Annotated in this window: 39 protein-coding genes and 2 pseudogenes; 20 read left to right on the top strand and 21 right to left on the bottom strand. The window is 69.3% G+C overall.

Annotated elements, in window-relative coordinates; genetic code table 11:
• From AOK15_RS20745 to AOK15_RS20770, 6 genes are all read left to right on the top strand, one after another.
• Nucleotides 1-1,649 (top strand): ABC transporter substrate-binding protein (locus tag AOK15_RS20745; protein WP_055519050.1); only part of this gene is annotated, 1,649 nt, incomplete at its 5' end.
• A gap of 100 nt (nt 1,650-1,749) precedes the next feature.
• Entirely contained in the window at nt 1,750-2,748 is a 999-nt protein-coding gene (locus tag AOK15_RS20750) for an ABC transporter permease (RefSeq protein ID WP_055519052.1), read from the top strand.
• Nucleotides 2,745-3,611, top strand: a complete 867-nt coding sequence (locus AOK15_RS20755; protein ID WP_055519054.1) for an ABC transporter permease — start codon at nt 2,745-2,747, stop codon at nt 3,609-3,611. The genes AOK15_RS20750 and AOK15_RS20755 overlap by 4 nt, the downstream gene beginning before the upstream one ends.
• Complete coding sequence (locus tag AOK15_RS20760) at nt 3,608-4,660, top strand: ABC transporter ATP-binding protein (RefSeq protein ID WP_055519057.1); 1,053 nt, start codon at nt 3,608-3,610, stop codon at nt 4,658-4,660. The genes AOK15_RS20755 and AOK15_RS20760 overlap by 4 nt, the downstream gene beginning before the upstream one ends.
• Entirely contained in the window at nt 4,657-5,487 is an 831-nt protein-coding gene (locus AOK15_RS20765; protein ID WP_055519059.1) for an ATP-binding cassette domain-containing protein, read from the top strand. Before AOK15_RS20760 ends, AOK15_RS20765 begins: the two co-directional genes overlap by 4 nt.
• A 46-nt stretch (nt 5,488-5,533) precedes the next feature.
• The gene (locus AOK15_RS20770) at nt 5,534-5,866 is read left to right on the top strand and encodes a cupin domain-containing protein (RefSeq protein WP_055519061.1); all 333 of its coding nucleotides are present in this window, start codon (nt 5,534-5,536) and stop codon (nt 5,864-5,866) included.
• Nucleotides 5,867-6,532: 666 nt separating this feature from the next.
• Here AOK15_RS20770 and AOK15_RS42395 read toward each other — a convergent pair.
• Nucleotides 6,533-6,910, bottom strand: coding sequence for a cupin domain-containing protein (locus AOK15_RS42395; RefSeq protein ID WP_205632181.1), 378 nt, complete (start codon nt 6,908-6,910; stop codon nt 6,533-6,535).
• A 910-nt stretch (nt 6,911-7,820) separates the two neighbouring features.
• Nucleotides 7,821-8,096, bottom strand: a complete 276-nt coding sequence (locus tag AOK15_RS45125) for a hypothetical protein (RefSeq protein WP_157870316.1) — start codon at nt 8,094-8,096, stop codon at nt 7,821-7,823.
• A 520-nt stretch (nt 8,097-8,616) separates the two neighbouring features.
• Between AOK15_RS45125 and AOK15_RS20775 the strand changes: the two genes are divergently transcribed.
• Nucleotides 8,617-8,994: a type II toxin-antitoxin system RelE/ParE family toxin gene (locus AOK15_RS20775; protein WP_055519063.1), complete on the top strand. Its 378-nt coding sequence runs from the start codon at nt 8,617-8,619 to the stop codon at nt 8,992-8,994.
• Nucleotides 8,991-9,329: a helix-turn-helix domain-containing protein gene (locus tag AOK15_RS20780; protein ID WP_055519065.1), complete on the top strand. Its 339-nt coding sequence runs from the start codon at nt 8,991-8,993 to the stop codon at nt 9,327-9,329. The genes AOK15_RS20775 and AOK15_RS20780 overlap by 4 nt, the downstream gene beginning before the upstream one ends.
• Before the next feature lie 725 nt (nt 9,330-10,054).
• On the opposite strand, the pseudogene AOK15_RS20785 reads toward AOK15_RS20780, so the two are convergent.
• The 3 genes and pseudogenes from AOK15_RS20785 to AOK15_RS20795 form a co-directional block, all read right to left on the bottom strand.
• Nucleotides 10,055-10,467, bottom strand: a pseudogene (locus AOK15_RS20785) (PIN domain-containing protein).
• A gap of 323 nt (nt 10,468-10,790) precedes the next feature.
• Nucleotides 10,791-12,302 carry a sensor histidine kinase gene (locus AOK15_RS20790; RefSeq protein WP_055519120.1) on the bottom strand — a complete coding sequence of 504 codons (1,512 nt, stop codon included), beginning with the start codon at nt 12,300-12,302 and terminating at the stop codon, nt 10,791-10,793.
• Between the two features lie 25 nt (nt 12,303-12,327).
• Nucleotides 12,328-13,008 (bottom strand): response regulator transcription factor, encoded by a 681-nt coding sequence (locus AOK15_RS20795; RefSeq protein ID WP_055519067.1) that lies wholly within the window; start codon nt 13,006-13,008, stop codon nt 12,328-12,330.
• Nucleotides 13,009-13,635: 627 nt separating this feature from the next.
• On the opposite strand from AOK15_RS20795, the gene AOK15_RS20800 reads away from it, so the two are divergent.
• Both AOK15_RS20800 and AOK15_RS20805 read left to right on the top strand, forming a co-directional pair.
• On the top strand, nt 13,636-16,977 hold the full coding sequence (locus tag AOK15_RS20800; protein WP_055519069.1) for a S8 family peptidase: 3,342 nt from the start codon (nt 13,636-13,638) through the stop codon (nt 16,975-16,977).
• Nucleotides 16,978-17,674: 697 nt separating this feature from the next.
• On the top strand, nt 17,675-18,271 hold the full coding sequence (locus AOK15_RS20805) for a TetR/AcrR family transcriptional regulator (protein WP_157870317.1): 597 nt from the start codon (nt 17,675-17,677) through the stop codon (nt 18,269-18,271).
• Between the two features lie 117 nt (nt 18,272-18,388).
• Here the strand turns inward: AOK15_RS20805 and AOK15_RS20810 are convergent, their stop codons facing one another.
• The 3 genes from AOK15_RS20810 to AOK15_RS20820 form a co-directional block, all read right to left on the bottom strand.
• Nucleotides 18,389-19,702, bottom strand: coding sequence for an MBL fold metallo-hydrolase (locus AOK15_RS20810; RefSeq protein ID WP_055519073.1), 1,314 nt, complete (start codon nt 19,700-19,702; stop codon nt 18,389-18,391).
• A 606-nt stretch (nt 19,703-20,308) separates the two neighbouring features.
• Nucleotides 20,309-21,181 (bottom strand): GDP-L-fucose synthase family protein, encoded by an 873-nt coding sequence (locus AOK15_RS20815; RefSeq protein WP_420876934.1) that lies wholly within the window; start codon nt 21,179-21,181, stop codon nt 20,309-20,311.
• A gap of 110 nt (nt 21,182-21,291) precedes the next feature.
• On the bottom strand, nt 21,292-22,827 hold the full coding sequence (locus AOK15_RS20820; protein ID WP_240508519.1) for a tyrosine-protein kinase domain-containing protein: 1,536 nt from the start codon (nt 22,825-22,827) through the stop codon (nt 21,292-21,294).
• A gap of 186 nt (nt 22,828-23,013) precedes the next feature.
• Here AOK15_RS20820 and gmd point away from each other — a divergent pair, with 186 nt between their 5' ends.
• From gmd to AOK15_RS20850, 6 genes are all read left to right on the top strand, one after another.
• Nucleotides 23,014-24,048 (top strand): GDP-mannose 4,6-dehydratase, encoded by a 1,035-nt coding sequence (gene gmd / locus AOK15_RS20825; protein ID WP_055519078.1) that lies wholly within the window; start codon nt 23,014-23,016, stop codon nt 24,046-24,048.
• 49 nt (nt 24,049-24,097) lie between these two features.
• Nucleotides 24,098-24,859 (top strand): FkbM family methyltransferase, encoded by a 762-nt coding sequence (locus AOK15_RS20830; protein ID WP_055519080.1) that lies wholly within the window; start codon nt 24,098-24,100, stop codon nt 24,857-24,859.
• A gap of 271 nt (nt 24,860-25,130) precedes the next feature.
• Nucleotides 25,131-26,651, top strand: coding sequence for a polysaccharide biosynthesis protein (locus AOK15_RS20835; protein ID WP_055519082.1), 1,521 nt, complete (start codon nt 25,131-25,133; stop codon nt 26,649-26,651).
• A gap of 55 nt (nt 26,652-26,706) precedes the next feature.
• Complete coding sequence (locus tag AOK15_RS20840) at nt 26,707-27,891, top strand: ubiquitin family protein (protein ID WP_055519084.1); 1,185 nt, start codon at nt 26,707-26,709, stop codon at nt 27,889-27,891.
• 1 nt (nt 27,892) lies between these two features.
• Complete coding sequence (locus tag AOK15_RS20845; RefSeq protein WP_055519086.1) at nt 27,893-29,044, top strand: glycosyltransferase; 1,152 nt, start codon at nt 27,893-27,895, stop codon at nt 29,042-29,044.
• A 7-nt stretch (nt 29,045-29,051) separates the two neighbouring features.
• Nucleotides 29,052-29,825 carry a glycosyltransferase gene (locus AOK15_RS20850; protein ID WP_240508520.1) on the top strand — a complete coding sequence of 258 codons (774 nt, stop codon included), beginning with the start codon at nt 29,052-29,054 and terminating at the stop codon, nt 29,823-29,825.
• A gap of 44 nt (nt 29,826-29,869) precedes the next feature.
• On the opposite strand, the gene AOK15_RS20855 is transcribed toward AOK15_RS20850, so the two are convergent.
• The 6 genes from AOK15_RS20855 to AOK15_RS20880 form a co-directional block, all read right to left on the bottom strand.
• Nucleotides 29,870-30,592 (bottom strand): class I SAM-dependent methyltransferase, encoded by a 723-nt coding sequence (locus AOK15_RS20855; protein ID WP_240508521.1) that lies wholly within the window; start codon nt 30,590-30,592, stop codon nt 29,870-29,872.
• A 211-nt stretch (nt 30,593-30,803) separates the two neighbouring features.
• Complete coding sequence (locus AOK15_RS20860) at nt 30,804-31,802, bottom strand: glycosyltransferase (protein WP_240508522.1); 999 nt, start codon at nt 31,800-31,802, stop codon at nt 30,804-30,806.
• Nucleotides 31,803-31,984: 182 nt separating this feature from the next.
• Nucleotides 31,985-33,238, bottom strand: coding sequence for a glycosyltransferase family 4 protein (locus AOK15_RS20865; protein ID WP_240508523.1), 1,254 nt, complete (start codon nt 33,236-33,238; stop codon nt 31,985-31,987).
• 47 nt (nt 33,239-33,285) lie between these two features.
• Nucleotides 33,286-33,921: a class I SAM-dependent methyltransferase gene (locus AOK15_RS20870; protein WP_055519092.1), complete on the bottom strand. Its 636-nt coding sequence runs from the start codon at nt 33,919-33,921 to the stop codon at nt 33,286-33,288.
• A gap of 173 nt (nt 33,922-34,094) precedes the next feature.
• Nucleotides 34,095-34,979, bottom strand: a complete 885-nt coding sequence (locus tag AOK15_RS20875) for a WecB/TagA/CpsF family glycosyltransferase (RefSeq protein WP_240508524.1) — start codon at nt 34,977-34,979, stop codon at nt 34,095-34,097.
• A 65-nt stretch (nt 34,980-35,044) separates the two neighbouring features.
• Nucleotides 35,045-36,046, bottom strand: a complete 1,002-nt coding sequence (locus tag AOK15_RS20880) for a UDP-glucuronic acid decarboxylase family protein (RefSeq protein WP_055519096.1) — start codon at nt 36,044-36,046, stop codon at nt 35,045-35,047.
• 190 nt (nt 36,047-36,236) lie between these two features.
• On the opposite strand from AOK15_RS20880, the gene AOK15_RS20885 reads away from it, so the two are divergent.
• From AOK15_RS20885 to AOK15_RS20895, 3 genes are all read left to right on the top strand, one after another.
• On the top strand, nt 36,237-36,896 hold the full coding sequence (locus AOK15_RS20885; RefSeq protein WP_079058600.1) for a sugar transferase: 660 nt from the start codon (nt 36,237-36,239) through the stop codon (nt 36,894-36,896).
• A gap of 184 nt (nt 36,897-37,080) precedes the next feature.
• Entirely contained in the window at nt 37,081-37,899 is an 819-nt protein-coding gene (locus tag AOK15_RS20890; protein ID WP_055519099.1) for a hypothetical protein, read from the top strand.
• Nucleotides 37,900-37,918: 19 nt separating this feature from the next.
• Complete coding sequence (locus tag AOK15_RS20895; protein WP_055519132.1) at nt 37,919-39,766, top strand: DUF4012 domain-containing protein; 1,848 nt, start codon at nt 37,919-37,921, stop codon at nt 39,764-39,766.
• A gap of 57 nt (nt 39,767-39,823) precedes the next feature.
• Here the strand turns inward: AOK15_RS20895 and AOK15_RS20900 are convergent, their stop codons facing one another.
• The 3 genes from AOK15_RS20900 to AOK15_RS20910 all read right to left on the bottom strand — a co-directional run bounded on the left by AOK15_RS20900 (nt 39,824) and on the right by AOK15_RS20910 (nt 43,590).
• Nucleotides 39,824-40,474, bottom strand: coding sequence for an arsenate reductase/protein-tyrosine-phosphatase family protein (locus tag AOK15_RS20900; RefSeq protein WP_063799018.1), 651 nt, complete (start codon nt 40,472-40,474; stop codon nt 39,824-39,826).
• 85 nt (nt 40,475-40,559) lie between these two features.
• Nucleotides 40,560-42,053: a family 43 glycosylhydrolase gene (locus tag AOK15_RS20905; protein WP_420876935.1), complete on the bottom strand. Its 1,494-nt coding sequence runs from the start codon at nt 42,051-42,053 to the stop codon at nt 40,560-40,562.
• Between the two features lie 106 nt (nt 42,054-42,159).
• The gene (locus tag AOK15_RS20910; RefSeq protein WP_055519107.1) at nt 42,160-43,590 is read right to left on the bottom strand and encodes a glycoside hydrolase family 43 protein; all 1,431 of its coding nucleotides are present in this window, start codon (nt 43,588-43,590) and stop codon (nt 42,160-42,162) included.
• 379 nt (nt 43,591-43,969) lie between these two features.
• Here AOK15_RS20910 and AOK15_RS20915 point away from each other — a divergent pair, with 379 nt between their 5' ends.
• Nucleotides 43,970-45,556 carry a sigma-70 family RNA polymerase sigma factor gene (locus AOK15_RS20915; RefSeq protein WP_055519109.1) on the top strand — a complete coding sequence of 529 codons (1,587 nt, stop codon included), beginning with the start codon at nt 43,970-43,972 and terminating at the stop codon, nt 45,554-45,556.
• 72 nt (nt 45,557-45,628) lie between these two features.
• Here the strand turns inward: AOK15_RS20915 and AOK15_RS42410 are convergent.
• The 4 genes and pseudogenes from AOK15_RS42410 to AOK15_RS20935 form a co-directional block, all read right to left on the bottom strand.
• Nucleotides 45,629-46,414: pseudogene (locus tag AOK15_RS42410) on the bottom strand (alpha/beta fold hydrolase); the annotation flags it as partial.
• A gap of 28 nt (nt 46,415-46,442) precedes the next feature.
• Entirely contained in the window at nt 46,443-47,156 is a 714-nt protein-coding gene (locus AOK15_RS20925; protein WP_055519114.1) for an ABC transporter ATP-binding protein, read from the bottom strand.
• Nucleotides 47,153-47,968, bottom strand: a complete 816-nt coding sequence (locus tag AOK15_RS20930; protein ID WP_055519116.1) for an ABC transporter ATP-binding protein — start codon at nt 47,966-47,968, stop codon at nt 47,153-47,155. The genes AOK15_RS20925 and AOK15_RS20930 overlap by 4 nt, the downstream gene beginning before the upstream one ends.
• Nucleotides 47,965-49,992 carry a branched-chain amino acid ABC transporter permease gene (locus AOK15_RS20935; RefSeq protein WP_055519118.1) on the bottom strand — a complete coding sequence of 676 codons (2,028 nt, stop codon included), beginning with the start codon at nt 49,990-49,992 and terminating at the stop codon, nt 47,965-47,967. Before AOK15_RS20935 ends, AOK15_RS20930 begins: the two co-directional genes overlap by 4 nt.
• Nucleotides 49,993-50,098 lie beyond the last annotated feature (106 nt).

Genomic DNA, 50,098 nt, shown 5'->3' on the forward strand with positions numbered 1-50,098 from the left:
GCCGGGGCCGCCGCCGTACGGCCGCTCTGCTCAGCGTCCTCTGCACCAGTGCTCTTCTCGCCACGGCCTGCGGGGGCGGCGGTGCGGGCGGCAAGGAGTCGTCGAACCATGCGAAGCCCAAGCTGGTCAGCCAGCTCCCCGCCGCGGCCGCGAAGGACGTGGACCACCTCACCATCGGCCTGCCGAAGGGCGAACCCGCCTCCATCGACCCGCTGCAGGCCATCGACTACAGCACGGACCTGGTCATCTCCAACCTGTGCGATCCGATCCTGCGCCTGACCCCGGACTTCGACCTGAAGCCCAACGTGGCCACGTCCTGGAACTGGACCGACAAGAAGACGCTCGTCCTGACCATCAGGAAGGGCATCAAGTTCTGGGACGGCAAGGACCTCACCGCACAGGACGTCGCCTACAGCATGGAGCGCAGCCTCGGCCCCGGAGCCATCACCGGCGGGCCGCTCCAGTTGGCCAAGTCCGCCTCGGCGTCCGGTCCGTACGAGGTGACCGTCAAGTTCAAGTCGTACGACGAGCAGTTCGTGAAGCAGCTCGCCGCGCCGAGCTACGCGGTGATCGAGAAGGCGTGGGCCGAGAAGGCCGGCAAGAACCTCGGCACCGCCAAGGGCGGGCTGATGTGCAGCGGCCCGTTCAAGTTCGGCTCGTGGACCTCGGGCTCCGCCATCGAACTGGAGCGCAACGACGCCTACTGGAACCCGGACTACAAGGCGCACGCCCGGCGCGTCACGTTGAAGCCCCTGTCCGACTCCAGCGCCCTCACCCAGGCACTGGTCTCCGGTGAGGTCGACGGCGCCTGGGAGGTGCCGCCTGCGGTGATCTCCAGCCTGAAGTCCGCCAAGAGCGGTTCCCTGCACTACGGTCCCGCCTTCCAGTACCTGGAACTCTCGGTCGCCGACAGCACCAGCGCCCCCCTGGCGGACAAGAACGTGCGCCGGGCGCTGTTCAAGGCCATCGACCGCAAGGGCATCGCGGACGTCGTCTTCAAGGGCGCCGCCACCCCCAACTACACGTCCCTTCCACCGAGTTCGCGTGACAAGGGCGCCGAGGACCTCTACGCGGCGGCCGCCCGCGAGTACGAGAAGGCCAACGCCTACGACATCGACGCCGCCAAGAAGCTCATGGCGTCGAGCAAGGCGAAGGGCAGGACGCTGAAGCTGGTCACGATGGCGGGCGACGAGACCCAGTCGCAGGTCGCCCAGCTGATCCAGCAGCAGGCCAAGGTGATCGGCCTGTCCGTGGCCATCGACGCCCGGCAGCCGCTGCAGTACGGCGACACCTTCGTCAACCCGTCGGCCAGGAAGGGCGTCGACCTGACGCTCGCCGTCGGGTTCAACCAGACGACCGACCCGTTGGAACTGCTCGGCTTCCTCGCCGTGCCGGGTTCGGCGTACAACTTCGGGTTCGACGACCCGGTGGCCACCAAGGCGTACAACACGGCCCGGGGTATCGAGGACCCCCGTGAGCGGGCCCCGTACGTCCTGACCCTGCAGGAGCGTTTCCAGAGCAGCTATCACGACACCTCGCTGGTCGCCCCGTACGAGATCTCCTACTTCAGCGACAAGCTGACCGGCGCCACCACGTCGATGGCGTACATGTTCACCCCGTCCCTGGCATTGCTGGGCTCGCCCAGCTAGCCCTGCCGGGCTCCGGAGCCGGTAGCCGCCGGTTCCGGAGCCCGCCCCGCCGCTGGAAAGGAGGAGATACGCGGCCCCGGCCGGACGTATCGCAGCGATCATGACCCTCACCCTGCACTCCGCTGTTTCCCGGTTCTCCGGGCGGACACTGTGGCGGATCCGCGCCATTGTCCGGCGCCTGGCGGGCGCGGTCCTCACCGTCGTGGTGGCCACGTTCGCCGTGTACGCGGCACTGGCCGCCGCTCCGGGAGACCCGGCGCTGGCCCTCGCCGGCCGAAACCCGACGCCGGAACGCATCGCCCAGCTGCACCAGGAACTGGGACTCGACCGGCCCCTCGTCGTGCGGTACTTCGACTGGCTGTCCGGGCTCCCCCGGGGAGACCTCGGCCAGTCCATCGTCTACCGCAACAGCAGCGTGGCCGACCTGCTCGGGCCCAGGTTCGGCACCACCGTCTTCCTCGTCGTCTACGCCGCCGTGCTCATCCTCCTGCTGGGGCTCCTGCTGGGCGTGCTCGGCGGGGCCTTCCGCCGGCTGAACGGCCCCATGGCCGCGCTCACCTCCGTCGCTCTCGCGATCCCCGGCTTCGTCGCCGCACCGATCCTGGTCAGCGCGCTCGCCCTCGGGCTCGGCTGGTTCCCGGCCGTCGGAGCGGGCAGCGGCTTCACCGACCAGCTGTGGCACCTGACCCTGCCCGCCCTCGCCCTCGCCATCGGCTGGTGCGCCTGGCTGGCCCAGATCACCCGCACCTCGCTGCGGGCGGAGAAGGCGAGCGAGCACGTGGGGACGGCCACCGGCCGGGGCCTGCCCCCGGTCACCGTCTTCCGCCGGCACGTGCTGCGCAACGCCGCCATCCCGATCTCCACCGTCTACGGCCTCACCGTCGCCGGGCTGCTCGCCGGCGCCGCCGTCGTGGAGCAGGCCTTCGGCATCGACGGCCTGGGCACGCTGATGCTGCGCAGTGTCAGCGCGAAGGACTACAACGTGGTCCTGGCCGTCGCCTCGCTGATCATCATCGCCTTCGTCGTCACCACCCAGCTGGTCGACGCCCTGCACACCGTCCTCGATCCCCGACTGCGCACGAAGGGCGGACGCAAATGACCGCCGTGACGAGTACGCCCGTGACGGCTTCGCCGCCGTCGCGCCTTCGCCGGTGGCGGAAGGCCGACCCCGTCCTGATCCTGTCCGTGCTGTGGTGCGCGCTGGCGATCCTGGTCGCCGTCGCCGCCCCGCTGCTGGCCCCCTACGACCCGAGCCAGACCGACATCCTGGCCGCCGCCCAGGGACTGTCGGCCCAGCACTGGTTCGGCACGGACGAGGTCGGACGCGACATCTTCACCCGTGTGCTGTACGGAGCCCGGCTGAGCCTGCTGGGCCCGGTGCTCGTCGTCGTCATCGCCACCGCCGCGGGCACCGCCCTGGCCATCGCGGCCGTGTGGTTCGGCGGCTGGTTCGACCGGCTCCTCACCCGCGTTCTCGACATCGCCTTCGCCTTCCCCCCGCTGCTCCTCGCCGTGCTCAGCGTCGTCCTGTTCGGGCCCGGTCTCACCGCTCCCGTGGTGGCGCTGGCGGTCGCGTACACGCCGTACATCGCCCGGGTGGTGCGCTCCGCCGCGCTGCGGGAGAGGCACCTGCCCTACATCGAGTCCTGCACCCTGGCCGGACTGTCCGGGCCGCGCATCTGCGTGCGCCACATCCTGCCCAACGTGCTGCCGCTCGTCCGGGCCCAGGCGGTCACCTCGCTCGGAAGCAGTCTGCTCGACCTCGGCGCCATCTCCTTCGTGGGCCTCGGCATCCAGCCGCCCAGCGCCGAATGGGGCCTGATGGTCGCGGACGGCCGCACGGCCCTGCTGAACGGCAGTCCGCAGGAATCACTGGCCGCGGGCTTCATGATCATCATCACCGTCGTCGCCTTCAACATGCTGGGCGAGCGACTGGCCGAACGCGCGGAGGTCAGGGCATGAACAGCCGGCCGAATCCCCCGGGAGCCGATCCCCTGGTGCGGGTCAGCCACCTGCGCCTGGACATCCCGGTGCGCGGCGAACCCCGCCGGGTGCTGCACGACGTGAGCTTCGAGGTGGGCGCCGGAGTGGCGCTCGGCCTGGTCGGGGAGTCGGGCTCGGGCAAGTCGATGACGACCCGCGTCCTGATGCGCCTGCTCCCGCACGGGGCGGCCACCGACGGGGACGTCCTGTTCGACGGAACCCCCGTGACGGGTATGGACCGTCGGGCTCTGAGGCGTTACCGCTCCTCGGAAGTGGCCATGGTCTACCAGGACCCCCGCGCGGCGATCAATCCCGTCTACACCGTGGGCGCCTTCCTCACCGAGGCCCTGCGCGAGCAGAAGGTGTCCCGCAAGGAGGCAGAGGAACGCGCCGTCGCCCTCCTGCGGGAAGTCGGCATTACCGATGCCCCGCGCAGGATGCGGCAGTACCCGCACCAGCTCTCCGGCGGCCTCCTGCAACGCGTCATGATTGCCTCCGCGATGCTGACGAAGCCCCGTCTGCTCATCGCGGACGAACCCACCACCGCCCTGGACGTCACCACCCAGGAGGAGGTGATGGCGATCCTCGACGAGCAGCGCCGTGAACGCGGCCTGGCCCTGGTCTTCATCACCCACGACCTCGACCTCGCCGCGGCGGTCACCGACCGGATCGCCGTCATGTACGCGGGGACCGTCCTGGAGACGGCGGCCTCCGCGAACCTGCACGAGACCGCTCTGCACCCCTACACGGTCGGTCTGCTGGCCTCCCGCCCCAGCACCGTCGACGTCAAACGGCTGTGGGCCATCCCCGGCCGCCCCGTCTCCGCCTTCGAGGCCGGCCCCGGCTGCGTCTTCACCGAACGATGTCCCTTCGCACAGGACCGCTGCCGCGCGGAGCGGCCGGCACTGCGCACGGTCGACGACCACCAGGTGGCCTGCCACCGGGCCGAGGAACTGCGCGGCCGGATCACCTACGAGGCGGACGGTCACGCCGATCACCAGCACGACGAGCAGACGGAGTCGGTATGAGTGAGTTGCTGGGGGTGGAGAACCTCCGCAAGGTCTTTCCGGTGCGCGCCTCGGCCGGGGAGCCCGCCGGTGATCTCGTCGCCGTGGACGACGTCAGCTTCACCCTGCCGCCCGGCGGATCGCTGGCCGTGGTGGGGGAGTCGGGCTCGGGAAAGACCACTGTCGCCCGCATGGTCGTCGGCCTGGAGACCCCCACCGCGGGTCGGATCACCCTGGACGGCGAGTCGCGCGAGGCGGCCCGCGCCGGACGCGGAGCCCGCAAGGCACGGGCACGCCAGATCCAGATGGTCTTCCAGGACCCCTACACCTCCCTCGACTCCCGGCAGACGATCGAGGGAGCCATCGAGGAACTCCTGCGCGCCCACTTCGACTGGGACGCCGCTCGTCGGCGCGAACGGGTCGCCGAACTCCTCGACCAGGTGGGCCTGGACAAGCGACAGGGCGGTGCCCGGCCCCGCGCCCTGTCCGGCGGCCAGCGCCAGCGCGCCGCCATCGCCCGCGCCCTCGCCCTCGAACCCCGGCTGCTCATCCTCGACGAGGCGGTCGCCGCCCTCGACGTCAGCGTCCAGGCGCAGATCATCAACCTGCTGACCGACCTGCGCGCCGAGACCGGAGTGGCGTACCTCTTCATCTCCCACGACCTGGGCGTCGTACGGCAGATCAGCGACGACTGCGTCGTCATGCACCGGGGGCGCGTCGTGGAAGCGGGCCGCACCACCGCCGTCCTGGACGACCCGCAGGACGCCTACACCCGGCGTCTGCTGTCCGCCGTGCCCCGGCCCGGCTGGGTCCCGCGCCGCCGCGCCACCTCCGGCGCATCAGTCTGAAAGACTGACGGATCTCGTGCCCTCGGACTACAAGGGGAGTGTGGCGATGGACCGCCTCGTCAACGCACACGAGGTAGAGCTCGACCCGCTGCCGTTGGAAGCGCACGACATCCTCGTGGGACGTCCGGTGGCGGCCGCGAAGACCCTCGGTGAGCTCGGGGGCCCCGAAGTCGGAGTGTGGACATTGACGACCGGTACGGTGCGCGACATCGAGACCGACGAGGTCTTCGTCGTGCTCGCCGGTGACGCGACCGTGCGATTCGACACCGGGGACAGCATCGAGCTGGCCCCCGTTGTCGTGGTACGCCTGCGGGCGGGGGAGCGAACCGAGTGGGAGGTCCGCTCCCCCCTGCGAAAGGTCTACGTCGCCGTCGGCTGAGACGCCGGGTCGCAGGTCTGGACGGCCGGACGTCGGCGATGGCGTGGATCTACAGCCTGAGCTGTTCGATCAAGAGGTTGTGCTGGCCTCGACGTCGTGGGAGAACACTGGACGGGCAAACAGCGCGCCGCTCGGAACGCCCGCTCCCGCCGCCGGGCCGGACATCTCGGCGCCGTACCGGGCCGGGCTCGGGGCCGGGAAATGCGCCGTGTGCCGCCTTGCGGGACGAATCCCCCGACTGCCGTGCCACGGGGTCCGGTTCACCGGCCGGACGCCGCACTCCCCGGCCGACCAGGCCGCGTGCGACCACCCACTCCACGCGGTCCCGCGGACACAGGCCCGGATGCTCGACCACCGACAGGATGACGCCGTTGGTCAGGGCCCGCAGTTGGCCGGCGAACGCTTCGAGATCGCCGTCGGGCACCAGTTCCTGGAGCCGTGGGCGCCGGAGGGAGGGCATGCGCTCCCTCCGGCGCACCGAAGAAGTGGCCGCTCCAGCCGTGTTCGCCGCGATGGGACACGAGCGCGATCCGGCCGGTCGATCTCCTCCATCTGGGATTCGTACGGACTGATCAGTTCATCGGTGACCGCGACGAAAAGCTCGTCACGATTGGCTGAGGACTGGGTCACGAGCGTGAGGGAGCCGCCGAACGGAGAGCAAGGGTCTTACGCTCCGGGTTCGGCCGGATAACTGATGATGACGTACAGCTTGCGGACCGTCTCGTGAATCTCCCAATCCCCTGTCCATCCCTCCGGCATGACGATGGTGCTTCCTGGCCCAAGGTCGATGGGTTCTGCACCGGTCGGGTACAAGGTCATCCGTCCCGAAAGAATCTGACAGATCTCGCTGTAACCGTCGCGGGTCGCGGCGAATCGACCTGGACTGCATTCCCAGTAGCCGACTTCGGCGCCGCGGCCGTCCGTCCACAGACCGAGCGCGGACTCGGTCTGTCCGGGGGTGACAGACGTTGGCTTCGGCGCAGGCTCTGGGAGCTCGGTCGCTTTCGCGTCGGCTATGGCGGTGGTTGGCGAACTGATGGTCACGGACGGTTCTCCTGACGTGAGGGCTCCGCGCTGGGTGCAAAGCACTGGTTTCGGGTTCGCTGCCATACGTGCGTTCGCGTCGGGAGGTCTGCGCTCAGCGTCCGGAGACCACGTTCGCGATCTTGGCGAGGGCGCTGTCGCGCGTCGTGTTTCCAAGTCACCGAGTCGACAGCACTTTTCGCGGCTCGGGCATCGAGGCCAGCGGCGCGGGGCCACACTCCCCGCACGGCATGGGCCTGGAACATGAAGACTCCTCGGGCCACGTGCGAAGCGTTCATGGCGTCTCCCGTGGCTTGAGACACAGGTTGCGTATTAGGGAATATATATCGTCCAGTATGCCGCGACAATGTGTTCCGGTCACTCTTGTGCAACCGCGCTGAGGAAAGGTCCCTGCCCGGACTCTCCTCCGCCTCGTCCGTCAGAGGATCAGCGTGATGCTCGCGATGGTCCGCGATGCCGCCCTCATGAACCCGACCCCACCCGTCGCGCGGGGGAAGGGAAATCCGCTGCAGGGGAGTTCGAGGCGCACTCCGAGCGGGGGGATCGTCTCTGAAGCTCGTTGAGTGCCGCTCTGACGACCGGCTAAAGCCATTCGGGCCAGGGTCGCCTCATGCGCATCTCCCTCGATCGCCTCAGCAGCCGCACTACCGCACCCCTGAGAGTCTCGGTGACAGGGGCAACAGCTCTCACCGCAGCGGGCGCTGTTCGCGTGAAGACGCCGGATCAAGAAGAGGGGGCCGAACTCTTGCGGGAGGTCGCTGGGCCCGTTCGCCGCCGATCCGGCCGTCGGCCATATAGGAGAAGCTCATGGCCGGCACCGAGACCTTGCTGCCGGAGTGTCACGTGATGACCACCGGGTGACCACCACCCGCCGAGCGTTTTGTCGGATGCCGGGAAACGATGGGACACGTCACCGCGAGCGACCAGCCGCCGACTCGCCGCCGGCTTCGCCATCGACCGCGAACCCTTCTTCGACCGGCTCCGCGAATACCTGTACGCCGAAGCGCAGGCAGGCACACTCGACTTCCGCTCGGCCGACGGGCAGACACAGCAGGCCTCCGCAGTGGCCGAACAGTTCCTCGGTGTGATCTGCGGCCAGCTCCTGTGGCCCCAGCTCGTACGTCGGCGCCTTCGGTGTCTCCCTGGCCGGAGCCGATCTCGCGGGATCGACGAGATCCTGCCGCACTGCGGCTCAGGCCCCCGCTGCTCAGAGGACCATGAACCCGTTCGGAGCTGAGTCCGCCCCGATTCGAGCCGCACTCCTGACGGACGCCGTCGGGACCCTCCCCCACAGCTCCGGGAGCCCCGCGCACCTGCCGCCGGGAGTCGACATGCGGGTCCGTCATCGCATGAAACCACCGACCAGGACGACGATGAGACAGAGTGTCGGCGAGGCCGAGGGGGTTGGGCGGGCGGCCAGGGCTGTGACTCGGCAAGAGGTATCTGCCCCCGGCCGGGTTGCTCTGCCGGGGGCTGTGCTGGAGCTGGTCGTCAGTGAGGTGGACGAGAGCAGCGGCGCATCGCCCGGACTGCTGCATCCACTCCGGCTTCCCCGACCCCGTGGACGGCGATCGCATCCGCGCCGCCTCCCGGTACAAGACCCGAGGGGCGGCCAACCCGACCGGGCCAGCGTGGCCTCGCATCTGCCGCTATGACGTCAGTGGTGTATGCTACCAGTGTAATAAATTGCAGATGGGGGCACGTGCATGGCTTGGAAGATTGTCGTGGTCGAGCCGGCTCTGTCCTGGCTTCACGGTCTGCGTCGTACTGACCGTGACACTTTGATTCAGGTCAGCCAGGCTGTCACTGCCCTTCAAGAAGAAGGTCCCGCGCTGGGCAGGCCTCTGGTGGACACGATCAAGGGCTCGGTGCTGTCGAACCTCAAGGAGCTTCGACCCGGCTCGGCAGGGGCCACAGAAGTGAGATTGCTGTTCGTGTTCGACCCGGACCGGCAGGCCGTGATTCTGGTCGGCGGCGACAAGGCGGGCAACTGGTCCGGCTGGTATCGCGTCGCGGTGCCTCAGGCGGAGCAGGCGTACGCGGAGCATCTGAAGCGAATCGATGGAGAGGACGAGGCACGATGACTGATCACCTCAAGGACCCGCAGGCCGTCTCCTGGGGAGATCTGGCTGAGGACTTCGCCTTCACGGATGTCGAAAAGGACCAGATCCAGAAGGGGGCGCAGGCGATGGTCCTGGCCTCCCGTGTGCACCGCCTCGCCGAGTTGCGGAAGCGGCAGCACACCACACAGGTCCAGGTCGCCGAAGCCATGGGCGTCACCCAGGCCCGCGTCTCGCGCATCGAGAAGGGTCAACTGGAGCGCAGTGAGGTCGACACCCTCGCTGCCTACGTCAAGGCGCTCGGCGGTAAGTTGAAGATCGTCGCTGACTTCGGTGATGAGAGCTACGTCCTCGGCTGATCCGATCGAAACGCCGCGACCCAGGTCTGCCCGCAGTCTGGCTGGCGAACTCGCTGCTTGAAGTCGGGGATGATGCTCCCCCCGACGAGGGGTGGAGCGTCACCTCGTTGGTAAGCCAATCCGTTGCGCGTGGGTTCGAGGCGCACTCCCGAGCTGCGGTGATCGTCTCGGAAGCTGGTTGGGCTTGTCCTTCCGGGACGCGTTCTGGACGCAGGTTGGACACAAGGATCGGAAAAGACTGACAAGGGCCGGGAAGGGCTGAGGCGCCAAACCTCGCCTGACCTGGGAAAACGGCGAAGATGAGCATTGATTGACAAGGGTCGCCAAGATTCTCAAAGGACTCATAATCCGTCGGCCGTGGGTTCGAGTCCCACCCGCCCCACTGCGCAGGTCTCTGACCTGCGGAAACGTCTCGGCAGGGGTGCGGATTCAGGACTTTGGGCTGCGGGGCTGAATCCGCTGCTCGTGAGTTCAACTCCGTGGCCGTCAATGTGCGTTGGGATCGCTTTGACCTGCGCGGACGTATCGGCCTACGGCTGGAGGATGGCGTCGTGGGTGGGCTGTGCGAGCGTCTGGACGTCGAATTCTGGACGCTGGCTGGACATGAGGATTCGGAAGTCTGCCCGGTGGCCATGGGTGCCGGGAGATGGCCCAGGCGGCTGCGGACTGACCGCCAGGCGGCCGGGTCGGTCAGAAGTTTGGTGGCCGTCGGTACCGCGCGAGCTCTACTGCCTGAGGTCGATCGTGCGGACCGGCTGATTTGTCGTGCGGGCGATGGTTTCGAAGTCGCGGTCGTGATGGAGGAGGGTGAGTCCCGCTTCTTCCGCGGCTGCGGCCACCAGGAGGTCTAAGGGGCCCGCGCTGCGGTGCTCTCCTTTGGCGGTCAGCTGTTCCTGGGGACGCGGGAGCGGCGGTAGGCGCCGTGGGGCATGGGGCACCAGGCGTAGTGGGCGTCGAGTGCGGCCTTGAAGCGGGTGCGGTCCATGGGGGAACGGGCCGAGTGCGGGACTTCCAGTTCGGTGAGGTCGCAGATCGCGACGAGGCCGGCGGCGATCCTGTCGTCCCATTCGGTGGTGTTCTGGCGGAGCAGGACGCGGTCGAGGGCGGAGGTGTCGATGAGGTAGTCGGCGACTGTCACCCGTGCGCCCCGGTACAGCGGTCGTCGGTCGCCGCGCCCGTGCTTGCGAGAGAACCGCATCGGACGCGAGGCGGCGGCGAAACCGCAGGTCGTCCATCCGGACGAGTGACAGCGGCTGCGCTATCAGGTCTCGCCAGCCACTACCGTCGCGCGACGCAACGGCCCGGACATCCCTGTTCAGCGAGGTGTTGTCCGCCCTCGCTGGTGCCGACACAGCAGTTGTCGCCAGTTCGCATCCGGTGCAATTGGCGGCGCCGTGCCGTTTGTGCTTGGCCGGCCACCGATGTCTCGTCGGATGGCCAGTGCTGCCTGGGTGAAGCGCGCTATTCCTCCGCTGCGGTGGGGGCTTGGGGGAGGCGCAGTCGGAAGCATGCTCCGAGGGTTCGGGGGGTGAGGGTGAGGGTGCCCTGGTGGCGGTGGGCCAGGTCGCGGGCGATGGCGAGGCCCAGGCCGGTGCCGCCGTGGTCGCGGGAGCGGGCGTCGTCGAGCCGGACGAAGCGTTCGAAGATGCGCTCGGCGTCTTCGGCGGGCACGCCCGGTCCGTCGTCGTGCACCGTGAGGTCGACCTGGCCGTCCTGGTTCCGGACGGTGATCTGGATGCGGTGTGTGGCGTGGCGGGCGGCGTTGTCGACGAGGTTGCGCAGCAGTCGTTCGTATGCGTCGGGGTTTCCGTGTACGTGTGCGGGGGCGGTGCTGTCGCAGGTGAGGGTCAGCGGCCGTCCGGTGAGGGGGTATTGCTCGGTCAGCCGGGAGGCGAGGGCTGTCAGGTCGACGGTGTCGGGGCCGGCTGCGGGGGTGCGGGTGTCGAGGCGTGCGAGGAGCAGCAGGTCCTCGGCGAGGGCCTGGAGGCGGCGGGTCTGTCGTGCGGCGGTGGTGGCCGCGGCGGGCCAGTCGGTGCGTTCCGGGTAGGCGAGCGCGACTTCCAGGCTGGCGAGCAGTGTGGTGAGGGGGCTGCGTAGTTCGTGGGCGGCGTCCGCGACGAAGCGGCGCTGCTGGGCGGCAGCGTCGTCGAGGCGTTGGAGGGTGGTGTTGATGGTGGTGGCCAGGGCGGCGATCTCGTCCCCCGTATTGGGGATTGTGACGCGTTCGCGGGGGTCGTTCGCGGTGACCGAGGCGGTGAGGACGCGGATGGCTTCGACCGGCCGCAGCGCGATGCGGACGGCGAAGTAGGCGACGGCGGCGATCAGTACGAGGCCGACGAGCCCGGCCCGCAGCAGCAGGCGGTCTGTGGCCTCGGTGATGGTCCCGGCGATGTCCTCGGCTGCGTGCGGGAGCACCACCACATAGACCCGCAGCTGGGCGTCGTCGGCGACACCCAGAGCGGCGACCGTGCCGCTGCTCAGTTCATCGGCCCTGACATCGTCGTACATGACCTGGTAGGTTCCGCCGTCCTTGCCGAACCGGTCCCCGGGTGCGGAGCCGGGGCGGGCCGGCAGGCGCACGGGACGGGTCGTATAGCCCCAGTTCGGCCCTTCGTCCGGTGGGGCGGGCAACTCGGCCTTCGGTGGGGCGGGCAGCACATGACGGGTGCCGGGATCGAACTCCTCCATGCCTCCGCCGTAGGCGACGGCGGCGCGTCGGCCGGTCGCGACGATCTCGTACGGCACGGTGCTTCGGCGAGCGGGAACCGCACCCTTCTCCAGCTGATCGACGAGAGCCAAGAACTGTTTCTGCGTCTGCCCTTGGGCGATCCCTGTGCTCTCGCGGTAGACGTCGTGGTGTACCCACCAGCCGATGCCGGCCAGGATGACGGCGGCGGCCGAGGCGGCGGCCAGGGCCGTGCGGGCTCGTACCGAACGCGGCCACCAGCGGCGTCGCGGCCCGGTCGCCTTCAGGGTCGGCCACCAACGGCGTCGCGGCTCAGTCGCGTTCACGGTCGTCCACCAATCGGTAGCCGGTACCCCGCACGGTCTGCAGGGACTGCCGGTGGAAGGCGGCGTCGACCTTCTTGCGCAGCGCGCTGACGCGCGCCTCCACCAGGTTGGGATCCCAGGCTTCGTCGGGCCACGCGTGATACAGCAGATCCGCTTTGGAGACCGCCTGGCCCGCCCGGCGGGCCAGCACCTCCAGCACGGCGAACTCCCGGGGTGTGAGTTCCACCCGGGCTCCGGCCCGGCGGCAGATCCGGCCGGCGACGTCCAGCGAGAGGTCGCCCACGGCAAGGACGGGTGGCGCGACCGCGGCGGCTCGTCTGACCAGGGCCCGCAGCCGCGCGACGAGCACCATGTAGGAGAAGGGTTTGGCCAGGTAGTCGTCGGCCCCTGTGTCCAGGGCCTCTGCCTGATCCCAGTCCCCGTCCTTGGCGGTGAGGACCAGGATGGGGGTCGCGTTGCCCTCTCGGCGCAGTTGGGCGCAGACCTTGTAGCCGTTGAGTCCGGGCAGCATCAAGTCCAGTACGACCAGGGCGTATTCGCCGGTCCGGGCCATCCACAGGCCCTGCCGCCCGTCGTGGGCGAGGTCGACGCTGTAGCCCTCGGCGGTCAGACCGGTGTGCAGGGTGTGGGCAAGGTCCACCTCGTCTTCGACCACCAGGATGCGCATGCGGTGCAGCCTTGCACAGCGTCGGGCCGCCTTCCTGATCGGCCGGTCAGGTTGGATCAGCATCCGGTCAACGAGGTCCCGGCACGCTGGCGGAGTGTCTTCGCCACTGCTGAAAGGTCTTGCCGCACGTGTCCGTTGCTGAACGTTCCCCCGCCGCGGCCAGGACAGTTCTTCCTCCCGCGCCCACCCGTCGACCATCACCGAGCCCAGCCAAAGCCCTTGTCGTCACCGCACCCTTGTCGCTGACCACCGCTCCAGCCTCGCGCTTTCTGTGCGACGTGAAGTCGCCGTCATGCAGTGGTGGTTGCAAGGAGAGGAATCGACCGCTTTGGCCTGTGACCGACGGCCGGTCCGCAGCCTCGGGTGCGTCGCCGGTGACGCGGGGGTGCTGCGCCGAGGTGGTCAAGCTCAAGGGCACGACGGGCCGTCATCACGCCACAAGCGAAGGGGAAGCCCGAGCGGGCGAGCGAAAGCGAACCCCTGTCCCTTACGAGCCGGCATGAGGAACACCGCGTCAATGGCGAAGCGGGCGGCGGCACATCTACGCCTGACCAGCGGAAAACCGGCGATTACACCCGGGCGACGACCAGTTCCAGACAGCCTCCAGGGGGAGACTTGCGCAGACAAGTGAAAAGAGCGTGCACGGCCACGATCGCCACGGCGGTAGCCGTGGCCGTGGCGGCGGGCATGACCGGCCCGGCGTCGGCGGAGGCCGAGCGTGCAGCCAATGACCCGGCCGGCGCCCCGGCCGTGTGGACCGCGCCCAAGCACCGCATCACCTTGATCACCGGCGACCGTGTCGTCGTCGATGCCAAGGGCCGTGTCATCGGCCTGGAGCGGGCCAAGGGCCGTGAAGGGATACCCGTCCAGATCCGCAAGGCCGAAGGACACACCCTCGTCGTGCCGGCCGACGCCGCGCGGCTGATCGCCACCGGCAAGCTCGACCAGCGGCTCTTCGACGTCACCGAGCTCGACAAGTCGGCCAACCGCAAGGCGCAGAAGCAGGGACTCAAGCTGATCGTCGGCTACCGCGGCGCGGCCGCTGCGGCGAAGGCGGACGTCCGTGACGCAGGTGACACCGAGGTCCGCAGGACTCTCAAGTCGCTGAACGCGGACGCGGTGCTGACGCCCAAGGATGACGCGCCCGACCTGTGGGCCGCCGTCACCGACGCGGGGTTCGACGGCGCGAGGACCGCCTCCGGTGTCGCCCATGTGTGGCTCGACGGGGTCCGAAAGGCCAGCCTCGACAAGTCCGTCCCGCAGATCGGCGCCGGCGAGGCGTGGGCCGCCGGGTACGACGGCAAGGGCGTCAAGATCGCCGTCCTCGACACCGGTGTCGACGGGACCCACGCCGATCTCAAGGGTCAGGTCATCGCCGAGAAGAACTTCTCCACCGCCGCCGACGCGATCGACAGGCACGGCCACGGCACGCACGTGGCGTCCATCGCGGCCGGTACGGGCGCTGCGTCTCCCGCGGGGTCCGCGGGCACGTACAAGGGCGTCGCGCCCGGAGCCAAGCTGCTCAGCGGCAAGGTGCTCGGCGACGACGGCTACGGCGACGACTCCGGCATCATCGCCGGTATGGACTGGGCGGTCGAGCAGGGCGCCGACGTCGTGAACCTCAGCCTGGGCGACGTGGACACTCCCGACATCGATCCGCTTGAGGCCCAGGTCAACAAGTTGTCCAAGGAGAAGGGCACCCTCTTCACGATTGCCGCGGGCAACGACGGGGCCGAGCGGACGATCAACTCCCCGGGCAGCGCGGAAGCCGCGCTCACCGTGGGCGCCGTCGACGACAAGGACAGGCTGGCCGAGCTCTCCAGCATGGGCCCCGGCCTCAATGGACAGATCAAGCCCGACGTGACCGCGCCCGGCGTGGACATCACGGCAGCCTCGGCCCCGGGCAGCGTCATAGCCGAGGAGGTCGGCGAGAAGCCGGCCGGCTACGTGAGCATCTCGGGTACGTCGATGGCGACCCCGCATGTCGCGGGCGCCGCGGCGATCCTGAAGCAGCAGCACCCCGGCTGGACGTACACCCAGCTCAAGGGCGCGCTGACCGGCTCCGCCAAGGGCGGCGCCTACACGCCGTTCCAGCAGGGTTCGGGCCGGATCCAGATCGACAAGGCCATCAAGCAGACCGTGGTCGCCGACCCGTCGTCGGTGAGCTTCGGCCTCCAGCAGTGGCCGCACACCGACGACACGCCGGTCACCGAGAAGGTCACGTACAAGAACCTCGGGACGACCGACGTCACGCTGACCCTCGCGGTGGCGGGCACCGATCCGAAGGGGCAGGCCGCACCGGCCGGCTTCTTCACGCTCGGCGCGAAGACGCTGACCGTCCCGGCGGGCGGCTCGGCCTCCACCGACCTCACGGTCGACACCAGGCTGGGCGGCACGGTCGACGGCGCCTACTCCGCGTACGTGACCGCGACCGGTGGCGGCCAGAGCACACGCACGGCGGCGGCGGTGCAGCGCGAGGTGGAGTCGTACGACGTCACGCTGAAGTTCCTCGGCCGTGACGGCAATCCGGCGAAGTACTACGGCACCAGTCTGGACGGTGTCTCCGGACTGGCACAGGACAAGTGGTACGCGCCCTACGACGAGTCCGGCACCGTCAAGGTCCGTGTTCCCAAGGGCGGTTACATCTTCAACTCGTCCGTCTCCGTCGACCCGGACGACTCCGCCAAGGGCTTCGACTGGGTGACGCAGCCGAAGCTGAGCATCACCAAGAAGGCCACGATCACGGTGGACGCGCGGACCACCAAGCCGGTGGACATCACCGTGCCCGACGCGGCGGCGAAGCCAGAGGCCGCTATGCCGTTGTACACCGTCGGCGTGCCGGACGGCAGCCGCTCGTTCGGCTGGTGGCTGGACTCGTATGCCAACTTCCGTACCGCGCACGCCGGTCCGCAGGTCACCGACGGCACCCTGTACCAGCAGTGGGGCGGTCACTGGACCAAGCCCGCCGAGGAGTACGACACCCTCGCCGGCGGCAAGGTCAAGCAGCTCGCCACCGGCTACACCAAGCACTACAAGGCGAGTGAACTGGCCACGGTGAAGACCGGTCTGGGCGCCTCGTCGAGCGGCAAGAAGGGCGCGATCCACGCCTGGGGCGAGCTGCCCGGCAGTACGAGCACCTTTGTGCCCGAGGTCCAGCAGACGCTGCCCGGCACGCGCACGCTGCGCCTGTCCACCGCGGGCGGGGCGAAGTGGAAACTCGACTTCGAGCAGCACGGCGGGGTCGACGAGTCCGGCTCCCCGATCGTGGAGGCCTTCTACACGCTCGGCACCCCGGGGACCCTCAAGGCCGGCAAGAGCTACGAGAAGACCTTCAACACGGCGGTCTTCGGCCCGCGCGTCGACTCAAACCTCGGTATCTACCGCGAGGGCAACGACATCTACGGCTCCCTGCCGCTGTTCGCCGACGGCCAGACCCACGCCGGCTCCTCGCTCTACTCGTCGGCCACCACGACCCTCTACCGCAACGGCACCAAGGTCGGCTCGAACAGCGACCCGCTGGAAGGGGCGGGCATCTTCACGGTCCCGGCCGACGACGCCGCGTACAAGCTGACCACCTCCGTCAGGCGCAGCGTCAAGGTCGCCGCGGCCTCCACCCGCGTCGACGCCAGCTGGACCTTCCGCTCCAAGAAGGCCGACCTGGCCAAGCTGCCCGCGTCCTCGATCCGCTTCGACGCGGCCGTCGGCCTGGACAGCAGGGCCCCGGCCAACAAGAAGGTCTCCGTCCCGGTGACTGTCCAGGGCTCGGCAGCGGGCTCGAACCTGAAGTCCCTGTCGGTGTACGTGTCGTACGACCACGGCCAGACCTGGAAGAAGGTCACCGTCAAGAACGGCAGGATCGCGGTCACGAACCCGGCCAAGGGCAAGGGGATCTCGTTCCACGCCAAGATCGCCGACAAGAAGGGCAACAAGTCGACGATCTCGATCTACAACGCGTACTACGGGAAGTGACCTGATCCGGTGGATCACCGACAGGTTCGCTGAACGCGCTCATACACGGATGGCCTGCCGGAAGCTCTGATTCCGGCAGGCCATCCGTGTACCCGCGCGTTGCGGAAAAGGAAGGCTTTGTTCGATGAGCAAGGACTTCTTCGTGTGCGGGGGTGATCGCGATGGGGTAGGGGCAGGCAGCGGTCGGCTTGTTGTTGATCGAGGAGGTCGCGATGCCGTCGGTGCTGGGGCTGATGGAACAGCGTGAGGTGCGGGCGAGGCAGGATCTGGAGTCCTGGACGGAGGTCCTGGAGCAGGCTCAGGCGGAGGTGGATGCCGCGCGGGAGCGGGTCGAGCGGGTCCGGGTGGGGCGTGAGGAGCTCGTGTCGGTGCTGGCGCGACGGCGAAGCCGCCCGCCGCAGGCGCCAGGCCGCCGACGACGCACTCGCGCACGAGATCACCGTGCTGCACCTCGCCTCCCGCCGTACCTACGGTGTCCCGCGGGACAGCCCGGCTGTCAACGGCATCGTCACCGGCGCTTCCATGCCGGCCCCGAGAACGCGGGGATGGACCGTACGGTGTCGTCGGTGAGACGAAGGGAATGTGGGCCCCGTGTACCGGAGGGTCGATCCACCGGCTTTTGAGTCGCTGCGCGTTGGAAAGGGAATCCGCTGCGCATGCCTCCTCGGGCTTCCAGCGCGCCATTAGCATGACTGTCATGAGTATCCAGGCGGCGACGGCTCGTGCCGGCTATCACCATGGCGGCCTGCCCGCCGCGCTGCGCGCTGCCGCGATCCAGATCGTCCAGGAGTCCGGGGTGGCGGGCTTCTCCCTCTCGAAGGCCGCCAAGCGGGTGGGTGTCAGCAGCGGAGCGCCCTACCAGCACTATCGCGATGGGGAGGCGCTGCTCGCGGACGTCGCGGTCGAGGGGTACCGCGAGATCCGTGGAGCGATGCGGCAGGTCACCGTGGCCGATCCGGCTGAGCGGCTCGGCGGGCTTGCCGCCGTACAGACACGGTTCGCCCGCGAGCACCCGGCCGTGTTCGCCGTCATGTCTCACTGCGGGCTGGGGCCCGCTACCGACCCGGGACTGGCTGCCGAGGCGGAGCGCACGGTCGCGCTGATCCGTGAGGTCGCGGGTGAGGTTGCCGGAGCGGACGGGTCCCACGAGCTGGCGTTGTCCTGTGTCGCGGTGGCGCAGGGCTTTGCCCAGCTCAGTTCGGACGCCTGTCTCGCGGCGGGTGCGACGGCGGGCCAGATGGCCGACCGGGCGAGAGAAGTTGTCACACTCCTCGCCCGGAGTGCTGCGGCCTGATACCCGGCAGGCTCCGGCGGCCGGTGATGGTCGCGATATCAGTCGGGTGCCTGCGGCTGGCGTACCGATCGTGTGTGCAGGGTTGTCGGGTGTGCGGAGGGGTGTCAGAGGTCCCTGTCAGTTCCCTGGGGTAGGTTTGCCGGCTTCCTGGTGGATGGTGAGGGCGGTCACGGCGCCGGCGGGGGCTCCGCTGTAGACGGCCAGCAGTGCTGCCATGCCTTCCAGTTCTTCCAGGGTGGTCCCGTTGGTGAGGGCGAGCCGGATGTGCGGGCGCAGCCACTCCGGTGCGGAGCCGCCGGCGGCCAGGGCGGCGATGCTGATCAGGCTGCGGTCGCGGGGGGTGAGAACGCCATCACTCCAGGCATCGCCGGTGGCCCGGACGATCTGGCGGGCGACGAGTTCGCCGACCTGTTCGCGCATGGTGGCGAAGACCTGGTCGGCGGGCAGCGCGAGCTCCCGGCCGATGACGTCGAGGCCGGTGGTCCAGCGTCGGCCGGGGCCGTCGGCGAGTTCGGTGTGGACGGCGTCGACCGTGAGAGCCGCGAAGCCTGCGTTGGCCCAGTCGAGACGGCCTTCCGCCATGGAGGCCATGAGGAGCGGCAGGTACTCCTCCAGCGGGGTTCCGGCCTCCTGGGCGGCCTGGACGCCGTCCCGCAGGTCGGTGAGGTAGGTGCGGTAGTCGGAGATCAGGGAGGCGTCGGTGCTGTTGCCGTGGCCGGGTATGACGACCTTCGGGTGCAGCCGTTCCAGGGCACGGAGCAGGTCGAGCCACTTGGCGGAGCCGTTGCCCGCGGATTCGGCCTCCAGCACGGGATGCTGCTTGTTCTCCAGCAGGTCACCGGCGAACATGATCTGCTCGTCGGGAAGGAAGACGATCTGGTCGCCTGCGGTGTGGCCGGGGCCGAAGTGGCGCAGCTGCACGACGCGGCCGCCCAGGTCCAGGTCGAGTGCGCTGTCGTAGACGAGGTCGGGCAGGACCGTCTCGACGTCGGGGAGCAGGCCGGCGAAGTCACCGCCGAGTGCGCGGATGCCCCCCGCGTGGCGTTCACCCTCGGCGAGGAGTTCGTCACGCTGGCTGCGGTTGCAGATGATGGTTGCCTCGTCGGCGAATGCCGGGGCGCCCATCGCGTGCTCGGCGTGGAAGTGGGTGGTCGTGAGGTAGAGCCTGCGGTCGCCCGCGACCTCACGGGCGGCGCTGAGCACCCGCTCGCCGTTGGCCCGGCCCAGCCCGGTGTCGATGACCAGGGCGGAGTGCTCGCCGACGACGATCCCGATGTTGGGGACGAGGAGTTTGCCCTGGTCAGGGATGACGAAGACGCCTCGGGCGATCTCCTCCCGCAGGGTGGTGTCCACCAGGGGTGCCGGGAATTCTCCGAAGGGCGTCGCGTTCATGCGCTCGTGTCCGCAGGTCGCGGAGGGGGCGTCGTTCATGACCTGTCTCCTGTGCGTGTCGTGTGAGGAGCAAGGGGCGCCGGGGCAGACGTCTCGTCTCTACGGACTTCCCCTCAACCAATCTAAGACACTCTTAGATCGGTTGAGGGGAAGCTACCACGGAACATCTGGCCGAGTTCGGCGTGCACCCCGAAGGCCCTGCGCTGATGCGCTCACCATCGCCTTCCCCGGCGTCACACTGTTTCGAGGCTGCCCGCGAACTTGCCTGCGACAGCACGGTCGAGCTGACCTGCCGCGCGTGCTCGGCTCTGGGCCCCGGGCGTTACTGTCCGTGCCGGGGAGCGTCAACGATGTGCCAGGCTCAGCGAGGGGCCGTGGCGCTGCCTGGCCGGTGTTGGCGTAGTAGGCGGCAGCGCTGCGCGTGACAAAGAATGCGGCCACCGCCCCGCCCGTGTAGTGCGCGCGAGGTGCCGTCTGCGCCGTACGGCTCTGGATCCTTCGTATGTGTAGGAACCGGGCGACGGTGTGCTCACCGCGATTCGACTACGCCGAGCGTGCGCTCGAACTGGTCGATCAACACCGCATGAGATGGTCCTCCCGGTCCCGGTCCCGGTGCCGAGCTGGCGCGCGGAGCGGCGCGGTGTGTCACAGGGCAGCGGACGCTCGGTGTTCCACGTACCAGGCGTACGCTTCGGCGATCCCCTCCCGCAGGCCGATACGCGGGGCCCATCCCAGAGTGGTGATCCGGGAGATGTCAAGGACCTTGCGTGGGGTGCCGTCCGGCTGGGCCGCGTCCCACTCGACGGCCCCCTGGTAGCCGACGACCTCTGCCACCAGTTCGGCGGCCTCCCGGATCGTCAGGTCCGTGCCGGTGCCGACATTCACCGATCCGTCCGCGTCGTAGTGCTCCAGCAGGTACAGGCATGCCCGAGCCAGATCATCCACGTGCAGGAACTCCCGGCGAGGTGTTCCGGTACCCCAGTTCACCACTCGCCGTGCCCCTGCCGTACGGGCCTCGTGGAAGCGCCGGATCAGCGATGCCAGGACATGGGAATGCTCGGGGTGAAAGTTGTCGCCGGGGCCGTAGAGGTTGGTCGGCATGGCGGAGATCCAGGGGAGACCGTGCTGCCGCCGCACCGCCTGCACGTGCAGAAGTCCGGCGATCTTGGCGATGGCGTAGGCGTCGTTGGTCGGCTCCAGCGCACCGGTCAGCAGCGCCTCCTCTCGAATGGGCTGGTCGGCGAATTTCGGATAGACGCAGCTGGAGCCCAGGAACAGCAGCCGCTCCACCCCGTGTTCCAGGGCCGCGTCCAGCACGTTGACCTGGATACGCAGGTTGTCGGAGAGGAACTCCGTGGGACGGGCGGCATTCGCCTTGATCCCCCCCACTCGTGCGGCGGCCAGCACCACCACATCCGGCCGGGTCGACGCGAACCAGTCGAGGACGGCACGGCGTTCGCGAAGGTCCAGTTGGGCGGAGCAGGGTCCGACCACGTCGGTGAAGCCCTCCCGCTCCATGTGCCGGCACACCGCGGAACCGACGAGTCCACGGCTTCCGGCCACGAATACGCGCGCGGAGCGATCGAGGGGGCGGTGAGCGTACCCGCAGGGTGCTGAGGCGGGCGAGCTCACCGCTGAGCGCTCCGGTCCGCGGTCATGGAGTGAGGCTCGACGTCGAGTGCCTCCTGTGCGCCGGTGGCCTGGGCATCCTGCTCTCCGCCTGGAGTCGGCACGGCCGGAGCGCCACCGACGGGCGCCGTCTGCCTGCCGCCGCGTAGTTTGGAGAATCGGCCGGCCGTCCGGTGCTGCGGCCGATATTCGTACGTATAGCCGTACGTGCTGCCCTCCTCCTTCGATGACGTCATGTTCAGCACCGTGCCGAGCACGGAAGCGCTGACGTGCTGCAGTGCGCGAAGGGCTGCGCCGACCTGGTCGCGGCTGGTGCGTGAAGCCCGCACCACCAGCAGGTAGCCGTCCACGACGGTGGCGATCACGGACGCGTCCGCCACCGGCAGCACCGGTGCGGTGTCCACCACGACATGGTCGAACTTCTCTGCGAGGCCGCGCAGCACGGCCCTCAACTGGGCGCTGCCCAGCAGCTCGGTGGGATTGGGTGGCACCGAGCCACTGGTCAGCACTGAGAAGGAGCCCACGGACTGCAGCACCTGGTGCACCTCGGCCTGGCCGATCAGCACGGTGGTCAACCCGGCGTCCCGCACCAGACCCAGGACACGGGCAGTGGACGGCCGGCGCAGGTCGGCGTCGACCAGGCACACCGAGGCACCGGTCTCGGCCAGCGCCGCGGCCAGGTTGATCGCGACACTGGTCTTCCCCTCACGAGGCAGCGGGCTGGTTACCGCGATCACCTTCGGCGGCTGGTCCACGTCCACGAACCGCAGACTGGTACGCAGCCGCCGGAAGCCCTCGGCGCGCGGTCCGTGCAAGTCGTCGAGCAGTGCCACGGGATGGCGGGTCGTCCGTGGGTCGTGCGCGACGCTGCCGAGCACGGGAGGGCCACCGGACCCGGCCAGGAGCTCGGTGAGCGTCTGCATGTCGCGTACCGAGCGATCCATCGACTCCCTCGCCACTGCGAAACCGATCCCGAGGACCAGCCCGGCCATCAGCCCGATGGTGAGGTTCACCGCCGGGCGCGGGGAGAAGGGCGCGGTGGGCACGGAGGCCGGTTGGGTGATGCTCAGCCGCACCGGGGACGTCCTCGCGTCGTCCGGGCGCTCAAGGCCGCGGACCACCTCGGCGAAGCGCTTGGCCACAGCGTTGCTGATGCGGGCAGCCCGCTCCGGCCGGGTGTCCGTGACGGTGAGCCGGAGCAGCACCGTGTCGGGCTGCGTGGTCGCGCTGATGCGACGGCTCAGTTGATGCGGCGTCATGTCGAGACCCAGGGCCTCCACGACGTACCGGGACACCAGAGGACTTGCCGCCACCTCCGCGTACGACCGGACCCGAGCCTGGGTGAAGACATTTCCTTGTGCGAGCTGGAGGGTGTCGGACCCCTCCCGCACGGACACGAAGAGCTTCGCAGTGGCCCGGTACTCGGGGTTCGCCGTGTGGGTGATGAGTGCCCCGACCGCCGTTCCGAGCAAGGCCAGCACGGTGATGGCACGCCAGCGGCGAGAGAGGACTCGTAGGTAGTCGCGCAGGTCCAAGACGTCCGTCCCTGATCGGATCAAGTGAGTGCCGCCCTCACCGTACGACACCAGTGGCGAAATGAGTGGTATATGCCTTGAGTCAGGCAAAGATTGCAATGATTGGTATTAAGGCGAATTGACGGGTTTGACTGCCCGGGGGAGGCTGTTCCGCTCATCTGCGTCACCCCGCAGCAAGGAGTGCATGTGACTGTCAAGAAAGCGCTCATCACCGGTATCACCGGCCAGGACGGCTCCTACCTCGCGGAGCTGCTGCTGAAGAAGGGGTATGTGGTGCACGGAATGGTTCGTCGCGCCTCGACCTTCAACACGCAACGCATCGACCATCTCTACCGGGACCCGCACGATCCCGAGGCTCGCATGTTCCTCCACTACGGCGATCTCACTGACGGCACCCGGATCGCCGGCCTCCTGGAGCAGGTCCAGCCGGACGAGGTCTACCACCTGGCGGCCCAGTCCCACGTCCGGGTCTCCTTCGACGAACCGGAGTTCACGGGTGACTGCACCGCGCTCGGAACAACGCGACTGCTGGAGGCCATCAGGACGACGGGCCTTCCCTGCCGCTTCTACCAGGCCTCCAGCTCGGAGATGTTCGGAGCCTCCCTGCCGCCTCAGCACGAGAGGACGCCCTTCCACCCCCGCTCCCCCTACGGTGTCGCCAAGGTCTACGCCTACTGGGCCACCCGCAACTACCGCGAGGCGTACGGGATGTACGCGGTCAACGGCATCCTGTTCAACCACGAGTCCCCCCGCCGCGGCCCCACCTTCGTCACCCGCAAGGTGGCCATGGCCGCCGCACGCATCAAGGCCGGCCTCCAGGACGTCGTCTACCTCGGCAATCTCGACGCCCGACGGGACTGGGGGTACGCGGCCGAGTACGTCGAGGCGATGTGGAGGATGCTGCAACAGGACGAGCCGGACGATTACGTGGTCGCCACCGGCGTCAGCCACAGCGTGCGCGAATTCGTCGAGCACTGCTTCGCCCACGTCGGCCTCGACTGGCGCGACCACGTCCGTTTCGACGACCGCTATCTGCGCCCGTCCGAGATCGACGATCTCGTCGGTGACGCCTCCAAGGCCGCACGCGTCCTGGGCTGGCGGCCGACCGTGCTGGCCCCGGAACTGGCCCGGCTGATGGTGGACGCGGAACTGGACGGGCTCGGGCAGGGTGTCGTGGCCACAGCGTCGCCTTCTCCCGCGCAGGCGCTGGTCGGCCTGTGACCGTCGGAGCGGGCAGAGGCGGCATGAAGAAGGAGGAGGAAGGCGGCAGATGAGTCTGCGACACACGGCCCGCTTGGCGGCCCGTCGCCTGGGCGTCGACTTCGAGCGGTTTCCCGAATGCTCCTCCGACTACCGCTTGGTGCGGCTGTTGCTGCGCGCGGGCATCGACGTGGTCCTCGACGTCGGTGCGAACGGCGGCCAGTACGGAGCGATGCTCCGCCGGTTCGGATATCGGGGGCGCATCGTGTCGTTCGAGCCGTTGCATGGAGCGCTGGAGACCCTGCACCGGTGCACGGCGCGGGACCCCTTGTGGCGGGTCTTCCCCTACGCTCTCGGTGACCGTACGGCCACGGTCACGCTGAATGTGGCGGGCAATGACGGAGCCAGCAGTTCCGTCCTGCCCATGTTGCCGAGGCATGTCCAGGCGTGCCCCAGCGCTCGTTATGTCGGCACGCAGGAAGCCGAACAGCGCCGCTTGGACGAGGTCTGGCCACAGGCGGTGGAGTCGCAGGAACGCGTGTTCCTCAAACTCGATGTGCAGGGTTACGAGGAGTCTGTCCTCGTCGGAGGCGGAGACCGCATCCGGCGTTGCCATGGGCTGCAGATGGAGGTCTCGTCCGTACCTCTGTACGACGGCGGTCTGCTGATCGACCGGGCGATCGAGCTGGCCCAGCGCCGCTACGGATTCACGTTGATGGGGATGGAGCCCTGCTTCATCGATCAGCGGACGGGCCAGGTGCTGCAATACGACGCCGTATTCATGTCCGACCCGTCCCGGTGCGCGAAAGGCGAGGAAGCGGCGCTCCTTTGACGGGATGCGCCGCTTCTCTCAGTCGCTTCTCTCAGTCACATCTCCCTGTCGCTTCTCCCGGCGGTTCGACTGTTCACCGCGCAGTTCCCCGGCCCGCAGGACGGGGCGACGACAAGGTTCTCACCGCTACGGCGGACGCCCTGCGCTGCGGGGGTGCCCCCGTTCGGGGGGCGTGGGCCCGACCTGAGCCGGAAACGGCATGGCAAAGCCGTCTCCGGCCGCCTCTCTATATATTGTGCAAAAATGTGCGATTTCAGACGCGCTTCCGGGCATGGCTGAGCGTCGGCCCAGGGTGCGGATCGGCCTGGCGAAGCGGCTGGTGCGCCCTGCCGGGGAGACAGGGGACACCTCCTATGTCGGCCTGGCGTCCGCCTCCCTGGTGGTCCGGCTGGTGACCCTTCCGCTGACAGGCGCCGCCGGCATCATCTCGGCCCGTATCGTCGTGGACGAGACCGGCGTGGCCGGTTACGCGCTGTTCTCCCTGGTCGTGACGCTTCCTCAGCTGCTTCCCGTCGGGGACCTGGGGATGGGCGCGGCCGTCATGGACGCGTGCGGGCGGCGGGACAGCCTCGGGATCGAGGCCGCGCGCCGGACGATCACCACCAGCGCCCGCAACCTGTTCCTCCTCGGTCTGCTGGTCGTGGCGGTCAGCACAGGGCTGGGCATCTTCGGAGCCTGGCCCGCGCTGCTCGGTGTGCGGGAGAGTGCCGAGGCCAACGCGGCCGCGGTCGTCGCCTTCTGTGTGTTCGGCCTCGGGCTGCCGTTCGGGCTCGGCGGCCGGGTACTCGCGGCGCTGAACCTGAATCACCTGGCCCTGCTGCTGCAAGCCGGCGGAAGTGCCGCAGCGTTGGCGGTCACCGCGCTCGCGGCGCAGTTGCATGGCCCGACGGCGGCGTACTGCGTCGCGGGCTTCGTCGGAATGGGACTGGCAGGCGCCGCCTCCCTCGTGATGGCGGGCCGCGTCCTCGGCCTCCCTCTCCTTCGGGACGTCGTCCTCAGCGCATGGCCCGGCCGTCCGAGTGCCCGCGTCTGGCACTTCGCCGGACCCATGACGGTGGTGGTACTGGCCTCATCGGTCGCCTACTCCTGCGACCGGGTCGTCCTCAGCCATGTCGCCGGCCCGGTCAGCGTCGCGGCGTACTCCGCCGCGGCCCAGCTGTACGGCCCCCTGTTCGGCGCCGTCGGCATGATGGGACTGGCCCTGTGGGGCGCGTACGCGCGCCGCCGGGGATCCGAGGGAGCGGTCACCCCGGCCGACCTGAAGCGAGTGACGGCATTCTTCGCGCTCGTGGGCCTCGGCATGGGGGCGGCCCTGGTCGGCTTCGGTCCGCTGGTCGTCCCCTGGCTGATGTCGGATCGGATCGAGGTGAACACGGGCCTGTTCGTCGCCTTCGCTCTGCTGCTCCTCGGCCATGCGTGCAACTACCCGAACGCGATGCTGCTGACCGATCCCCCGGGGCTGCGAAGACTGGCGGTCTGCTGCTGCGCCGCGGCGGTGGTGAGTACGGCACTGACGATCGTCCTGAGTCGGGAGATCGGTGCGTCCGGTCCGCCCCTCGCGTCCTTCATCGCTCTCGTCGGATGCATCTACCTTCCGGGGCGCCGAATGGTGCGCTCCCGCCTGCACACGGACCGAACCCCGCGTGCGCCCGCCGAACCGGCCTCTGAGAAGTCCAGGATCCTGATCCAGAAGGAGAACCATGGCGCAACCGTCTGCGGGCCCTGCGGCGGACCGGCCGGCGCCCGAATTCCACCCCGGGAACCATCGGAAGCAGGAGACTCCCCTTCCTGAACGGCGTGCGCCGTTCCCGCCGATCCCCCCGCTGGCCACCGTCGTCGGTACGGGCATGGCTGCGGTGCGCTTCACGCTTCCGGGCACTCATCTGTCGGTGTCGGGCCTGGTGGCGGTCGCGGCCGTGACGCTGCCGGGCCTCCAACGCTGGATCATGGCCCGCCGGGAGAACCGGGTCCTGGCGCTCCTCCTGGTCCTCTGGTTCGCCGGTCAGGTGGCGTCGAGCCTGTGTGCGGACGTTCCCGTCGTAGAGGCGGTGCTCAACGCTCTCGTCTTCCCGACCCTGGTGGGCGTGGGTGCCTTCGTCCTGTCACGTCTCGCTCATGGCTCCACCTCCCGCGTCGCGGGCCTCGCCGTGCTCGCCTCCGCCGCCTACTGCGTGTTCCTCACCATCTCTCCGACCGGGTACTTTGAGCAGGACCCATGGAAATACGGGCTGGGAGTCCCGTCCACCATCATCTGCTTCGCCGCCGTCGGTACCCTTCGCCGCAGGGGGCACCCGGTCGCGGCCCTGCTGCTGGTGGCCGGTCTGGCGGCCCTCCATCTGTTCCTCGGATTCCGCAGTCTCGCGGCGATCTGCGCGGTGGCCCTGGCGGTGCTGATCGCCCGGCGGCCGGACCGAAGACTCACCATCGGCCGGGCGGCGCTGACTGCCTGCGTATGTCTGTTCGCCCTATGGCTCTGCGCCACCGCCTACTCAGTCGTCGTCGAACGAGGCTGGCTGGGCCAGGAGCAGTACGACAAACAGCACTACCAGTCACAGGTCCAGGGCGGCTATCTGGTGGCGAGCCGCCCCGAGATGATGATGTCCGCGGAACTCATCACCGAACAGCCCCTGCTCGGCCGTGGCGCCGACGTGGTCGTGTCGCCCCAGGAGCGGCAGGACGTCGTCATGGAACTGTACGAGCGTGGCGTGAACATCTCCCTCGGGCAGCAGCGCCGGCTTTTCGACAACGGCACCAATTCCCATTCCCTCGCCCTCGCTTCCTGGATTCGCGGCGGTGTCCTCGGCTTTCTGCCCTGGCTCTTCATCCTGCTCATGCTCTACCGGACGGTGTTGCGCAGATGGCAGTCGCGCGACCAACTCCTCTACCCTCTGGCCGTCTTCATGACGCTCCTGCTGACCTGGGACTTCTTCTTCTCCCCCTGGGCCCCCGGGTACGAGATCGTGCTCGGGATCGCGTGGAGTGTGGTCCTCGCCGTCGGCCATCCCAACCGGCCCGACGGAACGGAGAGTTGACGTGGCGCAGCGAGTCGCCTGGTACTCCGAGTGGGTGCTGCCGCGTTCGGAGACCTTCGTCGCCCATCAGCTCCGGGCGATGAGCGGCATCGAGACGGCACTTTTCGGCGTGGACCATGTGCCGGGAATGGAGGTGCCCGGGCGGACCTTCGTCCTCGGGCGCGACCGGACGCTCGGATCCGCCGAGGCGCTCGTGTGGAAGTCCGTACGCCGGGCACCCCGGCTGGAGTCGGCCGTACGGGCTTTCCGTCCCGACCTGCTGATCGCCCATCACCTGCAGAACGCCTGGCGGGTCGCCCGCCTCGCCGAGGGGGGCGGCATTCCGCTCGCGGCCATGTGTCACGGCTCCGACCTGCTGAGTATCGGAGGAACCGTCCCGCCCGGGTCCCGAGGTATGCGGCAACTGGCCGCCAACTGGTCGCGCCTGCTGGAGACCGTGCAGCTCTTTCTGCCGGTGTCACGGTTCCTCGGGGAGCGTCTGGTCCGGGCCGGCGCCGCACCGTCACGGGTCGCCGTCCACCACCTCGGGGTGCCGATTCCGGACGGCGCCGACCTGGGCAGCGCCGCGGACCGTTCCGGTGTGCTGTTCGTCGGGCGCCTCGTGGAGAACAAGGGATGCGACCTGCTGCTGCGGGCCGTGGACACGCTCGCGCAGTCCCGGCGGGTGGAGGTGACCGTCGTCGGGGACGGCCCGCAGCGAGCCGGCCTCCAGCGCCAGGCCGATCGGCTGCCACCCGGGGCGGTGGTGCGTTTCCTCGGCGGCGGACTGCCGCATCGCACCGTCTTGGAGCTGATGAAACGCCACCGTGTGGTGTGCATGCCCAGTGTGGAGATCTCCACGGGCGTGTCGGAAGGACTGGGCCTGGTCGCCTGTGAAGCCGCCGCCCACGGACGGCCGGCGGTCGTGTTCGACACGGGTGGTCTCCCGGAGACCGTCGTCCACGGCACGACCGGCCTGGTCGTCCCACAACGAGACGTCCGGCGGCTCGCGGAGGCCCTGGACACCGTGCTGACGGATGACTCGATCGCACACGACATGGGCCTGGCGGCGCGGAGCATGGCGGTCGACAGATTCGACCTCCTGGTCCAGGGCGCCCGGCTCCGTGGACTGCTGTCCGCCCATGGTCTGCTCGCGGTCGAGACGAGGAAGTGAGCTACTGATGACACACCGCAGACCACGTGTTCGCCTGGTGGTGCCGACCACGGGCGGACGCCTGACCTATCTGGAACAGTGCCTGGCCTCGATCGGCCGCCAGGACGAACCGGCCGAGGTGGTGATCGTCGGACCGGCGGCGCCCTCCCCCGCACTGCGTGAACTCGTACGGAGCCATCCGTGCCGATACGCCGCGGAAAGCGGCCGTGGCCTCAGCAACGCGGTCAACCAGGGCTGGACGGACGCCGACACCGACTACCTCGGCTGGCTGGGAGACGACGACCTCCTCACCGAGGGTTCCCTGTCAGCGGCGGTGGGAGAACTCGAACGAACCCCCTCCGCCGCCATGGTGTACGGCAAGGTGGGCGTCATCGACTCCAGCGGGAACGACCTGTACACCATGCGCCCCGGGAGGCTTGCCCCCTGGCTGCTCCCGTACGGCGTGAACTTCGTCTGGCAGCCAGGCTCCTTGTACCGGCGGGCCGCCGTACGGCAGGTCGGCATGCTCGATCCGTCATTGCGCTACACCATGGACTTCGACCTTCATCTACGGCTGCGGGAGTACGGAAGGCTGCGCTATCTTCCGCGTCCGCTGGCCTGCTACCGCTCCCACCCCGACACCCTGACGGCGACGAATCCCGAGCCGTACGGTGAGCGCCGCCAGGTCATGAGCCGCCACCTCGGGCCCGTGGCGGGTGCCCTTCAGGCGTGCTGGTGGCCGGCGGCCAAGGGCGCCGGCCGGGCCCTGGGCGCACTGCAAGTGCGTACCGGCCGCACCTGACACAGCGCGCGACCGGCCCTCTCCAGGTCCGGGGTCCAAGGGCCCTAGTCCCGCACCTCGTAGACGAGGAAGTCCGCGAACGAGGTGTCGGGCCTGGTCGAGTCGGTGCAGGGGTACCGGTTCCCGACCCTCTCGCGGAGCCGCCACCGGGGAAACCGCTCCACCACGTCCCGCGCCACCGGGCGGTGGCGCACATGCGGCGGGACATGCCCCTGCGCGGCGAGGGTGTCCGAGTCGCTCGTGTAGAGCACCACGAACCGTCCGGCAGCCCCGAACACCTGCGACAGATGCAGGTCGTAGAGGTCATCCTCGACCAAGTGGTAGATGACGTCCAGCGACAGCGCCAGGTCCGCCCGCACGAAACCGGCGGGGTCCGAGAACAGCCTCGGACTGAACGTCAGGAAGCTCTTGGTGGAGTCCCCGGCGAACCGGGCGACGGCGCACCGAAGTCCTGCCGGGGACACATCGAGACCGAGGTAGCGGGGGTATTCGGCGAGTTCGAGCTGGCGGCCGTCCCCGCAGCCGAACTCGACGACCGATGTCACGCCGTTCTCGGCGACGAACCGGTTGAGCACCTCGGCCTTGAACCGGGCGAGCGCATCCTGCGACCCAGGGCCCGACGTGCCTCCCTTTGCGTAGCGCTGCTCCCAGTAGGTGAGCGACCCCGGGAAGAGCCGCCGTCTGGCCGAACGGTGGACGGCGTCGACCGCCGGCCCGATGAGCGGCATGGTGCGCACGGTCTGTCCGGCGGACCTGCTAGGTGTCACGACATGCTCCTGTCTGGGTGGGGGACTGTCCGCGAGGATCCCGCGGTACGGCTGTTCAGCGAGTTCAGCCTTGGCCGACCACGTGGTACGGAGCGCCCGGCGCCGACCCGCGGCCAAACCACCACGAACGGTGACAGCAGGCTGTGGAAGGCCAGAACCTCGGGGAAATCGATGCGTCGTGCGTCGTGAGTCGTGAGTCGGTTGGACGGGATCATCGTCTGCTGATCAGCCGCAGCAGTCCGTCGCAGAACCGCGTGGCCATGCCCTCGGCCGTGTAGTCGGCGGCATCCGTCGCGCAGGCCGCGCTGAGCGACGCCAGACGGGCGGGGTCGTGCATCAACCCGGCTGCGGCTGCGGCGAAGGCAGCCGGATGGTCCGGTGTGATCGCGGCATTGCGGCCGTCGACCAGGTACTCGAACTCCGGTGCGTGCCAACGCCAGTCGGTTGTGATGATCGGGGTACGCAGGGCGAACGAGTCGACGGCGCACAGGCCGACCCTTCCAGGCATCAGCATGACATCGCTGACCGCTCCGAGCAGGGCCGCGCTCCGCCCGGTCGCGCGGCCCACCGTGACCACGGGGCTTCCCGGGCGGGAGGCGGCCTCGGCCACCAGCCTCTGCTCGATGCCGTCCCCGGCCACCAGTAGGCGAAACCCAGGCAGTTGATCGGCGATCCGGCTGACGGAGTCGAGCAGGAAGGGGATTCGTTTCGGCCTGTCCAGTCCGCCCAGGAACAGTGCGGTACGCCCGGGGACCAGGCCGTACCGCTGCCGTAGTGCCTCCGCTTCCGCATGCTCGGCCGTCCCCGGCTGCTCGGCGCGCTCGCGGTCGGCGACCAGTTCCCCGGTGTCGGTGGAGTTGCGCACCACGGTGATTCGGGCCCGGGGAAAACCGCGCGATGCCACGTGAGCGGCTCCGCTCTCCGTATAGGCGAAGAACCACGCGCCGTGCCGAGTCAGCGTGTCCTTGATCGAGGAACCCAGACGGCCGGCGGGCCTGGTATAGGTCCGGCCATGACCCCAGAAGGCGACCCGGGGAGCGCGCCCCGCCGGTCGCCCGATCAACTGCTTCAGCAGAAGCGGATACGTCTCCAGATTGTGCAGCGCCTGTTCCACCACGACCGCGTCGGCAGAACCCGCTCGACGCTGTACCTGATGCCACATCAGGTATCGCCCACGAGGCGCGGGCAGCCTTCGGGCGGGCACCTGCACCGTGCAGGTGCAGGCCGTTGTGTCCCGCCGGGCTTCATGACCCGGCAGGGGAGGGCCGTGCAGTACTTCCAGGGCGACACCTTCGGCACCGAGGCAGGTCTGCACGTGCTGGAAGAAGGTGGCCCGATACTTGGGCACATACGACTGCACGACGACGACGCGTCGCCGGGAGCCACTTCTGCTCAGCACGCCGCCTCCGAGATGTCAGTGCCGCGCCGACCTGCGGCACACTCGATGGCCTGTGCGTAGACGGAGGCCATGGTGGCCGCCCAGGACGGTGCGGCGTATAGCTCGGCGTGCACCCTCCGGCAGTGCTCGCGCAACGCGGGAAAGTGCTTGTGTGCGGCAGCGAGCGCGTGCGGCAGCTCGCCGGCGCGGTTGTAGACGGCACCCGTGCCGTGGCGAAGCACACTGTCCGCCGCGGCCGACCCGGCCAGGGCCAGCACCGGCAACCCGGCGGCCAGGGCCTCCTGGTAGACGACGGGTGCCATCTCGGGACAGACACTGGGGAAGATCAGGCCGGTATAGCGGGGCAGCAGGCCCCGGAGCTGCTGACGTGAGAGCGCGCCGACGAGCCGAACCCCTTCGGGTGCGGCTGCTCTGCACGCCGACTCCAACGGGCCGGACCCGATCACGTCGAGCGGTTCATTCTCCGGCCAGCTCTGCAGCAGCGGAACGATGCCCTTCTCCTGGCTGAGGCGGCCGGCGAACACCCAGGGCGTCGCCGACTCTTCCACGGTGGAGTCCGTGGTGGAGTCCGTGGTGCAGGCGGCTCCTGAAGCGTCGACGAAGTTGGGCACCAGGGCGAGCTTTCGGGGCGGGAAACCGAAGCCGAGATAGAAGTCCCGGCTGTATTCGGAGAGCACCACCAATCGGTGGGCGCGACGCAGCACGGGATGCATCGCCGGACCTCTACGGCCGGCCCATGCCAGGGGGAGGGTGGCGCTGCGTGCGGCGCGATAGCAGCCGTGCCGTAGCCCTGCCCATCGGTCGCCGTCGGGACATGCGGTGCACATCCTGCCGTCACGGAAGAGCGTCCCGGCCGCGCATGCCGGACGGTAGTTGTGCACGGTGGCGACGAGGGCGCCAGGCCAGCGCTCCAGCCAGCTGGTGCCGAAGTTGGGGAACAGGTTGTGGACATGGATGACATCAGGGGCAAATCGCTTGAGCTCCGCCAGGGGCGACCGGCCGTGGCCGGTTGCGACTCGGATCGCAGCTCGCACGCTGTACCCCGGCTCAGCCTGCAACGCGTCGGTGTGCGCGGCGACGATGGTCACCTCGTGTCCGGCTGCGCGCAGCGCCTCCGCTTGGTCGAGCACGACTGTGTTTTCACCACTGGGCTGGTGCGAAGAATAGAAGCTGTGCACCAGCGCCACGCGGTAGGTCGCGGGACGCCCGGGTGGACCGTCGGCCCGGAGGTGAGCTGTCTCGTTCACTCGGCCATCCTCGGCATCCGTGTCGCCGATCAAGCGCGATGGGCGGCTCACAGGCGGTTTTCGGCGACGAGGCCGAAGGTCGTCGCCGGGAAGCACCGTTCTCCGGCGGCCTGCAACAGTCCCGACTGGGTGGACCAGTACCGCTTGACCTCCACCTCCTGGAAGGCCGGGTCGAGCAGGTCGTGCAGGGCATCCTCGTCCACGCCGTCGCGGACGACGTGGTACTCGACCATGTCGGCCTCGTTCGCCTCGTCGTAGACGCCGCGCCATCGGCGCAGGCGAGTGGCGAGACCGCGGCGAAGTTGGCCCTGTCCGAGTCTCCAGAGGAAGTAGGCGTTGCGGTCCAGGCTCATGGACAGCCGGGAGCGGCGGGGGTACCACAGGGGATCCTGGGCGCTGAGGAACGCGCCGCCGGGAACGATCTGATCGATGAGCTGTGCGACGGTGCCCAGGTAGTCCGGGATGTGGTGCAGGACGGAGATGCATACGACGGCGTCGACGGGCCCGGCCTGGCAGGCCGCGGTGCCGTCCTTGTCGTACAGCACGGTGACGTTCGGATTGCGCCGGAACCGGCTCTGGAGAAGGCGGACGCTCGGTTCGCTCATCTCCGTCAACGTGACCTGAGCGCCCGCAGCCACAAGGTGGTCGGTGAAGGTGCCGTGCCCGGCTCCCAGTTCGAGCACTCGGCACTGCCCATTCCGGCCGATGACTCCCTGTACCAGGGCATGCAGGTTTCCGATCAGCCGGTCCCGAATGGTGTGGTGGCGGATATGCGGGGAGCCTTTTGCGTAGTCATGCCCGATTCCGTGTTCGCGCTCTTGCAGCTCCCGCATCGAGGGTTTCGCCGGCGTGATCGTCATGGCCGTACCCTAGGAACCTCACGGGGAGTCTCTGGGACCTGGCCGATGAGTTGGCCCCGATTCAGGCTATCGGCCGCGGGGCGCACCGCACTGTCGGCGGTGCGCAGGGGGCGGCTCGCTTGGCGTACCACGCCGCGTACGAAACGCGCGTTGCCGAACAGGTACCGCCGCCACAGCCGGCGTGGCTCGCATCCCAGACGGAACAGCCATTCCATTCCGTTGCGCTGCATCCAGGGCGGTGCCTGCCGCTTGGCGCCGGCGATGAAGTCGAAGGCGGCGCCCACGGCTACGGCCACCACGGGAAGTGCGGCACACAGGTCGGCGGCCCAGCGGTCCTGCTTGGGGGTGCCGAGTCCCACCCAGACGATGTCCGCTGCGGCGGAGCGAATGTCCTCCACCTGCTGGCGCAGTTCCTGGGGGGACAGCGGCCGGAAGGGCGGGGAACTGGTGCCGACGATCCGCGTCCCCGGGCAACGCTGTCGCAGTTCCCGGTGCAGCGCGTCCAGCACCTGGGGCGTGGAGCCCAGTAGGTAGTGGTTCAGTTCGGTGTGCTCGGTGAGGGCGAAGACGTCCAGCAGGAGGTCGGGGCCGTAGACGCGAGTGCTCGGCAGGGTGGCACCACGGTGGAGCAGTTGGTTGGCCCATACGACCGGCTGTCCGTCGGGGAGGTTGAGAGAGGCCGAGCGCAGAATGCCGTGCAGCTCGGGGTCCCGGTCCGCGAGGGCGAGCGTGTACGCGTTGGCCAGATGGACATCACTGCCAGGAGGGACTCCGAGGGCGTCCGGTCCGCCGGTGCCTCCATGGCGTGCCGCGTGGATCCGATGGACGAGGCCCACGACGTGGCGGGCCGCGTTCTCGCGGGTGTGCGCGGTGATGGGCACCCCCAGGCACTCGACCACGGGCGCGGGCGACGTCGGTCCGGTCGTTCGTGAGCTTGGTGGGGCGGTCATGCGGAAGCGGCTTCGGTGCTCAGCGGGAGTGCGGCGGCTTTGTTGTCGCGCTCGGCGAACTCGGAGAAGGGCAGACGGCGTCGGAAGTCGGTGATGGTGTCGCACAGGCCGCGTTCCACCGGGGTCGTGGGCTCCCATCCCAGGAGTTCGCGGGCCAAGGTGATGTCCGGGCGCCGCATTCTCGGATCGTCCTCAGGGCGGGGGACCAGCGTGACGTCCGAGCCGGACCGGGTGAGTTTGCTGATCCACTGGGCCAGTTCGAGCATGGAGACCTCGTGTGGATTGCCCAGGTTGACCGGCCCTCCGTGGCTGCTGGCGAGCATCCGCATCAACCCGTCGACCACATCGTCGACATAACACAGGGATCGGGTCTGACTCCCGTCGCCGGTGACGGTGATCGGCTCTCCGCGCAGCGCCTGACGAATGAAGGTGGGGATGGCCCGCCCGTCGTCCAGGCGCATCCGCGGGCCGAAGGTGTTGAAGATGCGCACGATCTTGGCGTCGACGCCGCGGCTCCTGCGGTACGCCATGGTCAGCGCCTCGCCGAAGCGTTTGGCTTCGTCGTACACCGACCGGGGGCCGACCGGGTTGACGTGGCCCCAGTAGTCCTCTGGCTGAGGGTGGATCAGGGGGTCGCCGTACGACTCGGAGGTGGAGGCCAGCAGGAATCGAGCATGCTTCGCGGCGGCAAGGTCCAGGGCGTGCCAGGTTCCGGCCGAGCCCACACGGAGTGTCTGCAGGGGCAGTCTCAGGTAGTCCGCGGGTGAGGCGGGGGAGGCCAGGTGGAAAACAGCGTCCACCGGCCCCGGCACGTCCAGCCCCTGAGTGACGTCCCAGCGGCAGAACCGGAAGTGTCGCTCGCCCATGAGATGTTCGATGTTGTCGGCGCTGGATGTCATGAAGTTGTCCACGCAGACCACGTCGTGGCCCGCGTGGAGCAGTCGCTCACACAGGTGAGAGCCGACGAACCCGGCGCCACCCGTTACTACCGCTCGCATGAAGGTCCTCTCGGTAGGCCCTGTCCGAGCTGGTGGACGGGGCGGCCGCAGTGTCATTGTCGAAAATCGGGCAGATGTCGTGTTTCTATCTATTAGCCAGGCGTGAGCCGAATGAGACGACAAGTGTGTGGAAACACCTCGCGGTGCAGCACCTTTCACTCGTCTGTCGCACCAGGAGGAGGGGCGCGAAATGTCGTTACCCGCTGCGGAGACGGCTCGCCGCTGTTCGAACGCGTGCCGCCTGTGGCGATGGGCGGGGCCGGTGGCCAAACGGGCCATCGACATGGTGGGGGCCGTAGCGCTGCTCGTGCTGGCGGCGCCGGTGCTCCTCGCGGCCGTCGTCGCCGTGAGGGCGGACACTCCGGGGCCCGCATTGTTCTGTCAGCGGCGCACGGGTTGGTGCGGCAAGGAGTTCAAGCTCCTCAAGCTGCGCACCATGCAGGTCGGCTCCGAGGGATTGCGGGTGGCGCTGGCCGACCGGAACGAAGCCGACGGGCAGCTGTTCAAGATTCGCGAGGACCCTCGTGTCACCCCTGTGGGGCGTTGGCTGCGTCGTTACTCCCTGGACGAGCTGCCGCAACTGCTCAACGTGCTGATGGGACAGATGTCGTTGGTCGGTCCTCGGCCGTTGCCGGTCGAGGACTCGGTGTTCACCGGGGAGGCCCGGCGTCGCCTGCTGGTCCGGCCGGGGCTCACCGGCTTGTGGCAGATCAGTGGCCGGTCCGACCTCGCATGGGAGGACGCCCTGCGCCTGGACCTGGAATACGTCGACACCTGGTCGATCCGGAAGGACCTCGTCATCCTTGCGAGGACGCTGCCTGTCGTACTGCGCGGCGAGGGTGCGTACTGACACCGTCGGTGCCGAGCCGCTCCCGCAGCCGGTGTGGCCGCGAGGATCTTGGGTTGCGCCATAGGGGGGAACTTGAGGCGTCTCGCGCTAATTCAGGAGTGAATACAGCCATAGAGAAGGATGTGGGTATTTATTGGCGGCGCCGCCATCCGGACATGAGATCAGCTGGGAGATTGGTAAAAAGATGATCAAGTCCTCGTCGTGGCGGGCCGCCCTGGCTGCCACAGCCGCCACTTTCGTTGCCGTCGTACCGCTGGCGACCGCGCAGGCCGCGTATGCCGACGCGCCCACGAGTGTCTACCAGCCCTACCCGCCGGAGTTGAGCACTGCCACGGTGCCCGCGGGTGGAGTGGTCTACTTCGTCGCAGAGGGGTTCGAGCCCCGCGAGGTGGTCACCGCAGCGCTCGTCCCGCAGTTCTCGACCACCCTCAGAGGATCGTTCCGCAGCGGGGGCGGTGAAGGCGGCGGGGGCAAGTGCAGGGAGCGGGACACGAGGTACCGGGCCAACGCGAGAGGCGCGGTGTTCGGGTGCTTCAAGGTGCCCAAGAAGACTCCTCCCGGACCCTACCTGTTCACGCTCACCGGCGAGGAGTCGGGAAGCGTCTCCGCGCCCCTGACGGTGACGGCGAAGAACGGGCACGGGCACGGGCACGGGAACGGGAACGGGCACGGCCCTCGGGAGCGAAGCGCGGACGGGGCGAGCCTCCTCTTGGAAGGCGGCGCCGAAGGACTGCCGGGCACCGTCAAGGTCGCCGGCAACGGAAAGACCCTCGCCCTGAGAACCGGTGCCGCCGGGGAGCAGCCCGGCTCCGTCGGGACGACGAGTCAGCAGGCTCTGGCCGGCTACGACGCGACCAGTCACGTGAGTGGCGGCACGGGGCCGGCGGATACCGGGTCGGGTACGAACTGGGCGCTGGTGGGTGGGGCTGCCGGGCTGGCCGCCATCGCCGTCAAGGCGGTCACGGTCGTACGACGCCGTCACACTCGCACCGAACAGGGCTGAGCCGGCCTGCAGCATGCGCATGCCGCACCTCGGGAAGTCCACCGAACCGCACATTGCCGACAGCCTGGTCCGATGGGTCCGTCACCGTCGGGCCAGGCTGCTCGTGGCCGTCCTCACGGGCCTGCCTCTGGCCGGCGCCGGGTGGATCGCCGTCACCGGCATGCTCGCCCATGACGAGCTGCTGGCCTCTCAACGGGCCTTGAACTCGCTGCGGCAACAGATCGCGGCAGGTCCCCTCGCGGACGGGTCCACGGGAAGTGCCGTACCGGTGAAGCAGAAGGCCGACGCCGCCGTACGCGCGGCAGCCGCACATGCTGCGCGAGCACACGGTCTCACCACTGGTCCGGCCTGGTACGCGGCCGCGCACGTGCCTGTACTCGGTGGTCCCGTCCGCACCGTGCGCGGGGCCGCGGAGGCCGCTGAGCGGTTGACCCGCGATGTGCTCTCCCCGATGGCGGACATCGCCACCCGAGTCACCGCCGACACGGCAGAAGACGGTGGTCACCTGAGCCTCCCCGCGCTCCGCCGCGCCGCTCCGGCTCTCGACCAGGCCTCGCGCAGCGCCTCCGATGTGCGTCGCGAGGTCGACGAGTTGCCTCGCGACACCTGGCTGCCCGCCGTCGACCGTGCCCGAGCCCAGCTTGCCCGGAAACTCGACCGGATCGTCCCTGCCGCGGGCGACGTCGCCGCGGCGACGCGTGTGCTGCCGTCCATGCTGGGAGAGCGGAGCCCACGGCGGTATGTGGTGGTGTTCGAGAACACGGCCGAGGCGCGTGGCACCGGCGGGCTGCCCGGAGCGTTCGCGGTCCTCGGCGCGGACCGGGGCCGCCTGGCGTTCGAATACTTCGGCAACGACACCGAGATGGCGGACGCCGTCGCGGCGGTCGACCTGGGCGACGAGTACGCCGCGTCGCACGGGCACAACGCCCCCACTACCACCTGGGTCAACTCCAACCTCAGCCCGCACTTCCCGTACGCCGCCCGCATCTGGACGGCCGCATGGGAGGATCACACAGGGCAGAAGGTGGACGGAGCCTTCGCCCTCGATCCCAGCGCTCTGGCAGGGCTGCTCACCGCATCAGGACCCGCCCGTCTGCCCGACGGCACCGCGATCACCGCTGCCAATGTCGTGGATCTCACCGAGCGCAGCAGCTACGCGGCCTACCCGGACACTCGGGAGCGCAAGGCTTTCTTCCTCAATGTGGCCGGCGCCGTCGCGGGGAGGCTGCTGGACGTCGCGAACGATCCGCCGCGACGGCCCGCGTTGTTCGCCGCCCTGAGCGGGCAGCTGAGGTCGGGCCGGGTCAAGATGTGGAGTGCTCACCCATCTGAGCAGCGTGAACTCCGGCGACGCCCGTTCGGCGGTGCGCTGCCCGACACCGCCGACCCGCTCGCCGGGCTGGTCGTCAACAACGCGGCCGGCACCAAGCTGGACTACTACCTGGACCGGCGTCTGGAGTGGGCTCCTGGCCGGTGCGTCGCGGCCGGTCGTGAGGTCACCGTGACCGTGGACCTCACCAACAGGGCACCGGCCTCGGGACTCCCCCCGTATGTCACCCAGCGAGTGGACACCCCTTCCTACCGGACACGGCCCGGCGACAACCGCCTGCTGGTTTCGTACTACGCGACCAAGGGGGCGAGGCTGGCCAAGGCGGCTCTGGACGGCCGACCGGTCATGGTGAACCAAGCTGCCGAGCGCGGTCGCCCGGTCTACACCCTTGACCTGGAGCTGCCCGCAGGTTCCACCCGCTCCCTGGAGTTGCGCCTGCTGGAGAGTCGCTCAAGCGTTCCTCCGTCGCTGCTGCGCCAGCCGATGGTGCGGCCCTTGCGAGCCGCGGTGCGGCCGTACCCGGCGTGTGGTGACTGACCGCTCGGCTTCCTCCACGCTCGTGGCACCCGGTCGCCTTGCCGTCCCGGGGATCCCTCAGGCTCGGGATTCGAGCGTGAGGTGCTCATCGTCATGGCGAAGGCCCAGGACAGCTGCGGCGATCCGCTCCACCGGCTCGGCGATGCGTGCCGCGGTCTCCCGGGCCACCCACAGGGGGGCACCGTAGGGATCAGCCACGTCATCGTCGTCCGCACCGTTGCCGTCAGTTCCACGCCGGGCCGCGGCGCCCCTGACCAGCGCTGCGGCTCGCTCGGCAGGGTCCGTCGCACCCGCGGCGTCCCCCGGCCTCAGCAACCGGCCGAACTCGCGCAAGGTGAAAGCCCGCCGCAGGGCCCACGGTGGAGACAGTCGCACGGCCGCCTCGCGGTGCTCCGTGGCAGCACCCAGCACCAGGTCGGCGTCCTCCACCAGTGGTGCGGTCAACCGGCGAGCGAGCGCGCCGCGGGGATCCCCGCCCAACTCGACGAGGAGGGTTGCCGCCGCCGGATCCATGGGGGTTCCCGCCGTGGCCGCGGTGCCGGCGCTGCTCACCCGGAAACTCCCCGATGTTCCTGGAGACGCGGCGAGCCGGGCCGTCAGCAGGCGCTCGGCCAGTGGGGAGCGGTGCAGATTTCCCGTGCAGACGACGAGCACCCGAAAGTGCGCGCCCCTGCGTCCCGGCATCGGCGCGGCAGGGGAAGGGCTCATGGGGGAAGTATCCCGCCACGTACGGTCGTCCCGGGCGCGCCTCACCGGGTGGCCCGACGCAGGAACACGGATGCTGAGGTGGTGGTCAGGTGGTCGGTACCAGCCGCCACTGCTGGCAGTTGTTGTTCAGCCAGGTCCACTGGCGGACGTCCGTGCCGTTGGCGGTGCCGCAGTTGGCGACGTCGGCGACCTTGCCGCTGTTCTCGTTGACGATGCGGACGTAGTCACCGGTGGCCGTGTACACCAGGCGGTACTTCTGGCAGTTGTTGTTCAGCCAGGACCACTGCCGGATGTCGGTGCCGTCGGCCGTCCCGCAGCTCGCGGTGTCCATGACCTTGCCGGTGGCGACGTTCACCAGCCGGTTGGTGTCGTTGCCCAGGTCCTCGACCCGCCACTTCTGGTTGGCGCCGCCGTTGCAGGTCCACTGGAGGATGTTGGTGCCGTCGGCCGCGTTGCCGCTCGCGACGTCCAGGCACTTGCCGCTGTTGCGGTTGACGAGGGTGTACGCGTTCGGGGTCGTCGCCGTCTCACCGGAGGGGCCGGCGAGGGTGGTGCCGAGGGCGACGGGCGTACCGAAGTTGGGGGTGCCGTCCGCGTTCCAGGTGAACTTCTGCGCACGGGTCGTCCGGCCGTTGTCACAGCCGTCGCTCGCCGCGTCGTTCGCGTGGTAGACGATCCAGTTCTCGGTGCCGTCGGGCGAGGTGAAGAACCCGTTGTGGCCCGGGGCGTAGACGCTCGCCGCGTCGTCGCGGCTGAAGACCGGTGTCGGCTTCTTCGTCCAGGCGGCGGGGTCGAGCGGGTCGCTGCCGGTCAGTTCCAGCTGGCCGAGCTGGTAGTCGGGGGTGTCGCAGGCGCTCGCCGCGTAGATGAGGAAGGTGCGGCCGTCACGCTGCAACGCCTCCGGGCCTTCGTTGATGGCTGCCTTGTGGGTCTCCCAGCTGAGGGTCGGCGTGGAGATGACCGTCCAGTTCCCGGAGACGGTGTACGGGTTGGTCATCGGGGCGATGACCAGGCTGGGCGGCGTGCTGCTGTTCGTTCTGCCGCTGCCGACCAGGTAACTGCGACCGTTCACCCGCAGGACGCTCGCGTCGATCAGCCAGTTGGTCGGGTAGAGGTTGGCACCCGTGATCATCGACTTGTACGTGTAGGGGCCCATCGGGTCCGTGCCGGTGCTCTCCAGGACGTGTGTGCGCTGGGTGCCGTTCGCCCCGCAGCACGAGGTGCCGCTCTGCCCGGCGGAGTAGTACAGGTACCAGTGGCCGTCGGAGAAGTGGATCTCCGGCGCCCAGATGTTGGAGTTGCGGCTGGGCGTGGTGTCCGACCAGATCTGCACGCTGGGAGCGGTCGCGAGGCCGGCGAGGGTGGGCGACTTGCGCATGCCCAGGACGCCGGTGAACGTCGTGGTGACCAGGTAGTAGTTGCCGTCGTAGTACTCCAGCCAGGGGTCGGCGCCCTTCACCGACTTCAGCGGGTTCGTATAGGGGCGGCCGTCCGCCGCGGACGCGGGGCCCTGTGCGCAGACCAGCGCGGTGAGCAGGGCCAGGGCGCCGGCCAGCCACGGCTTGAGATGGCGAAGGATCACAGCACTTCCCTTTCTAGAGACAGAGGCAGAGGCAGAGGAAAGGCGACGCCGGCGCTCTCCTGGAGGCGCCGGCGTCCCTGTCGGTGTCGGTGTCGGTGTCGGGTCAGTTCGTCACGCGGAAGGTGGCGTCGGCGCGTCCCGTCGCCGTGGTGATCGGGTCGAGCTTCAGGTAGTAGGCGTAGTGGCGGATGTACCGGTCCGGGTGGTTGTAGGACTGGAAGGAGGACCAGGTGGAGTCGGCGAGGCCGGCGACCTGGTTGAAGGTGGCGTCGGCGGCGAACTGGGCGGTGCCGTCGTTGCGGACCAGCTGGAAGTCGTTGTTGGCGTGCCGCAGGAAGTAGCCGCGGTAGTTCACCGACTCGAAGGAGACGGTGCCGGTGCCGGCCAGGCCGGGCCGGATCCGGAACTGGGCGTCCGGACCGGTGATGTTCTGGTCGATGCGCACGTCGAAGTTGGCGTGCCGCACGTACCGGTCCTGGAAGTTGAACGACTGGAGCCGCTTGGCCGGGGTGTCGGTCCAGCGGGCGAGGACACGGGTGTCCTCGGCGGCCGTGAGGTTCAGGATCGAGCCGTGCCGCTTCTTGTTGACGCCCATGTTGTAGCTGCCCGACGCCGGCAGCTGGTAGGTGCCGGGGACGGAGGGGTTGGTCGAGGTGACCGGCATGTAGCCGCGTCCGGAGGAGTACTGGTCGAGGTAGAGCGCCCACTCGTTGCGGTCGCGGAACTTCATCCACATCGGGCCCTCGACCTGGGCGCCGGTCAGTCCGATGCCGGAGAGGTTGCCGAGGTTGGTCCACGTCCCGAGGATCGAGTTGCTGCCTTCGAGGGTGATCTGGCCGTCACCGGAGGCCCGCACGTAGCGGTAGTTGCCGACACCGGCCGGCATCTCGACGATCTGGGTGTCGATGAGTTCCTGGGTGCCGGGGCGGTCGATGTAGATCTGCGGGGTGGTGATGGTGCGGAAGTCGCTGGTCCGGGCGTAGAAGATGCGGTGCTTCGTCGCGCCGTTCTGGGGCACGTTCGTCGCCCAGTACAGGACGTAGTTGTTGGTCGCGGGGTCCCAGATCGCCTCCGGCGCCCACGCGTTGCGCCCGTCGGGGATCGCGCCGGCCACGTTCAGCAGCCACGGCTCCGACCAGTTGATCAGGTCCGTCGACTCCCACACCACGAGGTTGCGGCTGCCGTCGTTGATGGACTGACTCCAGTTCTGCCCGCAGGAGATGCACAGGTCGGTCGCGATGATCCAGTACTTGCTGCCGTCGGGGGACCGCACCAGTGCGGGGTCGCGCACTCCCTTCGTGCCGACCGTGGAGCGAAGGGCTATTCCGCCGCCGTTCAGGTCGGACCAGTTCAGGCCGTCCGTGCTGTACGAGAAGTAGATCTGCTGGCCGTTGGAGCCCTCCCCGATGAAGTGCGTCATCAGATAGCCCGGTTCGGCGGCGGCCGCCCGCTCGGGTGCGGCCAGGGATTGCGAGGTGAGGAGCAGGCAGGCGGCGACCAGTACCGCCGCCAGCCGCGAGAGAAGCGTGCGCATGTGCGTTTCCCGTCTTTCTGCGGGTGCCGGGACAGGCGAAAGGCATCCGGCGAGTACGCGTTTGGTTCGAAATGCCGGACATTGTTCGTGAATTCGGCGAAAAGTTAGAGGTGGGTAAGACTGAGTGTCAAGGGACAGGACAAGAACCGTGGTGCGCGGGGGTCCGTACACACAGGAGACGCGCCGGCGCGTCGCGCATAACGGAAAGGACGGGGCGGGCCGCGATGGCCCTGGCCTTCTCCGGCGGCCAGGCGGTGGTGGCTGAGCCGCGTTGACGCCGGCGGCAGCTGAGAAGCGACCCACGCGAAACCCTCTGGAATCACTCCTGGCACACTGGCGCCTCGGCACATCGGCAGGGTGACGGGACAGGTGGGGCGCGGTGCGCTCGCAGGACAGGCAGGAGCGGCCGGACGCCGCCGTCGTCACGGCGGCGCGGGCGGGCAACCGGCAGGCCACGGAGCAGCTGGTACAGGACTGTCTGCCGTTGGTCTACAACATCGTCGGGCGGGCGCTGGACGGGCACAGCGACGTCGACGACGTGGTCCAGGAGACGATGATGCGGGTCCTGGACGGGTTGCCCGGACTGAGGCAACCGGACCGGTTCCGGTCCTGGCTCGTCGCCATCACCGTGCGACAGATCCGTGACCGGTGGCGCGGAGGACGTACCCCGCTCACCGCGGAACCGCTGGAGGGGAACGAGCACGAGTCGGACCCGCGGGCCGACTTCTCCGACCTGGCGATCCTTCGGCTCGCGCTGTCGGGTCAGCGGCGTGAGGCGGTGGAGGCGACCCGCTGGCTGGAGGAGGAGGAACGCGAGGTACTCGCGCTGTGGTGGATGGAGAGCGTCGGCGAACTGACCCGCGGCGAGCTCTCGGAGGCCTGCGGTCTCACACCGCAGCATGCCGCGGTCCGCGTCCAGCGGGTCAAGGAACGGCTGGAGACGGCGCGCACCGTCGTACGAGCCGTGACGGCCTCGCCGCGCTGCCCGGACCTGTCCGCCGTGCTCGCCTCGTGGGACGGGCGGCCGTCCGGGCTGTGGCGCAAACGGCTGGCACGCCATGTCCGAGACTGTCCGCGGTGCCTGTCGAACTCGTCCGACCTGATACCGGCGGAGGGGCTGCTGGCCGGCCTCGCGCTGGTGCCGGTGCCGGCCGGCCTGACCGGCCTGGTACTGGCCAGGGTGCTGGGGGCGGGCTCGGCCGAGGCGACCGTCGGCGCGGGCACGCGTACGGTGAGCGGTGCGAGCCGTACCGCGCGGACGATCGGCCGGCTCGCCGCCAAGCCCGTGGCGACGGCGGCCGCGGGTGCCGTCACGCTCACGGCCGCCGGAGTGGCCTGGTACACGGCCGCGGGACCCGACGAGCCGACCCCGCGGCCCGCCGTCGCGGCCCCGCTGTCGCCCGCCGCCTCGTCCGCGCCTCCGTCCCCGAGAACGTCCGCCTCACCGACACCGACACCGACATCGGCGCCGACATCATCGACATCGACACGGCCACCGTCATCGGCCCCGGCGACGACCGTTGGGACGCGGTTCGCGGGGCGGCATGCGCTGCGGTCGGTCGACCACCCCGGTGACTACGTGAGCCAGTCCGGCCGACTCGGCATCCTGGCCCCGGTCGGCGCCACCAGCTCCGCGGCCACCCGACAGGCGGCCACCTTCACCTTCGTGCCCGGCCTGGCCGACCCCCGCTGCTCCTCACTCAGGGACGCCGCGGGCAGGTATCTGCGGCACTACGCCTTCCGCGTCAGGCTGGACACCGACGACGGATCCGCCATCTTCCGCAAGGACGCCACCTTCTGCCCCCGTTCGGGTGCCACGGCCGGTTCGGTCTCCCTGGAGTCCTACAACTACCCCGGCCGCTACCTCCGCCACCGGGACGACCTCCAGCTGTGGCTCGACCCTTCCGAGGGCACGGCCGCGTACCGGGCCAGCCGCTCCTTCGTTCTCGTGGAGCCCTGGAGCTGACACCGAGGGGGCGAGGGTGCGGTTCAGCCAGGCCAGGAGGTCGCTGACGATCTCCCGTCTGTTGGTCTCGTGGAACAGCTCGTGGCGGGCCGCGGGATAGATGAGGTAGGTCACCTCGGTGAGGCCGGCCTCGCCATAGCGGTCGACCAGCAGGTTGCTGAGGGAGAGATCGGCGTTCAGCGGGTCGTGATCCCCGACCAGGACACAGACGGGCAGATCCGCCGGGACGCCCCGGGGCCGGGCGAGGGACGCCGAGGCGAGGGCGATGTCGGCCATGCCCCGGGCGTCGAGGCTGAAGCCGCACATCGGGTCCGCGAGGTAGGCGTCGACGGCCGCTTCGTCCCGGCTGAGCCAGTCGAACGGCGTGCGGCTGGGCCGGAACGCCTGGTTGAGCGCGAGCAGCGGGTCTCCTCCCTCCGCGACCGTCTGCGCCTGGGCCGCGAGCATGGCGTCGACGGCGGTGGTGCCGGCCAGGGCGAGCGCGTCGATCAGATGGGCGTGGTCGAGGACGTACTGCTGCGAGGCGAAGGAACCCAGGCTGTGTCCGAGCAGCGCCAACGGCAGGCCGGGGTGCCGCTCGCGGATGGTCGTCGACAGGGTGACCATGTCGCCGACGAGGCGGTTCCAGCCGTCGTCCCCGAGGTGACCGGGCTCGGCGTGCCTGCTCAGCCCGTGTCCGCGGTGATCGTTGGCGTAGACGGCGTAGCCCTGGGCGGTCAGTGCTGCCGCGAGCGGTGCGTAGCGGCCGGCGTGCTCGCCCATGCCGTGGGCGATCTGGACGACGGCTCGCGGGGGCGTGTCCGGTTTCCACGCGTGCACATGGATCTGGACGCCGTCTTCGCTGTCGAAGGTGAACATCGGGCTCCTTCTCTTGGGTACGGCCGGGTCAGGCGTGCTGTTCGCCGAGGTAGCCGGCGATGATCCGCGACTGGTCGGCCCGGAGTTCCCGGGCGGTGGCGTGCGCGGTGATCTCGCCGTGGGAGAGGACGTAGCCGCGGTCGGCGATGTCGAGGGCGAGGCCGACGTGCTGTTCGACGAGCAGCACCCCGCAGCCGGTGTCGTCGGCATAGCGCCTGACGATGGGCAGCAACTCCTCGACGATGATGGGTGCCAGACCGAGGCTGAGCTCGTCGAGCAGGAGCAGCTTGGGGCCACGGGCCAGGGCTCGTCCCATGGCGAGCATCTGCTGCTCGCCGCCGGAGAGCAGCCCTGCCTTGCGGTCCTGGAGGCGGGACAGGGCGGGGAAGTAACGCTGGGCGGCGGCCTGGTCGAGGCGCTCGCCCCGGTGACCGAGACGCAGGTGCTCCGCCACCGTGAGACCGGAGAAGATGCCTCGTCCCTCCGGAACGTGGGCGATGCCGAGGCGGGCGCGGGTCGCCGCCGGGACCCTGCCGAGGTCCGTCCCGTTGAAGGTGACCGTGCCGGCCAGGGGGCGCAGCAGCGCGGAGACCGTCTTGAGCGTGGTGGTCTTGCCCGCGCCGTTGGCCCCGAGGAGGGCGACGACCTCTCCCGCGCCCACGTCGAGGTCGATGCCGCGGATGACGGCGGCTCCGTCGTATCCGGCGGTGAGGCCGGCCACCTTCAGGACGGGGGTGCTCATGGTGTCTCCGGTGTGCTGGTCAGGGCCTTGGCGGAGCCACCCGTCGGCGTGCCGGGCGTGGTGGCGGGCTGGACGGCGGATGCCCCGAGGTAGGCGGTGACGACAGCGGGGTCGGTGCGGACCTGTGCCGGTGTCCCGGAGGCGATCACCTTGCCGAACTCCAGGACGACGACGTGGTCGCAGATGCCCATCACGAGGCTCATGTCGTGGTCGATGAGGAGCAGCGCGGTGCCGGCTTCAGCGACGTCGCGCAGTCTGCGTCCCAGTTCGGCGCTCTCCGCCGTGTCCAGGCCGGCCGCGGGTTCGTCGAGACAGATGATGCGGGGCCGGGCCGCCAAGGCCCGTGCCACACCGACGAGTTTGCGCCTGCCCTGGGACAGTTCGTGTGCCGAGGCGTCGGCCAGGTCATCGAGTCCCAGGGCCGTGAGGGCTTCGGGAACAGCGGGGTTCGGGGCCGGGCGGCGTCCGAAGGTCTCGCCGAGCGCGGTCCACCACGTCGAAGGGTCCGCTGTGACCTGGAGGTTCTCCGCGACCGTGAGGTCCTCGAAGAGTTCGCTGCTCTGGAAGGTGCGGGCGAGTCCTCGGCGGGCCCGTACATGGGGCGGCCGTCCGGTCAGGTCCTTGCCGTCCAGTTCCACCCGTCCCCGGGCGGAGACGAGGCCGGTGACCGCGTCCACGAAGGTGGTCTTGCCGGCCCCGTTGGGTCCGATGAGCCCGACGAGTTGGCCCTCGCCGACCTCCAGGGAGACATCGCTGAGCGCGTGGACGCCGCCGTAGCTGACGCCCAACTGCTGGACAGAGAGCACGTTCACGGTGCGACCTCCTTGGCGTCGGCGGGGGTACGGCCGAGGCGGATCCCCGGGGGACCGGCGGTGGACGCGTCGGCCGCCGGTGGTCCCGTCGTGGCCGCGGCGCGTGCCGCCCTCTTCGCTCTCTTCCGGCGGTGGGCGGCGCCCGCGATGCCGTCGGGGTTGGCGATCAGCGTCACGATCAGGGAGACGCCGCCGAACAGCAGGGCCCAGGTCCCCTTGATCCCGAACCATTTGTCCAGCGCGTGCGGCAGCAGTGCCTCGGTGGACATCAGCCCCGCGATCACGGCTCCGGACACCATGGTGATGCCGCCGATGTAGGCGAAACCGATCAGGCCGAGGGCGGCCAGCGCGGTGAACCGGGCGGCGCTGACCGAGCCGAAGTTGTAGCCGTAGAGGGTGCCGGCGGCGCTGGCGATGAAGGAGCTGATGGTGAACGCGGCGATCTTCACGGCCCGCACGTCGACACCGGCTGCCGCGGCGGCGCGCTCGTTGGAGCGGACGGCGAGCATCCGCCGGCCGAGTCCGGTGCGCCGGAGATGGGCGACGTACAGTCCGAGGGCGACGGTGACGGCCAGGACGAGGAAGCCGAACATGGGGCTGGGTTCGTTGCCGTCCAGGCCGCGGAAGTCCGCTTTCGGCCCGAGGTCGATCCCGAACAGACGCGGCGCGGGTACGGACACTCCGGCCGTTCCGCCGAACGAGGTGTTGTTGAACAGCGCCTGCTCCATGGCCAGGGCCGCGGCCAGGGTGACGACGGCCAGGCTCACTCCCCGCACCCGCAGGGCGGAGACGCCCGCCGCCACTCCCAGCAGGGTGGCCAGCACCATCGCGCCGAGGGCGGAGAACGGGAACGGGATCCCCAGCCGGACCGAGAGATGGGAGAGGACGAAGCCCGCCGTTCCGGAGAGCGCGAGCTGCATCACGGAGATCTGCCCCACGTAGCCGGTGATGACGACGTAGGACAGGACGATGACCATGCCGATCAACGAGTTGGTGAGTGCCTGGCGGAAGTCGAACGGGAGCACGATCAGTGCGGCGGCGCCGACCACGGTGGACATCAACGCGGGACGCAGCAGCCGCTCGGGCAGGGGCACCGCGGGCAGTCGCTGTTCGACGAGTTCACCGCGGCGCGGCAGACCGGCGCCCCGCACGTACAGGGCGACGACCATCAGGGCGAAGACGAGGAGCTGCTGGAGGCCGGGCATGGCGTTGCCGTCGTCGGTCGGGAACCAGCTCTGTGTGGACAGGTAGTAGACGACCGACTGGAGCACTCCGATGAGGATGCCCGCGGTGCAGGCGATCCACAGCGAGGTGAACCCGGCGAAGAGGGCGGCGGCCAGGGCCGGGACCACCTGGAGGGGCAGCGTCATGGAGTCGACCTGGACGATGGGCGCGGCCAGGACACCGAGGAGCCCGGCGACCAGGGCGGCCAGGAGGGTGTTCGCCATCGAGACGCTGTTGGGCGACAGACCTGCCAGAAGAGCGGCCTGTTCGTTCTCCGAGGCCGCGCGGGTGGCCAGGCCGAAGCGGCTCCACCGGTACAGGGCCCCGAGGACCAGCGCGATCACGACGACCAGACCGGCCAGGACGAAGCGGTCGGAGGGTGTGGTGACGCCCAGCACGGTGACGGTGCCGGCCGGAAGGATGCTCGGTGCCTGCTGCGGCTGGACCCCGAAGACCAGCAGGACGGTGGCCTGAAGGGTGAGCAGGATGCCGAGGGAGGCCGCGAGTTTCGCCAGCGGCGAGACGGTGCGCAGCGGCTTGAAGACCGCCACCTCCGTCAGCACCCCGACGGCGAGCGCTACGGCGAGGGCGCCGGCGAGAGCGGGCCCCACGGGCAGCGTGACCCCGAAGAAACCGGTGGTCAGGGCCCAGAAGGCATAGGCCGAGGCCATGGCGACGGCGCCGGTGGACAGGTTGATGATGCCCGAGCCCCGGTAGGTGACCACCACGCCGAGCGCGATGCCGGCGATCAGTGCCCCCTGGCCGAGGCCGAGCAGGGCGAAGAGCAGGATCTGTTCCATGCATGACTCCTGTCATGAGCCCGCGATTCCGCGGGTCCCGCGCTGCTGAGGTCGCGTCCTGCGAGGGCCGCGACCTCAGCAGCGGCGGGGCGGGCGGGGGCTCACT

Source organism: Streptomyces ossamyceticus (assembly GCF_001418475.1).
GTDB classification, from domain to species: Bacteria; Actinomycetota; Actinomycetes; order Streptomycetales; family Streptomycetaceae; genus Streptomyces; species Streptomyces ossamyceticus.

Excerpts from the sequence above, each read along its gene's own strand:
- AOK15_RS20750 (WP_055519052.1), top strand. The coding sequence starts at position 1,750 with ATGACCCTCACCCTGCACTCCGCTGTTTCCCGGTTCTCCGGGCGGACA.
- AOK15_RS20770 (WP_055519061.1), top strand. The coding sequence starts at position 5,534 with ATGGACCGCCTCGTCAACGCACACGAGGTAGAGCTCGACCCGCTGCCG.
- AOK15_RS20910 (WP_055519107.1), bottom strand. The coding sequence starts at position 43,590 with ATGCGCACGCTTCTCTCGCGGCTGGCGGCGGTACTGGTCGCCGCCTGC.
- AOK15_RS20880 (WP_055519096.1), bottom strand. The coding sequence starts at position 36,046 with ATGCGAGCGGTAGTAACGGGTGGCGCCGGGTTCGTCGGCTCTCACCTG.
- AOK15_RS20780 (WP_055519065.1), top strand. The coding sequence starts at position 8,991 with ATGACTGATCACCTCAAGGACCCGCAGGCCGTCTCCTGGGGAGATCTG.
- AOK15_RS20850 (WP_240508520.1), top strand. The coding sequence starts at position 29,052 with ATGACACACCGCAGACCACGTGTTCGCCTGGTGGTGCCGACCACGGGC.
- AOK15_RS20755 (WP_055519054.1), top strand. The coding sequence starts at position 2,745 with ATGACCGCCGTGACGAGTACGCCCGTGACGGCTTCGCCGCCGTCGCGC.
- AOK15_RS20935 (WP_055519118.1), bottom strand. The coding sequence starts at position 49,992 with ATGGAACAGATCCTGCTCTTCGCCCTGCTCGGCCTCGGCCAGGGGGCA.
- AOK15_RS20775 (WP_055519063.1), top strand. The coding sequence starts at position 8,617 with ATGGCTTGGAAGATTGTCGTGGTCGAGCCGGCTCTGTCCTGGCTTCAC.
- AOK15_RS20885 (WP_079058600.1), top strand. The coding sequence starts at position 36,237 with ATGTCGTTACCCGCTGCGGAGACGGCTCGCCGCTGTTCGAACGCGTGC.
- AOK15_RS20835 (WP_055519082.1), top strand. The coding sequence starts at position 25,131 with ATGGCTGAGCGTCGGCCCAGGGTGCGGATCGGCCTGGCGAAGCGGCTG.
- AOK15_RS20810 (WP_055519073.1), bottom strand. The coding sequence starts at position 19,702 with ATGAACGACGCCCCCTCCGCGACCTGCGGACACGAGCGCATGAACGCG.
- AOK15_RS20925 (WP_055519114.1), bottom strand. The coding sequence starts at position 47,156 with ATGAGCACCCCCGTCCTGAAGGTGGCCGGCCTCACCGCCGGATACGAC.
- AOK15_RS20765 (WP_055519059.1), top strand. The coding sequence starts at position 4,657 with ATGAGTGAGTTGCTGGGGGTGGAGAACCTCCGCAAGGTCTTTCCGGTG.
- AOK15_RS20830 (WP_055519080.1), top strand. The coding sequence starts at position 24,098 with ATGAGTCTGCGACACACGGCCCGCTTGGCGGCCCGTCGCCTGGGCGTC.
- AOK15_RS20890 (WP_055519099.1), top strand. The coding sequence starts at position 37,081 with ATGATCAAGTCCTCGTCGTGGCGGGCCGCCCTGGCTGCCACAGCCGCC.
- AOK15_RS20805 (WP_157870317.1), top strand. The coding sequence starts at position 17,675 with ATGAGTATCCAGGCGGCGACGGCTCGTGCCGGCTATCACCATGGCGGC.
- AOK15_RS20795 (WP_055519067.1), bottom strand. The coding sequence starts at position 13,008 with ATGCGCATCCTGGTGGTCGAAGACGAGGTGGACCTTGCCCACACCCTG.
- AOK15_RS20840 (WP_055519084.1), top strand. The coding sequence starts at position 26,707 with ATGGCTGCGGTGCGCTTCACGCTTCCGGGCACTCATCTGTCGGTGTCG.
- AOK15_RS20900 (WP_063799018.1), bottom strand. The coding sequence starts at position 40,474 with ATGAGCCCTTCCCCTGCCGCGCCGATGCCGGGACGCAGGGGCGCGCAC.
- AOK15_RS20760 (WP_055519057.1), top strand. The coding sequence starts at position 3,608 with ATGAACAGCCGGCCGAATCCCCCGGGAGCCGATCCCCTGGTGCGGGTC.
- AOK15_RS20815 (WP_420876934.1), bottom strand. The coding sequence starts at position 21,181 with ATGGAGCGGGAGGGCTTCACCGACGTGGTCGGACCCTGCTCCGCCCAA.
- AOK15_RS20895 (WP_055519132.1), top strand. The coding sequence starts at position 37,919 with ATGCCGCACCTCGGGAAGTCCACCGAACCGCACATTGCCGACAGCCTG.